Genomic DNA, 56,460 nt, shown 5'->3' with positions numbered 1-56,460 from the left:
CCGCCCGGGTACGCCGGGGTCGTCGGCGGGCTCAAGCAAACCGCCATGAACATCGGGCCGACCTTCGGCATCGCCGTCGCGGCCGGCGCAACCGGCTCGGCTGTTTCAACCATGAGCTCCACTCTGCTGATCCTGGCCGCACTCGCCGCTCTCGGCCTGTGGCCCGCGTCGCGGCTGCCCCGGCGCCCGACCCACCAGGAAGGAAGCGGCACGACCGCCTCACGCCCGACGCAAGCACCAACACCGCAGGCAGCACCCGCTCGACACGCAAACAGTTGAGCAACCGCCGAACACACCCAGGCTGATCCGGTCATGCATCAGACCGATCTTCAGTGTCGGCACATCTACCTGCGCGCTCAAAGCGACAACCGCGGCGCCAGCACGGCGGCCGGTACGACTGCCCGCTCCGGTCGGCGGCGCCGCTGGGGCCGCGCCGTGCCCGGCCGCCGGTCAGGCGGCCGGGTCGCCGAGCAGGGTGAGGACCTCCCCGATGGTGTGCTCGAAGAGGGGCCCGGGGTCGGTGAGGGCGAAGTCGAGGTGCCCGAACACCTCGACCGCGACCGCCCCGTACAGCCGTGCCCAGCAGGCCACGAAGACGTAGATCGCCTCCAGCGGCAGCGGCTCGCCCGCCAGGTGCTCGCGCACCTCCTCCAGCTGCGCCGCCCAGGCCGGATCGAGGTCCGCGGGCACTCGCACGGCGCCGCGGCGCCACAACTCGACCATCAGATCCAGGACGACGCCCCCGAAGCGCCAGCTCGAATCGTGCGCGGTCGCCCCTGGTGCGGTGTCGGCGTCCGCCACCGGTTTGGCGAACAGCAGGGCGAACTCCTGTGGGTGGGCCAGCGCCCACCGGCGCAACTCACGGCACACCTGCCGCAGCCGCTGCCCCGGCTCGCCGACAGGCCGCAGGTCTCGAGCCGCGGCCAGGGATGCGGCGAGCTCCTCGTAGAGGTGCGAGACCAGGGCCTGGACCAGCTCTCGATGACCGGCGTAGTAGCGGTACAGGCCCGGAGCGGTCAGGCCCATTTCCCGGGCGACCGCCCGGACGGTCACCGCCGCCGGGCCCTCCTCGACCAGCAGCCGACGGGCGATGCGCATCGCGTCGGCCAGCGCCTCCTCCCGCACGCGGTGCCGACGCCTGCCCGCAGCGGCTCCCTGGGTGTCCGTCATGGCCGTGGGCCTGCCCTCCACTTGACAAAGTTAACGGGTATCACTTTAGCTTTCCATGAAAGTTTACGATGTTCACTATCGGCTTTGGGGGGCTCATGAAATACGGCATCGTCCTGACCTACACGCTCACGCCGCGCTGGCTGGCACTGCCGCGCCAGGAGCGGAACCGGATGCGCCAGGAGCACATCGAGCCGCTCTTCGCCCGACATGCGGACCGGATCACGGCCCGGTTCTTCGACGCAGAGGCGTTCAGCGGCCGCTTCTCCGACTTCGCCGTGCTGGAAACCGAGGACCTGGGCGCGTACTACTTCCTCATCGAGGCCCTGCGCGACACCCCGCTCATAAGCGACGGCTACCTCGTCCTCGGCGAGATCCTCCTCGGCGTCCGGGACGGCTTCCAGGCGTACGAGCACCTGCTCACCCCCGGGGCTCCCGCGTGAGCGGGCAGGACGTCCGCGCCGGACGGTGGCCGGTGCGTCCGATGCGGACCGCGGCCGCGCTGGCCGGCGGACGTTCCTGGGGCTGACCGCCGTGCAGGAAGGCGGCGCCCAGTGAGCTCCGCCTCGTTCGCCGTGCACGTCGAAGTGCCCGTCACCCAGCGCGACCCTTCCGGCGAAGTGGAATCGCTTCCACGCTCGCGATTCGACAATCTCCAGGACGGCACCGGCGCATCGGCTACGCCGTAGCCGCCACCTACACCGACCTGCCTCTGCCGGTCCTCGTCGACGGCATGTCCGACGTGGAGCGGTGGCACACTCCCACGCCGTCCGACCCGAAGGAGCACGTTGCGTCCAAGAGGACGCCCCCTTAAGATCACCAGCTAAGGGCGGGGTCGTAGCACAGAGGTAGTGCGCGTACACAACATGGACGAGGACGCCGGTTCGAATCCGGCCGCCCCGCCCCCTTTTCAACTCCTAACACGATGCCGCTGCATGGGCCACCCGCAGGTGCGCGTTCCGTACGTCGGCGCGTGCTCACTGCCGCGGAAGCCATGGGCTCGGCGCCAACCGATATACGTACTCCGGTGGTTGCACAACATCACCCGACTACCGCAACGGTCGAGTTCATCCTGCTCAGTCGGCGACGAACGGGGGTGTATCCAACCGGCACCTCAGTGACTTGCAGGTCGGAGAAGAGCAGGGTCAGCCGGTGCGCGTTGGTTTCGATGAGGACGTCGTGGAAGTCGATCCCGAGGGCGGCCGACCAACGACGTGCCGCATCCGACGAGGGAAGCAGCTTTGCGCCGGGGTACATCGGATGCCACTTCACACCCCTGACGAACCCGCCGAGGCCTGCACCGGTCGCGTGGTCGAGGAGGCGGTCATCCAACGAGCTTTCCCACGTCGTGGCCGGTAGTGCCGTCTCGCATTGGGCCTGGACGCAGTACCGGAAGAGATACCGCAGGTAGGACGGCTTGATCCCCGTGCTCGGAGCCGCTGTCATGTAGACGACGACCTCGTAGTCACGCATGTAGTTGGTGTAGCCGTGGTGCACAACGGCGTGATCGAAGATCTCATCGAGCATCTGCTCAAGTACTGCGGCGTCCATGCCGCTGTTCTACCTCAGGCCCCGTGCTCCCCGGAAACCGCTCTGGCCGAGGGCACCGGCCCACTGGGACGAGAGCCGCGCCGTCCGACGCATCGCGTCTGTCGAGTGAATGCGGCATGGCATCCAAGGCCGAGAGCCTCAACTACCTTGGCGAACCGAGGCCGTAGCCCTCCAGGGTCGAGGCGACTTCGTTCGGCTGGGCTAGTGTGTCCGCCGCACATCGGAACGACATGCCTACTGGGGGAAACGTATGTCTGCCGTCGACGGCCCGGCACGGGCGACCGAGAGCGCCGTGGGGCACCGGGTCTCCACTCTGGAGCTCTTCTTCGACCTCGTCTTCGTCTTCACGATCACGCAGTTGACCGTGCTGCTCAGCCACGACCTGTCCTTCGCCCAGGCCGGCCGGGTCCTGCTGATCTTCGCCGTCCTCTTCTGGATGTACGGCGCCTACGCCTACCTCACCAACCAGGTGCCACCCGAGACCAACGCCCGCCGCATACCGCTGATCCTGGGCATGTGCGGCTTCCTCACCTGCGCCCTGGCCATCCCCCGGGTGTTCACCACGGACGGCGTCGCGTTCGGCCTCGGCTACGTCCTGGTCACCGTGGTCCACAGCGCCCTGTACGCCGTCCTGCACGGGCGGCACGTCCTCAGCTTCGCGCTCACCAACGTCCTCGCCGCGCTGTGCGTCACGGCGGCGGGCACCGTGAGCGGCCGGGCCGCCGAAGCGCTCTGGCTGGCCGCGCTGATTCTGCAGGCCATCACTCCCGTCCTCTCCAGCCGCATCACCACCGACGTCGACGGCGACCGCGTCCCGGTGACGGGCCGCGTCGGCGAACTCGACCCGGCGCACTTCGTGGAGCGTCACGGGCTGCTCCTCATCGTCGCGTTCGGCGAGTCCGTGATCGCCATCGGCGTCGGCTCCGGCGATCTCAAGCTGGACTGGGGCCTGTTCGGCGGCGTGGCCCTCGCTCTCGCCCTGACGACCGCGCTGTGGTGGACCTACTTCATCCGCGACGAGGAGGCCGCCGAAGAGGCCCTGCGGGCCGTGTCCGGGCTGGCCAGGTTCCGGGTGACGATGCTGGCGTACTACTACAGCTTCGTACCGATGCTGCTCGGCGTCGCGGTACTCGCGGCCGGGGTGAAGAGGTCCGTCGGGCACCTCCCGGACCACCTGCCGACCGCGCCGGCCCTCGCGTTGGCGGGAGGTGTGGCGCTCTTCCTCGCGGGAAACATCGCCTTCCGCGCGGTGCTGCGCATCGCGCCCCTGCGCTTCCGCACGGCCGGCGCCGCGGCCGTCCTCGCCACGGTCCCGCTCGGAACACATCTCTCTTCCCTGGCCGAGCTGTTCGCCCTGGTGCTCGTACTGATCGCGATGCTGCTTGCCGAAGCACGCTGGGCGCCTTGCGTACACGACGACAGGGCGAGTGCCGCCTGATGGCATAGTGCTCACACCCAGATCTGCCGTAGCACCGACCGCCAGAGCTCAGCGACGATACGAGGCCGTCGCGATCTCGACAAAGGATCGGATCAACGGGTTGGTGTCGCCTTCCTTCCAGACCGCCACCACCCGGCTCGGTGCCATGTCGACCAGCGGCACCACGGCCAGCTCTGCCGGGAAGTCGTACCCGAGCGGAGCCAGGCCGACCGTGCCGTTCCACAGCACGGCCTGCAGGCACTCCTGGACAGCGCGCACCACTGAGCCTTCGCGTGGCCTGCCGCCGTTCCAATACGACTGCCAGAGGGGGTCGGTGTCCTGCGGGAACTGGAACCAGCGGCGGTCGTTCAGCTCGGCCAGCCGCAGGCTGTCGCGGCGGGCCAGTGGATCGTCGGCGCGCAGGACCACACCGACCGGATCGGCACGCAGCACACGTGTCGTCAGGGCGGTCTCGTCGAACGGCGCCCGGGTCAGAGCGACATCGACCAGACCGCCGCGCAGCCCGCACGTGGGGTCGGTCAGGTCGGTGGCGCGGATGCGTATGTCGACGCCCGGGTGAGTGCGGCGGTAGGCGGCGGCCAGCCTGGACACTCCCGGGTCGGTGCTGTCGCCCAGTATGCCGACGGTGAGGGTCGCGACGCCGGCCGCCGCGCTCACGCGTACGCCGACACGGTCGGCGTGGGCCAGCAGGGCCCGCGCCTCGTCGAGCAGCACCGTGCCGACCGGCGTGAGCGTGACGCCGCTCGGCGAGCGGACGAAGAGCAGGGCCCCGACATCGGCCTCCAGCCGCTTGATCGCCCGGCTCAGCGGCGGCTGGCTCATGTGCAGTCGGGCAGCGGCCCGGCCGAAGTGGCATTCCTCGGCGACCGCCACGAAGTAGCGCAAGGTCCGTAGCTCCACGCGGCAACGATACCGATGAGGTATCAGCGCGGCGGAACGGGTTTTGGACGCGGGTACGGCCACGGCGGTGCAATTGTGAGCATGAGCGAAGAAACACCGACCAACGAGCCCCAGACCGTCCCTGCCGTATCCGTGGTGGGTCCCGACGATGGTGAGACGATCGTCCTGGGCACCACGCGCATGCGTGTTCTGGAGGACGGCAGTCACACCGAACACCGCCTGGCGATCGCCGAGTCCGTCCTCGCCCCGCACACCCAAGGACCGCCGCAGCACCGGCACGGCCAACACGACGAGGGTTTCTACATCCTCTCCGGCACCGTGCGGTTCACCGTCGGGGAGGAGGACTACGACGCGGTAGGGGGCACGTTCGTGATGGTTCCGCCCGGCACCCCTCACACCTTCGCCAACCCGACCGACCAACCCGCCGTCATGCTCAGCACGTTCACCCCCGACCTGTACCTGCGGTACTTCCGAGACCTCCACGACGTGCTCGCCGACGGCCGGTCGCTGACACCACAGGCCCATGCCGACGCGATGAGCCGATACGCGACCGAGCCCGCCGCCGACCTCGCCTGAAGCCGACGGAGGCTCGTCGGCACGTTCTCCCCGGTCCGACACGACGCCGGCCCCACGACCCCCGAGGTCCGTACGTGGCTCGGCTCCCGACCGGGACGGTGATGCTCCAGGCTGACGGCGCCGACGCTCCCCACGGCTCCACCAAGACGTACCACGCGTAAGGTGTGGGCGGGCGCGGTGAGATCACAAGGAGTTCGTGTGTCCGTCGTCAGCCTTGAGCACGCCACCGTCCCCGCCGACACGGGGGAGGTGACCCTCCTGATAGCCCGCCGGGTGGAGCCCGGCCACGAGGCCGCCTTCGAGGTGTGGGCGAAGGGGATCCTCGAGACCGCGGCCGCCTTCCCGGGCCACCTCGGCTACGGGCTCTTCCGCTCCTCCGGCGGCGACGCCCCCTGGTTCCTCGTCCACCGCTTCCAGGACACCGAGGCGTGCCGCGCCTGGCAGGAGTCACCGGAGCGGGCCGCCTGGTTCGCCGACTGCGAGGGACACCACCACACCGAGATCGCCCGGCGCGAACTGACCGGCATGGAGACCTGGTTCGCCAAACCGGGCTCGACACGGCCTGCGCCGCCGAGGTGGAAGATGGCGATCAGCGCGACCCTGGCGATCTACCCGATCTCCGTACTCGGCAGCCTCTTCCTCACACCACGTCTGACGCCGCTCCCCCTCCTGCTCGCCAGCGCGATCGTGGCCTGCGTCTTCAACATACTCATGACGTACGTGGCGATGCCCGCCGTGAGCAGACTCCTGCGCGGCTGGCTCACCCCGTAAGCGCCTTTGAGGTCGTCCGGTCCGGCCTGCTGCCGCGCCCCCGTGGTCAGCCGTTGAGGTTCCCCATCAGCTCGGGGGCGTAGCGGTCGCCGGAGACGACGCCGCGCGGGGCGACGGCTTCGATGGCGGCCAGCTCCTCTTCGGTGAGGGTCACGGTGGTGGCGGCGACGTTCTCCTCCAGGTAGCGGCGGCGCTTGGTGCCCGGGATGGCGGCCGCGCCCTGGTGCAGCACCCAGGCGAGAGCCAGCTGGGACGGCGAGACCTGCTTGGCGGTGGCGATGCGGCGGACTTCGTCGACCACGGCGAGGTTGCGGGCGAAGTTCTCGCCCTGGAAGCGCGGGTCGGTTCGGCGGAAGTCGTCGGCGGCGAAGTCGTCCGGGCTGGTGATCGCACCGGACAGGAACCCGCGTCCGAGCGGCGAGTAGGCGACCAGACCGATTTCGAGTTCGTTCAGGGTGGCCGCGACCCCGTCGTCCTCGATGCCGCGCTCGAAGAGCGAGTACTCGGTCTGGACCGCCGTGATCGGGTGGACGGAGTGGGCGCGGCGAATGGTCCGCGGGGCGACCTCGCACAGGCCGATGTGGCGGACCTTGCCGGCGTCCACCAGCTCGCCCATGGCGCCGACGGTCTCCTCGATCGGGACCTGCGGGTCGACCCGGTGCAGGTAGTAGAGGTCGACGTGGTCGGTGCGCAGGTGGCGCAGGGAGCGCTCCAGCGAACGACGGACGTACTCGGGACGCCCGTTGTGGCCCACGAGCGTGCCGTCGTCGGTGAACTCGATCCCGGTCTTGGTGGCGAGGACGGCCTGCTCGCGACGGCCGGCGAGGGCCTTGCCGAGGAGCTGCTCGTTGAGGAACGGGCCGTAGCTCTCGGCGGTGTCCAGCAGGGTCACGCCCAGTTCCAGGGCGCGGTCGATGGTGGCGAGGGACTCGGCCTCGTCGGTGCTGCCGTAGAAGGCGCTCATGCCCATGCAGCCGAGTCCTTCGGCGGAGACGGTCAGGCCCTGGCTGCCGAGGGTGCGGAGTTCCATGGTGATCTTCCTTGCTGTTGCGGTTCGTCCCGCTGGGTGTGGCTGGTTGGCTGTACGTACGGTGTGCGGCGGGGATGCTGTGCGGCTGCCGCAGCCGGCGGGGCGCGGAGCGGTCAGCGCACCCAGGCCCCGGTGAGGGTCTGGACCGCGGAGCCGTCGAGGTCGGCGAGGGTGGTGGCGACGAAGTCGCGGGCCCACTGCGAGGTCTGGATACGGAAGGGCGGGCGGTCGACGGTCAGGGCGTCCACGATCGGGGCGGCCGCCTCGGCCGGGGTCTGGGCGTTGCCGAACGACTGCAGGGTGCGCTTGATGTAGGCCTCCAGCGCCGGGCTGTAGGGCCCCGCGGCGGCGAGCAGCGCCGGGACGTCCAGGCCGAGATTGGCGACGAACTCGCTCGCCACCGCGCCCGGCTCGACCACGCTGACGTCGACGCCGACGGTCGCGGCGACCGGCGCGAGGGACTGCATGAAGCCCTCGACGGCGAACTTGGCCGCGCAGTACGCCTCGTTGAAGGGCTGGCCGACAGCGCCGCCGACGCTGCTGACGGTGATCACCCGGCCCTTCGACGCACGCAGGTGCGGCAGGGCGGCCCGGGTCACCGCCACCACGCCGAAGAAGTTGACCTCCATGGCCGCGCGGACGTCGTCGAGGCTGCTCTGCTCGATGGTGCCGACCTGAGCGGCGCCTGCGTTGTTGACCAGCGCGTCGAGGCGGCCGTGCTCGGCGACGACCTCGTCCAGGCAGGCGGTGACGCCGGCGGCGTCGGTCACGTCCAGGCGCTTGACCTGGATCCGGTCCGCGACACCCGCCTCGTCGGCGGCCTTGAGCAGGGCCTCGGCCTTGCCGGTGTCGCGCATGGTGGCGATGGTCGTCCAGCCCGCCCGGGCGGTGCCGATGGCGGCGGCCAGGCCGATGCCGGAGGACGTACCGGTGATCAGAACCGTCTTCGGGGAGGTCATGAGGGCTTCCTTGCAGGGGGAGGGGAACGGGCCGACACCCGTAACCGGGGAGTTCCCCAGTTATCCGCAACGGTAAACGGGGAGCTCCCCGGTTGTCCAGCTAGACTGGCCCCTGACGAAGAGGAGCAGCCTTGACCACCAAGCCGAGCGTGTTGCGCGCCGATGCCCGCCGCAACCGGGAGCGCATCCTCGAAGCGGCCGTGCGCGCCTTCTCCGAGAAGGGGCCCGACGTGGCGATCGACACGATCGCCAAGGCCGCGGGCGTCGGCTCAGCCACGCTCTACCGCCACTTCCCCACCCGCGAGGCACTGGTCGAGGCGGCCTACCGCAACGAACTGGCCCGGGTCTACGACAGCGCCACGACGCTCCTCGCCGCCCATGCGCCGGACCGGGCGATCCGCCTGTGGATGGACGCCTTCATCGACTACCTGGCCGCCAAGCAGGGCATGGCGGACGCCCTGCGGGCCGCGGTCGCCTCCGGCGCGGACCCCTTCGCCGAAACCCTCGACAAGCTCGGCACCGCACTCACCACCCTGCTGCGCGCGGGCGCCGACGCCGGTCTCCTGCGCCCGGACATCGACCCCTTCGACGTCGGCTTCAGCCTGGCCGGCGTCGCACTGATCACCAGCGCTCCCGACCAGCGCGAGCGGGCCGGCCGCCTCCTCGATCTGCTCCTTGACGGGCTGCGGTACGGGGCGGATGGGCCGCCGGTTAGCTCGTGACCCTGCTCTGGCCGCCTTCACCACCCACACCGGAGGCATCGAGTCCTGCTTTTGGCTGCCGAGGCGGTACGGGGACAGCGGGTGCGGTTCCTGGCCGAGGCGCACCTGCATTCGGCAGGGCGGTTCTGACGACCGTCGTGGTCAACCTGGCCGCTCGTGCGCGGCCGCGGCACGTGAGCGCGCGGGGGATCCCGGGCTGGGGTAGCGGGCACAGCGTGGAAGACGATCCCTCAAGCGCTGCCAGGACACCCGCCTGCTACGTGCCCAGACGCCTTCCCCCGAATCGGGAGTCAGTCCCAGTCAGACGCCGGTTGGTCGACGCGGCCGCCCTTGTGCGGTGCGGCGATGTAGTCCTTGGCGCCGTGGGGCAGTGCGTCCACGCACTCGGACGAGCAGGCACTGACCAGGAGGGGCAACACGTCCGTGGCCACACGGATCGAGATCCATACCTGGTGGAGTCCCCACTGCTCGATCGGCCGGTCGCAGACACTGCAGCTGTGCACAGCGGTGGCTCCCCAGCGCCGGGGATCGAGACGTGCCGGATCGAGTTCGGCGGCGGAGTCCTGGGAGGGCTGGAGCCGCGGAAATGGCGGCCGCAGCTTGTAGTTACCGAACAGCGCGCGGGTGCTGACCGTGCTGCGGATCAGGTTGCGGCAACGGGTGATCTCGAAAGGGAACCAGTGGAGCCGGTAGGAGGTGTAGGGCGTGAACTCCTCCAGACTGGTCATGGCCCCGATCTCGGGCGGGATCCGCACCAGGTTGCTGCCATAGAGCACGAGGTGCCTGACCGCGGTGAGCTTGGAGATGCTCGGCGGCAGGGTGACGACCTGCCGCCGCTCTTCGGCGCTGAGCTCGGTCAGGGGGCGGAACTCCTCGCGGCCATCGGCGGCAGCCTCGTCGACCAGCTCCAGCAGGTGCTGCCAGCCCGGGGCGGAGGTGTCCTGCTGTTCGGTGTGGAACCCGACCCTCGCTCGAGGATGCGGCTCGGACTGGGAGAAGCACGAGCAAAGGTCCCGGTAGGATCCCCGCCCACCTCGGGCCGGGTCTGGTGTGTCGCCCCAGCGGTTCACGTAGAGCGTCGGCTCTCCCTCATCCGTCATGGCGTCACGATACGGAGAATGCCACGAGCTCTCCCAGCGATTAACTGACCCAAATCGACCTCGACACCCTCATCATTCGAGACGACACCACCACCCGCCCCTGTGTATGGCCGACAGCCTCGCCAGCAGCCCAAGGGGCCACTCCTCGCGCGCCTCGCCGTGCTGCTCACGGGGCAGACCACAGCCTGCCCCCTCAACGCCGCCCGCGTCGTCCCCATGTCGGACTCGTACCGCTCGGCCAGTGGCTATCCCTGGTCACCGGGAGGCCGACCTGGGCTGATCACTCAGCTCCGTTGTTCCTGCCACGGCTGTAAGACCGAGGGTGGGATCTCGGTGCAGGTCTCGACAAGGATGGCGCGGGAAGGGCCGGTCCTCCAAAGCGAGTCGGCCGGGCTGACGAAGATCCTTCGCGGTTCTGCCGCGGCCAGGGCGGTGGCGGCGGCTCACGGAAGCGATCCGGCCGCTGACAGCGAGGCAGGAAGATGAGTATCTGCGCTCATGCGAGCCGGCCAGGCTCGGAGCCACGCTGGCCGCATGGTCACCACTTCGACACGCGCTCGCTCCTCCCGGAGCACTCTGGCCGCCACCGCTGCCGTTCTGATCATTGCCGTGCCCGTTGCCACCTGGTGGCTGATCGGGCAGCAGAACGCGAATGGTCTTCCGCCGTCCGATCTGGACTACGCGGTTCGCCCCCTCTCCATCGGGTCGGGCCAGGAAACGGCGTTGGGCGCGGCCGCGCTGCTGCTGACCGCCGTGGCGACGGCGGTCCTGCTGCGCGCCACCCGTCGGCAGCGGTTCGACCCTCGGTGGTGGCAGGCCATCCTGCCGCTGCTCCTTGCCGGACTGCTGCTGGGCGTGGGCTGGCGGATCGTCACAGCCGGGGTGATCGGCGCCAACATCGGCGCCGCCTTCACCGTCTTCTTCGGCGGCCCCGTATTCGCTGCCCTGGTGGTGGGAGCTGTGGTCCGGGGGCTTTTGCTGCACTTCGCCGGGGGCACTGACTGACCCGGCCGACGAGCACACCCAGGCGGTCGTCTCCGTGGGTGCGACCGGCGTCCCCTTCCAGGCCCCGCCCATTCGCCGACCGCACGTCGCGCGGTCTCGGTCACGTACCGCATCTGCGGCAGCGCACCCACCTGACGCCCTCCCCCAGCGCCGCGCCGACATTCGCCGTTCCCCGCGCCCGGCCGAATGCCGGCGAGCCCTCCGCTTGACCTTGACACAGTGACAAGCCCTTCACTGCTCGCCAAGGAGGTGGTCCGATGACGATCACACAGCAGGACACGGATGTAATACGAGCACTCCAGGGGCTGGAGGACGACCGCTCCTCCGTGCGGCTGCGGGCCGCTCTGGCGGTCGGTACGGCGCCCGACCCTCGGTTCGTCGGCAAGCTCCTCGAGCGCTGCGCGGTCGAGCCGGAGTTCTTCGTCCGCGACATGCTGACCTGGGCGCTCACACGGCACCCGGTGTCCCTGACGCTCCCCGAGCTGATCCGTACGGTCGACTGCGAGCAGCCGCAGGCGCGGAGTCAGGCGCTGCACACGCTGTCCAAGATCGGAGACCGGCGGGCGTGGCCGGTGGTCACACGGGAGTTGCTGTGTGACGCCGACGACGAAGTCGCGCGAGCCGCCTGGCGGACCGCAGTCGTCCTCGTGCCGGAGGGCGAGGAGCCCGCGTTGGCCGCGGTGTTGGCGACACAGCTCGGGCGCGGCAACCGGGAGACCCGGCTGAGCCTCAGCCGGGCGCTGGTCGCGCTGGGGGACGCGATCGTACCGGCGCTGCGTGCTGCGACGTCGGCCCCTGACGTACGCGCACACGCGCTCGCCACCCAACGCCTGCTGCACGACCCGGACACCGGGTTCGAGTTCGCGATCGAGGAGGCGAAGCGCGTCGTGGCTCTTGGTGGGGACAGGCAGGAGGGAAGATAAGACGTGTTGATCGGTGAGGTGGCGCGACGTTCCGGGGTCAGTGCCCGCATGCTCAGGCATTATGAATCGCTCGGTCTGGTACAGCCTTCGGGTCGTACGGGCTCCGGCTATCGGGAGTACGCCGCCGAGGACATCCGGCGGATCTTCCAGATCGAGAGCCTGCGGTCGCTGGGGCTGTCGCTGCGCGAGATCGGGCGCGCGCTCGACGACCCCGGCTCCGCTCCGTCGGCACTCGTCGGCGACCTCATCCGACAGACGCACGAACGCATCGCGGCGGAAACCGAGCTGCTCACGCAGTTGCGCCGGATCGAAGCGGCGGAGCCCGGCGACTGGGAGGACGTCCTCCAAGTCGTCGCGCTCCTCCAGGCGCTGGCGTCGAAGAGCGCCGACGCACGCCAGCGCGCGGCCCTGTCCCCGGTCGCCGAGGTGCCGGTGGAGGCCCTGGTCGAGGCGGTGCTGAGCGAGACGGAGCCGAACGTCGCCGGAGCCCTTCGATGGGCACTGGCGCGATCGGGCGACGGCGGCCCGGCCCTGCTGGCGCAAGGCCTCGACTCCCCAGTGGCCGCCGTGCGCGAACGTGCCGTTCGCTCCCTCGCCGAACTGCCCGACGGCGAGGCCACCGAGCACCTGCGAGCCGCCCTCGCGCACCCCGACGCCGTGGTCCGCGGGGTCGCGGCCCTGGCACTCGGCACACGCGGAGTGGCCGAGGGGATCCCCACGCTCATCGACATGATCGAGCAGGGCAGGAACGACACCGACGCCGCCGATGCGCTGAGCGTCCTGGCGAGCGACACCACGACGGCGGATCGGATCGCGACCGCGCTCGTCGACCGCCTCGCCCACGACGCCACCGAGCCGCCCGCACGCGGGCGGCTGACCCAGGCACTGGCGGGCATCCCGGGTGCGACAGCGTCACGTGCCCTCGTGGAGCTGTCGCACGACGAGGAACGCGCCGTCGCGCTGACCGCGACGTACCTTCTTCAGCTGCGCGCGGCAGGGTGAAGGATCCGGCCCCCTCAACGGCCACGGCCGCAGTGCCCAGCCCGCTCGACCCATGGCTTCAACCGTCAGGTTGATGACACCAGTTGGGCCCGGCGCTAGCGTCGGGCGATGCGTACGAAGATCACGACGCTCGGCGGCTCATGGCCACTCCGACGGCGACGGCAGATGTTCGACATCGCGCTCGCCGCCGCCATCGCCGCGAGTGCCTGCGTCACCGGACACGAATACCATCCCGCCGGATGGGCCCCCTTCGACGGCCGCGCCTATCTGCTCAGCTGCCTGGTGGCGCTTCCCCTGGTCTGGCGGCGGGCGGCCCCGATGTCCGCCCTGGCCGCCACGTGCGCGGCGTACTCGCTGTATCTGGCTCTCGGATACCAGCCCACGGTGAACTGGTGGGCGCCGATGATCGCCCTCGTCAGCCTGACGGCGCGACGGTCCCTGCGGATGGCCGCCGTGGGCGCCGTACTCACGTGCGGGGCTGTGCTGCACAGTGGACTGGCGGGTCACCTGTCACTGGTCATGGCCGCAGGCCAGGCCCTGCTCATCTCCCTCGTCGCCGTCTTCCTGGGCCGCACTCAGCGCCTGTTCACCGAACGCAACCATGAACTCAGGCGGCTCACCGAGCAGTTGAAGCGGGAGCAGCAGGAGCGGGCCCGGCGGGCGGTGGTCGACGAGCGTATGCGTATTGCCAGGGAACTGCACGACGTCGTCGCCCACCACATGTCGGTGATCACGGTCCAGGCCGGACTGGCCGGATATGTCTTCTCCTCGGAGCCCGACACCGCCCGCGCCGCGTTGGACAACCTCGCCGGGGCCGGCCGTGAGGCACTGGCGGACCTGCGCCGGCTGCTGTCCGTGCTCCGGGTCGACGTCGACGAGGACGACATCCCCGACCCGGAGGAAACCACGGCGTCCGCGCTCAGCAGGCTCGACGACCTTGCCGCGCGCGTGAGGGCGACCGGTGTCGACGTCGCGATCCGGACCGAGGGGAGAGCCCACCTCCCTGCCTCCAGGACTGGAGATGTGCGCGTTCCGGGTCGTACAGGAGGCACTGACCAACGTCGTCAAACACGCACGCGGAACCCGGGCGGAGGTCACCGTCACGTACCTTCCGGATGCACTCCTCATCACCGTGCGCGACGACGGCGGCACCGCAGATCCCGTCGCATCCCCTCACGGCTCCGGGCAAGGCTTGATCGGCATGCGCGAGAGAGCAAAAGCCTACGGAGGTACGCTGGTTGCCGGTGCGCGACGCGAAGGGGGATTCGAAGTCCGGCTCACCCTGCCGACCGACGACGCGCGACACGTATCGGAAACTGCTTGACCGCGGTGGACATCACGGGGAGCCCGCTGTGACCAGAGTGCTGGTTGTGGATGACCAAGACCTCATTCGGGCAGCACTGGCAGCCATCCTGCGCGCCACCCCCGGATTCACGTCCGTCCTGGAGACCGCGGACGGCGAGACGGCCGTGACCATGGCAGCCGAACACCACCCCGACGTGATCCTGATGGACATCCGTCTGCCGGGCATGAACGGCATCACCACGACCGAGCGCATCCTGGCCCAGCGCACCTCCCCCACACCCAAGATCATCGTCCTGACGACCTTCGACACGGACGAGTACGTGTACGGCGCACTGCGCGCCGGTTCCTGCGGCTTCCTCCTCAAGGACATCCCGCCGGACCGCCTCATCGCCGCGATCTCGGCGATCCGGTCCGGCGACATGCTCTTCGCGCCGTCCGTGACACGCCGACTGATCGAGGCCTACGCACCACGACCGGGCGAGGCCGCCCGCCGACCCGAGAGCCTGCACCAGCTCACCGTGCGCGAGACGGAAGTGCTCCGATTAGTCGGAAAGGGCCTGGCCAATGACGAAATCGCCCATGAGCTGTATGTGAGCGAGTCGACGGTCAAGACCCCTATCCACCGCACCATGCACAAACTCGACCTGCGCAGCCGTGCCCAAGCCGTCGTCACCGCGTACGAGGCCGGTCTCGTGGTGCCGCGCGGCACAAGGTAGACCCCTTCAACAGGGTCCGACCGACGGCGTACGCGCAAGGCGATCCGAAAGGCTGCGGTGTCGATCGAGCAGGTCGAGCGCCTGGCCTCGCACCCCGAAGAATTCCAGGGAGTTCGATGGGGGGCCGTGCCATGATCGCAGGATGGCCTTCTCATCATCAGGACAGGTTGCGACCCCCGTACTGGACATCGCCTACGAGTACGCGGGTGATCCCGCTGCCACCCCGGTGATCCTGCTCCATGGATTCCCCTACGACGTAAGGGCGTTCGACGACGTCGCCACGGGCCTGGCCGGTCAGGGTGCCTACGTGCTCGCACCGTATCTGCGCGGCTTCGGGCCGACCCGGTTCCGGGACGCTACGACGGTCCGCTCCGGACAGCAGGCAGCGCTCGCCCAGGACCTGTTCGACTTCATGGACGCGCTGGACATCGAGAGCGCCGTCCTCGCGGGTTACGACTGGGGCGGCCGGGCCGCGTGCATCGCCGCCGCCCTGCGTCCCGAGCGCGTCCGGGGCCTGGTCACGGTCGACGGCTACAACATCCAGGACCTCGCGCACGCCGGAGAACCCTCCGCCCCGGAATGGGAGCGCACCTACTGGTACCAGTACTACTTCCACTCCGAGCGCGGGCGCCTCGGTCTTGAGCGCAACCGCGACGACCTGTGCGAGCTGCTCTGGCGCACCTGGTCGCCGACCTGGGCCGGTGCGAGCGCGGCCTTCCCCGCCAGCAGCCCGAGCCTGCACAATCCCGACTTCGTCGACGTGGTCATCCACTCCTACCGGCACCGGTTCGGCCTGGCCGAGGGCGACCCCCGCTACCAGGAACTCGAAGACCTCATCGCCGCCCAGCCGCCGATCACCGTCCCCACCGTCGTACTCGAAAGCGGCGACGACGGCGTAGGCGGTCCGAGCGCGGCGGAGGACCGCGACTGCTTCACCGGACCGTACGAACACCGGCTCCTGCCGGGAGTGGGACACAACGTTCCGCAGGAGGCTCCCGGAGCGTTCACCGACGCCGTGGCCAGTCTTCTGACCCGGTAGCCGGGCAGGCCCTCTCCAGGGGTGGCCGAGCAGCCCGAAGACGGCGACATGCCCGCCACCGGGTGCGGCGGCGAAACCTGCCATGCTGGGCGGGTTCGGTTCGATCCTCACACCATGGAGGCATTGATGCGTGCAGGCGTCGTGGTCACCGCGCAACCCGGTGTGGAGGACCTTGCCGTACGGGCCGAGGAGTTGGGCTTGGACAGCTTCTGGGTCAACGACACCCCGATGGTCCACGGCGACCCCTTCGTCGCCTTGAGCCTGTGCGCGAAGGCCACCAGCCGCATCAGGCTCGGCATCGGCGTGACCTCACCGGCGCTGCGCTCGGCTCCGGCCACCGCGAGCGGGCTCGCCAGCCTCAACGCCCTGGCACCGGGCCGGATCATCTGCGGAGTCGGCACCGGAAACACCGCCCGGCGCACCCTGGGCATGCGGCCGACCACGACGGCCAGGCTGGAGAACTTCACCGCCACACTCCAGGACCTGTGCGCCGGACGTGCGACCCAATACCGCGAGGGCAACCGGGTCCGCGACATCCGGTTCCTGCACGCCGGGGCGCAGGTGAACACCGCCGACCCGATCGAGTTCGTCGTGGCCGCGCTGCTCGGGCCGAAGGCCGCCGCCGTCGCCGGGCGCCGTGGCACCGGCCTCATCTCGTTCGGCCTGCTGGACCCCACCGCCTGGCACGCGCTGCACGACACCCGCCGCCACTCCGCCCAGGGCACACCCCGCGACCCCGACTCCCACAGGGACTCCTACCTGGTCACCGCGCTCCACCTGCTCGACGAGGACGAGGACCCCCACGGCGACGCGGCCCGAGACGCGACGGGCCACCTCGTCCTGTCGCTGCTGGCCTTCGCCGCCGACACAGCCGCCGACACACCCTCCCTCGCCGAGCAACTCGGCCCCGAGGAAGGCGCGGCGGTGCGGAAGCTCCTCGACCGGCGCGGCACCACCGCCACCGCCCCGGACCGGCACACCAAGCTCTACCCCAACTACCTCGGACGCATCGCACCGCAGGACCGGGACCTGGTCCTGCCCTCGCTGATGAACACCCTGGCCCTGGTCGGCACCCGCGACGACCTCCTCGCCCGCATCACCACCCTGGAACAGGCCGGCGTCGACGAACTCCTCATCCAGCCGGTGGTCGACCCGCCCACCGAAATGGCCCTGCTCGCGAAACTCCTCACCTGAGCCGACCCGCCTGCCGCATACGCCGGACCGAACCCGCGACGCGACCGCGGCCCGCACATCGCAGGAAGCAGGAGTGCGAGGTGCTCATGAATGCGACACCTGATTCCACGAGACTCCGCGAAAGCCCCTCGCGCCGCTCCCCAATCGGGAAACACGCCTTAGCATGCGCGTCATGCGTGCGTTCTTCACAGTTGATCAGCGGCGGTTGTCGTTTCTGGACTTCGGTGGTCCGGGACTCCCGATCCTGGCATTTCACGGGCATTACAACGAGGCCTCGGTGTTCGCCCCGCTGGCCGAGGCGCTGGCGCCGCAGTGGCGAGTGATTGCTCTGGATCAGCGCGGGCACGGTGAGTCCGACCGTGCCGAGAGCTATCAACGGGCCGATTACGTCGCTGACATCGCCGCCTTCCACCGCCATCTCGGACTCGGCCCGGTGCCGGTTCTCGGCCACTCCATGGGCGGTGTGAACGCCTATCAATACGCCGCCCGGCACGCGGACCAGGTCACCGCTCTGATCGTCGAGGACGTCGGCGCCGTCGTCAACGCCGACTGGTCGTTGACTACGCAGCTGCCCCGCTGGGCACCGTCCCACCAGGCACTGGCATCGGCACTCGGCCCACTGGCGCCCTACCTCGAGTGCTGCTTGCGCCCGTTCGAAGACGGATGGGGATACTCATTCGACATGGATCACACGGTGCGGTCCCACAAAGCCCTCACCGGCGACTATTGGGGCGACTGGGAGAAGGTGACGTGCCCGACCTTGCTGATCCGAGGAACGGACAGCGTTGTACTGACGCAAGAGCACGCCCGGGAAATGATCGCCCGCCGGACCGGGCAGGCTCGGCTGGCCGAACTCCCGGCCGGGCACGTCGTGCATTGCGACGCCCCCGACCAGTTCACCGCTACCGTACGCACCTTCCTGTCCCAACTCCCCACGGCACGTCAGAAACGGACCTCCTCGCAGGCCCGGCCGCGCGAGACATAGCCGCCATTGGTGTGCTCCCAGCCCTCGGCGCAGATCACCGCCCGGTTGGGGAGGTCGCGCCCCACCCGTACGGTGTACTTCTGGTGGTAACCCCAGAACCCCGTGGCGCTGTTCTGGTCGAGGCCGCCACCCCAGATGTGGAAGTGGCCGGTGAAGTCGCCGCCCCAGGTCGTCGACGCGGACACCTGCTCCACGCGCAACCCGCTGCCGTCCACGGCGATGCAGGTCCGGCCGTTGCATCCCGCCGCACCGGCCAACGCCGTCGACGCACCCGCGGCCATCACCGCACCGACACAGGCCGCGCTCACGCCCGCCCGCACCAGCCACCGTACGTTCACACCCACACTGCTGCCCATTACCCCAAGCCCTTCCGAGTCGACCACTACGGCAAGGGGATCTTGGCAGCACGCGTCACCGGGTACGCCGTCTTCAGCAGCCCAGGCCTCCTTTCCCACCCCTATGGGTGAACACCCGGCACAGCCGACCGCGTGGTCTCAGCCGGTGGTCCCCCTCGTTGACATTCCCCTGGCAGCATGCCTAAGTTGCGGCACAGGACTGGATGCACCACAACCGGAGAAGTGATGGTGGCAGCGATGTACGCAGCTGACGGGACGGCCGCATGGCGGCGCCTCGGCCGCGTCCTGCTGTGCACGAACCGCTCCGTCGACCTGCTCCGCGTCAACAGCGCGCTGTGTACGGCCACTTGTCGCACCCTCTGCCAGGACTGACGACCCTCTGCGGGCTTCCGGCTTCCTGAGCCTCATGGCGTTCTGAGCCTCCTGGCGTTCTGACTCTTTTCACGGCCGCCGCCCTCGCGGTGCGGTCCCTCCCTGCCCGGCCCCGTTCACCGTGCCACCGCGCGTCGCGCCTCGTACCGAGCCGTTCCCGCTCGGTTCGATGCCGCCGCTTCCACGGTCCGGGCTGTCCGAATCCGCTGGAGCCCTCGATGAGTGAATCGCCCGGCATCACCGTGTCCTCCGGATCAGCTTCACCCGAGGCCATGCCCCTCCCCGACGCTCCCGCTGCGCCGAAGCCCCCGACGGCGCAGCGGGTGATTCCGCTCCGGCATCCCGGTCGCTGGATCGTCACGGCCGTCGTCCTGGTGCTGGCCGCGCAGGTCCTCCACGGACTGGCGACCAACCCCTTCTACCAGTGGGACCGGTTCGCGTACTGGTTCCTGCGTCCGGCGATCCTCGACGGGCTGCTCATCACCCTGGAAGTCACCGCCTACAGCGCGGTGTTGGGGCTGCTGGGCGGTGTCGTACTGGCTCTGGCCAGGCTCTCCCCCAGCCCGGTGCTGCGCGCGGTCAGCTGGCTCTACACCTGGCTGTTCCGGTCGGTGCCGCTGATCGTGGTCCTGCTGTTCCTGTACAACTTCAGTGCGCTCTACCAGACGTTGAGTGTGGGCGTGCCGTTCGGTCCGGCCTTCTTCACCTTCGACGAGTCCCGCCTGGCCACCGACATGGTCGTCGCGGTCGTCGGACTGAGCCTGAACGAGGCCGCGTACGCCTCCGAGGTGGTACGCGGCGGGCTGCTCTCCGTCGACCAGGGCCAGCACGAGGCGGCCGCCGCGCTGGGGCTGCCCAAGCGGCACCAGTTCGCGAAGATCGTGTTTCCCCAGGCGCTGCGCTCCATCACCCCGAACTACGTCAACCAGCTGATCGGCCTGGTCAAGGCCACGTCGCTGGTCTTCTACGTCTCGTTGCTCGACCTGTTCGGCTCGGTGCAGAGCATGGGCGCGACCTACCCCGGCGACATCGTGCCGCTGCTCCTGGTCGCCACCACCTGGTATCTGATCCTCACCAGCATCGTGTCCGTCGTCCAGTTCTACGTCGAGCGGCACTACTCGCGGGGCGCGCTGCGCACGCTGCCGCCGACCCCGTCGCAGAAGGTGTGGCGGGCTCTGCGCGAGCTGCGCGCCCGCGTCCGCACGGAGACGGCGATGTGAGAGGCGACCCCACCCCACCACGTTGCCCCGCTCCTCCCCGAACCCGCACAAGCAGCCTCCCGTACCGCACCAACCACCGGGCACACACCTCCCGGACAACGGACAAGGACACCCATGCGCACCCTCGCTCTCCGCAGCACACTCCTCCGCGGCGTCGCCGCGTCCGCGGCCGTCGCCTCCCTCGCCGCCGGGCTCTCCGCGTGCGGCGGCGACAGCGACGCCGCCACCAAGCCCGTCAGCGCACCGGCCGGGACGGTCACCGTCGGCGCGCTCTCCAACGGCGCCGCCAAGGAGACCGCACTGAAGGTGTCCGAGGTGAAGTCGATCAGCGCCAAGCTGCCCAAGTCCGTTGCCAAGAACGGCACCTTGGTGATCGGCGTCGGCGCGCTGCCCGCCGGATCCCCGCCGCTGCAGTACGTGGGCCAGGACCAGAAGACCCTCACCGGCGCAGAACCCGACCTCGGCCGGCTGGTCGCCGCGGTCCTCGGACTCAAACCGGAGGTGAAGAACTCGACCTGGGAGAACCTGTTCGTCGGCATCGACAGCGGCAAGGTCGACGTGGCCTTCTCCAACGTCACCGACACCGAGGAGCGCAAGAAGAAGTACGAGTTCGCCTCCTACCGGCAGGACAACCTCGCCTTCGAGGTGCTGAAGAAGAACACCTGGGAGTTCGGCGGCGACTTCGAGAACCTGGCCGGCCGGACCGTCGCGGTGGGTGCCGGAACCAACCAGGAGAAGATCCTGCTGGAGTGGAAGGCGAAACTGGAGCGGGAGGGCAAGAAGCTCACCGTCAAGTACTACCAGGACAACAACGCCACGGCCCTGGCCCTCTCCAGCGGCAAGATCGACGCCTCCTTCGGCCCCAACCCCGGCATCTCGTACCACGTCGGCCAGACCGCGAAGACCCCCAACCCGACGCGTAACGCGGGCAAGTTCTCCGGCGCGGGCGCGACGCTCCAGGGCCTCATCGCGGCCACCGCGAAGAAGGACAGCGGGCTCGCCGGGCCCGTCGCGGAGGCGATCAACTACCTGATCAAGAACGGCCAGTACGCCAAGTGGCTCGCCGCCTGGAACCTTTCCAACGAGGCCGTCACCACCTCCCAGGTCAACCCGCCGGGCCTGCCGCTCGACAACTCCTGACACCCACCCGCTCAGCGGTCTGTGCGGCGGCGCCCTGTCCATGAGGGGTCACCCCACACCGCCGCCCAACCCGACGCGATCCCACGTACCACGTACCGGACAGCAAGGCTCATCAGGAAGGCGTCTCCCCTGTGTCCACATCGCTCTCACCCCTGCACCTCGCCGCCGCCCTCGACGGCGCGGGCTGGCACCCGGCCGCCTGGCGCGAGCCCGTGTCCCGTCCCCGCGAGTTGCCGACCGCCGCCTACTGGGCCGATCTCGTCACCGAAGCCGAGCGCGGTCTGCTCGACTTCGTCACCATCGAGGACGCGCTCGGCCTCCAGTCCTCCCACCTCACCGAACCCGACGAGCGCACCGACCAGGTCCGGGGCCGCCTGGACGCGGTCCTCATCGCCGCTCGGGTCGCCCCGCTGACCCGCCGCATCGGTGTCGTACCGACAGTGGTGGCCACGCACACCGAGCCGTTCCACATCTCCAAGGCGATCGCCACGCTCGACTATGTGAGCACGGGCCGCGCGGGTCTGCGCGTACAGATCGCCCCACGCCCGAACGAGGCCGCGCACTTCGGACGCCGTACCGTCCCGCCACTGCCCGCCGGGGGCTTCAACACACCCGCCGCTCAGCAGGCGCTGCGCGGCCTGTTCGACGAGGCGGGCGACTACGTCGAGGTCGTGCGCAGGCTCTGGGACAGCTGGGAGGACGACGCGGAGATACGCGATGTGGCCACCGGCCGCTTCGTCGACCGCGACAAACTGCACTACATCGACTTCACGGGCGAGCACTTCAGCGTCAAGGGCCCCTCGATCACCCCCCGTCCGCCCCAGGGACAGCCGATCGTCAGCGCCCTGGCCCACGCCACCGTGCCCTACCGGCTGGTGGCGCGGGCCGCCGACATCGGATACGTCACCCCGCACGACCGCGCTCAGGCCCGTGCGATCGTCGAGGAGATCCGTACCGAGCAGACGGCGGTCGGCCGCGCCGAACAGACCCTGCACATATTCGGTGACCTGGTGGTCTTCCTGGACGACGAGCCCGGCGCCGCCCGGGCCCGGCGGGAACGCCTGGACGCCCTCGCCGGCTCTCCGTACACGAGCGACGCCCTGATCTTCACCGGGACTCCGGTCGAACTCGCCGATCTCCTGCAGGAGTGGCAGGAGGCGGGGCTGAGCGGGTTCCGGCTGCGGCCCGCCGTCGTCGGCCACGACCTCCCGGCCATCACCCGCGAGCTGGTGCCCGAACTCCAGCGCCGTGGCGCCTTCAGGGCCGCCTACGAGGCCGACACCCTGCGCGGGCTGCTCGGACTGCCCCGTCCCGCCAACCGCTACGCCGCCCCCACGACCGTCTGAGCCCCAAGGACTTCCACCATGAGCAAGCCGCTCAAGCAGATCCACCTCGCGGCCCACTTCCCCGGTGTCAACAACACCACCGTGTGGAGCGACCCCGAGGCCGGCAGCCACATCGACTTCAGCTCCTTCGCCCACTTCGCGCGTACCGCCGAACGCGGCAAGTTCGACTTCCTGTTCCTCGCCGAGGGACTGCGGCTACGCGAACAGGGCGGCAGGATCTACGACTTGGATGTCGTGGGCCGCCCGGACACCTTCACCGTCCTCACCGCTCTGGCCGCCGTCACCGAGCACCTCGGTCTGACCGGCACCATCAACTCCACCTTCAACGAGCCGTACGAGGTGGCCCGCCAGTTCGCCACCCTCGACCACCTCTCGGGCGGCCGCGCCGCCTGGAACGTGGTCACCTCGTGGGACGCCTTCACCGGTGAGAACTTCCGGCGCGGCGGCTTCCTGCCGCAGCAGGAGCGCTACTCGCGGGCCAAGGAGTTCCTGTCCACCGCCAACGAACTCTTCGACTCGTGGCACGGGGACGAGATCGTCGCGGACCGCGAGAGCGGCACGTTCCTGCGTGACGCGCGGGCCGGAGCCTTCGTGCACCGGGGCCCGCACTTCGACATCCAGGGGCAGTTCAACGTCCCGCGCAGCCCGCAGGGACGCCCGGTGATCTTCCAGGCGGGCGACTCCGACGAGGGACGCGAGTTCGCCGCGTCGAGCGCGGACGCCATCTTCAGCCGGTACGCCGCCCGGGAGCAGGGCCAGGCGTTCTACGCCGACGTCAAGGGGCGGCTGGCCCGCTACGGCCGCGAGCGCGACCAGCTGCTGATCCTGCCCGCCGCGAGCTTCGTCCTCGGCGACACCGACGCCGAGGCGGAGGAACTGGCCCGGGAGGTGCGCCGCCTGCAGGTGAGCGGGGCCACGGCCATCAAGCACCTGGAGTTCGTCTGGAACCGCGACCTCTCCGCGTACGACCCGGACGGCCCGCTCCCCGACATCGACCCCGACCTGGGCGAGCACACCGTCGCCCGCGGCCGGGCCCAGGTGCGGATGTACCGCGATCCGCTGGCCACCGCCCGCGAGTGGCGCGAGCTCGCCGCCGCCAACAAGTGGTCGATCCGCGACCTGGTCATCGAGACCGGCAACCGGCAGAACTTCGTCGGCTCCCCGGCCACCGTCGCGGACACCATCAACGACTTCGTCCAGGCCGACGCCGCCGACGGCTTCATCCTCGTCCCGCACATCACCCCGGGCGGCCTCGACCCGTTCGCCGACCGGGTCGTCCCGCTGCTCCAGGAGCGCGGCGTCTACCGCACGGAGTACACGGGCACGACGCTGCGCGACCACCTCGGCCTGGCCCACCCCGGCGACGGGCGCGAGGGGCGTGCGGGTGCGGCCAGGAGTGCGTAGAGCCTGTCTTCCCGTCTCCGGCGGCAGGCGCTGACGCCACGCGGTCAGCGCCGCCGCCCCGGAGGCGGCCGGAGCGGTTGCTCCGGGTCAGCGAGGGCTGAGGAGGCAGAACTCGTTGCCCTCGGGGTCGGCCAGAACCGTCCAGGAGATGCCGGACTGGTCGATCCCGGGGTCGGTGGCGCCGAGAGCACGCAGCCGGGCTTCCTCCGCTGCCGGGTCGTCACCGCGGTAGGGGCTGACGTCGAGGTGGACGCGGTTCCACACACTCTTCGTGTCAGGGGTCCGCACGAACTCCAGGTAAGGGCCGACGCCATGGGCGGAGCGCATGCTCGCGTGGTCGTCGGCGACCTCGTGCAGCTTCCAGTCCATCGCCTCGCCCCAGAACCGGGCCATCGCCCGGGGGTCGGCGCAGTCGACCACCACCGCGGCGATCGGCCCGGTGTCCCCGTAGACGGGGCGGGGCTCCAGGACACAGAACTCGTTGCCCTCCGGGTCGGCCATGACCGTCCAGGGAACATCGCCCTGACCCACATCGGCGAGCGTCGCACCGAGACCCTTCAGGCGCGCGACCAACTCCGCCTGATGGGCGGGCGAGGTGGTGGCCAGATCCAGGTGCACCCGGTTCTTGACCGTCTTGGGTTCCGGGCGGGCGATGAGGTCGATACAGACGGCCGAGGGGTCGGGGTAGGTGATGCCCACGGGTTCGAGGTTGGTCACGCCAGGGCCCTCGCTGTCGATACCCCAGCCGAGCGCCTCCGCCCAGAACCGCCCGAGCGCGGAGTCGTCGTGGGCCTTCATATTGATCTGCACAAGTCGTGTTGCCATGCCGCAGATCTTAGACACCGGGAGCAGCGGATGGGCCGATGGGCGTCGCTGGCGACCGGCGTCCACGCCGGTGCACATGTTTGCCGAGCAGATGCGCCGTAGACACTTCTTTTCAAGCGTGTTGCGGTCTCCTGTTCCCTCCATGTCGGCGTGTATCGGGGCCTTGTCCTTCCCATGAAGAGGCGGGTGGCAAATCCGGCATGAGCGGCCGAACCCCCTTTTATGCCACGTGACATGTGCGCGACGGACTGAGAGTGTCCCTGCTCATCAAGGCAGTTCCTCCTTGAACGGTTGGGCGGCGATCCCGTCCAACTCCCCATGACCTTCTGGAGAATCCCCATGTCTTCGCTTTCCCCCACTGGTGGCAGGGCTCGTCGTCTCGCCCTCACGTCCGGCGCCGCCGTACTCACCGGCGCCCTGCTCGCCGCCGGTGCCGCCACCGCATCGGCGGGTGCCGCTCCGGAGCGCCACGACGCCACCTCCGTCGCGGCCACCGCCCAGGCGCTCGGCCTCGGTGCCAAGGAGGAGCTGGTCGTCAAGGACGTCATCAAGGACACCGACGGCACGGTCCATACGCGCTACGAGCGCACCTACGCCGGTCTTCCGGTCCTCGGCGGCGACCTCATCGTCCACCGTGCGGCCGACGGCACGGTCAAGGACGTCACCAAGGCCGTCAAGGCCGACATCAAGGTCGCCTCGCTCACGCCGAAGCAGACCCCGACCGCCGCCACCTCCGCCGCGGTCAAGGTCGCCAAGGCCGCGAAGACCACGGGTGCCGCCGCCACCGGCGATGCTCCGCGCAAGGTCATCTGGGCCGCCGACGGCAAGCCCGTCCTCGCCTACGAGACCGTCGTCACCGGCACCCAGCACGACGGTGTCACCCCGAGCAAGCTGCGCGTCATCACCGACGCCAACACGGGCAAGAAGCTGTACGAGATCCAGCTGATCAACGACATAGCCGGCGGCATCACCGCCAAGGGCGGCTCCGGCGCCGCCACGGCGGGCGGCGCCCAGGTCGCCGCGGTCGGCACCGGCGCCAGCCAGTACAGCGGCACCGTCAGTCTGAACACCACCAAGTCGTCGACGGGTTACACCCTCGTCGACAGCGTGCGCGGCGGCTCCAGCACCGTCGACCTCAAGCACAAGACGAGCGGCAAGGGCACCGTCTTCACCGACGCCGACAACAAGTGGGGCACCGGCAGCCCCGCCAACAACCAGACCGCCGCCGTGGACGCCGCCTACGGCGCCGCCCAGACCTGGGACTTCTACAAGAACGTCCTGCACCGCAACGGCATCAAGAACGACGGCCGCGCCCCGGTCTCCCGCGTCCACTACGGCAACGCGTACGTCAACGCCTTCTGGGACGACAGCACCTTCACGATCACCTACGGCGACGGCGACGCCAACAAGAAGCCGCTCACCCAGCTCGACGTCGCCGGGCACGAGTTCAGCCACGGTGTCACCTCCGCCACCGCCGGCCTCGAGTACTCCGGCGAGTCCGGCGGCCTGAACGAGGCCACCTCGGACATCTTCGGCACCGCGGTGGAGTGGAACGCGAACAACGCCCAGGACAAGGGCGACTACCTGCTGGGCGAGAAGATCGACATCTTCGGCAACGGCAAGCCGCTGCGCTACCAGGACAAGCCCAGCAAGGACGGCCGCGGCTCGGCCGACTACTGGAGCGCCAGCGTCGGCGACCTCGACGTGCACTACTCCTCCGGCGTCGCCAACCACTTCTTCTACCTGCTGTCCGAGGGCAGCGGCGCGAAGGACATCAACGGCGTGCACTACGACAGCCCGACCGTGGACGGCTCCACGGTCACCGGCATCGGCCGCGACAAGGCCGTGCAGATCTGGTACAAGGCGCTGACCACGTACTTCACGTCCACCACCGACTACCACGGCGCCCGCCAGGGCACCTTGAAGGCGGCCGCCGACCTCTACGGCGCGAACAGTGCCGAGGCGAAGGCCGTGGACGCCGCCTGGGCCGGGGTGAACGTCAAGGGCTGACCCCTCAACTCGACCGCGCGGCGCCGCACCGGTGTGCAACCGGTGCGGCGCTGCCACGACACCCCCGGGTCAGCGCCGGGTGGTGAGCCCGTATCCGTAGGGGAACAGCGGGTCGTACTGGGCGTCGCCGATGTTGATCGGCTCCTGGGCCTCGCTGCGGGGCCAGGTGACGGGGAGCTTCCCGGTGAAGGCGCGCTTGCCGAACAGGACGTCGGCGACGCCGTCGCCCTCGCTGCCGGGGAGCCAGGACATGACGAAGGCGTCCGCCTTGGGCAGCTGGTCGGTGATGATCTGCGGGCGGCCCGCGACGTCGAGGACCACGCACGTACTGATCGCGGAGCAGACGCGGTCGATGTTCGCCTGGTCCTTGGCGGAGAGGTTCAGGGTGTGGCCGCCGTTGCCGACGTCTCCGACGCCTTCGGCGTAGGGGGTTTCGCCGACGACGACGATGCCGACGTCGTGGCCGGCGGTGGGCGCGGTGGCGTCGGCGCTGTAGGTGACGTCCTTCGCCTCGTGCTGGATGCCCTGCAGGATCGTGGTGCCGGGGAAGGCCTTGTTTCCGGACTGGCCCTGCCAGGTCACGGTCCAGCCGCCGGCCTGGTTACCGAGGTCGTCGGCGTTGACTCCGGCGACGTAGATGCGCTGGGAGGGCTTCAGCGGCAGGGTGTGCCGGTCGTTCTTGAGCAGCACCTGGGATTCGGCGACGGCTCGACGGGCGACGGCGCGGTGGGCGGGCGACCCGACCGTGTCGATGTTGGCCCGGTCGGTGTAGGGGTGCTCGAACAGGCCCAGCTCGAACTTGGCGCGCAGAATGCGCGAGACCGCGTCGTCGATGCGCGCCGTCGGGACGCGTCCGGCCTGGACCTCGGCGGCGAGCGCCTGCTCGAACTGCGGGGCGTTGTACGGCTGCATGAACATGTCCATGCCCGCGTTCACGGACGTGCGGACCTGGGTGGCGAAGTCGCCGGGGAGTTGGCTGATGGCGTCCCAGTCACTGATGAGGAACCCGTCGAAGCCGATCTTCCCCTTCAGCACGTCGGTGAGCAGCTCCTTGCTGGCGCTCATCTTGACCGGTGTGCTGCCGGGCACGTCGGTCCACTGGACGGACGAGTACGACGGCATGACGCTTCCGACGTGGTGGACCTGCACGGCGGTGACGTAAGGCGCGAGGTCGACGGCGCCGAAGCGCTGATGGCTGGTGCGGGTGACGCCCTGATCGAGAGTGTAGGTGTTGGTGGTGGAAGTGCCGTAGGTGGTGTCGCCGTCACCGGCGTAGTGCTTGACCGTGGCCAGTACGCGGTCGGGCCGGGCGAGGTCCTTCGTACGGGTGCCCTGGAAGCCGTCGATCGCGCTTTCCATCCGCTGGACCAGGGCGGGATCCTCGCCGAAGCTCTCGTACGTACGGCCCCACCGGTCGTCGCGGGCCACGCACACGCACGGCGCGAAGACCCACTGCGGCCCGGTGGCCCGGGTCTCGGTCGCCGTGATGTGCTCCTCCTCGGCGACCAGTCGGGGATCGCGCGTGGCGCCCATGCCGATATTGTGGGGGAAGATCGTGGCGCCGAGCAGGTTGCCGTGCCCGTGGACGGAGTCGACCCCGTAGAGCAGCGGGATGTGCAGGCGGGTCGCGAGCGCGCGCGCCTGGTAGCCGTCGACCATGTCCGCCCACGCCGAGGGCGTGTTGGACGCGGGAGTGGATCCGCCGCCGGAAAGCAGCGAGCCCAGGTTGAGGTCGGTGATACGCGTGGGATCGGCGTCGACCGACCCGCGTTCGGCCTGGGTCATCTGGCCGAACTTCTCCGCCGGTGTCATACGCCCGAGCAGATCGGACACGCGCTGCGCCGTGGGCACCTTGGGATTGAGGTAGGGCGGCGTACGGCTGTGCCGGGCTTCGGCCGTGGAGCCGGGCTCGGCCATGGCCGAGGAGACCGGGACCGCCGTGGCGACCAGCGCGGCGGCGGCCAGGAGGATCCCCGCCGTCCGCCGTCCGGTGGTGAGTCGGCGCGGCAGGCCGCCGTGAAAGAGCTGATGTCTCACGTCGATGCTCCTTGGGACATGGCCGCCCCGCTCCGAGCGGCCGGACTGCGGTGCGGGAACCGGGCGGTCGAAGCGCTGGCCGCCTCTGGGTCTGGCAAGGGTGCGGACGGTCGGGAGCGCTCCCCTCAACGGGCAGCGGCTGCGGCGGATCCTTCCGGACATGACGCGGAGTCATTCGGGCCAAGACGGCCTGTGTCGACCGCCTCCGAAGCAGAACCAGTACGTGGTGTGCGTGCCGGGATAGGCGCACTCACACTGCAACACATGAAGCCAGTGGGGCTGATTGGCTGTCAAGCGGTGTGCGTACGTTCAGGTTGTGAAGCCGGGGGGTGCTGTGCATGCCGGGGAGGCAGGGTGCCGGGTGCGGGCGCCCCTACGCTCCGGTGGGCATGAAGGCGACCACGTAGTCCTCGAACCCTTCATGCAGACCCCACTCCTCGCGGTCCATGGCGGCTTCGTACCTGGCTCGGGAGTTTTGTCGGCCCTTGGCGTAGACGTGGACGGTGTAGGTCGAGGCGGGGTCGAGCTGGAGGTCTGGCGCATATCCCTGGCCGCCGGTATGCCAGCCCGCAGCGGGTAGGGCAGGGCCTGTGGTGGGGCCGGACAGACTCATCCGCCCGCCGGAGACCGGCTGGTAGGGCCGCTTGCCGAGTAACTGCCAGTGCTCCGACTGTTGGACAGGCTCGACCTCGGTGAGCATGAGGGTCACCCAGGCGGCATGGGACTGCACGCGGCTGATGATCGTGAGCTGGCCGGGGGTGATGATCACAGGCTCGTCAGTGTGGAAGTCCGGTGTCTGATCGACACCCTCCAATCCGGTCTCGATGTGCTCGGTGATGTAGAAGTGCGAGTACTCGATGCTGACAACGCCGCTGACTATGTCCATCTCTGAACCGTACGCCGTAAGCCGTCATCGAACTGGCGTGAGCTGAGATCGCCCGGAGCAAGCAGCGAGTCCAGCGGATTGAGCGCCGTGGGGCCGAGCCGGGTGGCGCATTTGGAGAAGATTCGCCACCGGCATCAGTGGGGAGAGAGGCTACGCAGCGCGAGTGATGGTCAGAATGGTCCCGGTGTCCCGTGCGACCAGACGCATGGTGAAGCCGCTCTCGGTGAGGGTGTCGGTGGACTCCCGTGGGCCGTCCGGCTTGTCCGCGATGGCCAGTTGCGCGGAGATCCACTCCTTCTGGCGGGTGGTCGCCTTTCCGTTCAGCGCGATGTCCGCGCACTCCGCCAGGGTGGCCGCGACCTTCTGGGACATCGAGTTCAGTGCCATGCACTCGACGCGACGCGCTCGACCGTCGTCATCGCTACTCGTCCGCACCCACAAGGTGAAACCCTCCGGGAGGACCCGCTTCGCCTCCATCGGTCCCTGGCCGTAGCGGCCCGGCCGGTGGACTTCCATTCCCCATCGTGTGGCGATCCTGCCCATGGTCGCCTGCGCGGTGGGACCGGGGAACGCCGGGGAGCTCCATGTCTTGGTCGGCGAGGGTGCGGGCGTGGCAGAGAGTGATGATGACGGGTGCGTGGTCTCCGCGGGCTTGTCTGATTGATTGTCACTGGTCGTACAGCCGCCCAGTAGGAACATCGAACATGCCAGCAGGCCGCCGACCACACGTATGCGGAGGGGGTTACGGACTGATCCTGGCTGGCTGGGGCGCTCACTCATGAGGCGCCACCTTAGCCGCACCGCTTCGGTGAGTGTCACGGCGTCAGGGAGGCGGATCGAGGAGTGAGGTGCCGAGGTCGGTGCGTTGGTAGAGGACCTCGCGTCCGGATCGTCGGGAGGTCACGAGACGGCAGCGGCGGAGCACGGCGAGGTGGTGATTGGCCGTCGGCGGGGTCATTGCCACCAACGTGGCCACACTGGTGGTGGACAGCGGCATGTCCAGATGGGCGAGGATCTTGGCGCGGGTGCGTCCGACGAGTTCTTCCAGGGGTGTGCCATCGGTGTCGGGCGCTGCGGTCCAGACTTCCCCAGTGCCGCGTGCGGGGTAGCCGATGGCGGGTGGGGAGTTCTCGTTGTACAGCACGCTGAGGTGCTGGCCGAACACGGTGGGCACCAGCAGTACGCCCTGGTTCGTGACGGGTCGTTGGTAGCGCAGCGGCTTGCGTACGTGGAGGGAGTCTCCGCGGTATCCGAGGTCCGGGTGGATGTCGTCGAACAGGGCCGTCAGCCCCCCGGTGGTCAGGCAGTGGGCGCGATGGGTGATGTCGGCGTCGAGCAGGGATCGCAGTCGGGGCCACACCGGATGGAGTGCGGCGCGCCAGTAGGCAGCGAGCTGATCGACGAGCCGGGCGAGATGGTGGGTGGCGTCGTCGTAGAGCGGTTGCAGGGTGGGTGACACCGGCGCGGAGCCCCGTAGCTCGTCAATGCCGGCGCGGACTTGCTCGCTCGTGGTGGCCCGTACGGTGTCCAGCTCTTCCTCGAACGTGGGGGCGGCGCGGGTGGGCGGAGGGCACAGGAAGTCGGGCAGTGCATGAGGTGTGCCGGTCAGGGCGAACAGCAAGTCGAGGTCGAGGGGCCGGATGTGCCCGAGCATGGCGTCCAGCCACGGCCGGTGCAGGGCTCGGCGGCGCGGGTTGTGGAGTACGGCCAGGCTGTGCACGGTCTCTTCCAGAGGGGACCGGGCGAACCTGATGAGCGACAGGTCGGTGCCGCTCAGTCGTATCTCGATCACGGCGGAAGATTAGAGCACCGTCTCATCGTGGAGCCAGGGCCCGCAGTCGAGCAGTCTTTCCCCGTCGCCACAGGGCGACACCCACGCCAGGCGGCCGCCGCTACGGCGCGCCTGCGGGTTCGGGAGCCGATGGTTCGGTCTGCCGCGCGCGGCCGAACAGGGGCAGGGAAAGGACGGGTCGAATGTCGAAGAACGTACTGCGTCGCGCCGCTTTGGGTCTGGTGTCCTTGGCGATGGCGTGCACCGCCTCGTTGATCGGGACCGGTACAGCGTCCGCGCAGCACAACTACCCCGGCATGCTCTACCAAGGTGAGAGCCTGGACCGCGGCGAGTACATCGAGACGCGATACGGCAACTGGAACGACCAGCGCATCTACCGTCTGATCATGCAGTGGGACGGCAACCTGGTCCTCTACAAGACGTACCAGGGGAACCAGACGGTCTGCTGGGCCTCCCACACATGGGGCTCCGACGCGGTCCACGCCGTCTACCAGACGGACGGGAACTTCGTGCTCTACACCGCCGGAGGCACCGTGCCGTGGGCCTCCAATACGGTCGGCAAGGGCGGCCAGACCGTGAACATCAACAACTTCGGCGGCCTCTACGTCGGCTACACGCGGATATCCAGCAACTGCGGCTGACCGCCGAGCGCCTGGGGCCCGTACTGACGCGGAGCCCCAGGCGCTCTTCTGGGCAGCGGAATGTCAGCGGTAACTCCTCAGCGTGAGAACGGCTTTGGGGTATCACGCCGTGATGGCGGCCATCAGTTCGTCGCGTCCGCAGGTGCCGGTCTTGCGGAAGACCGCGCCGAGGTGGTCGTTGACCGTGTGCAGGGACAGGCCGAGGAGCCGGGCGATCTGTTTGGGTGCGGAACCGTCCTGCAGGTACGTGATGACCTGCCGTTCCCGGTCAGTGATCTTGTGCCAGTCGCAGAACGTGGGGAGCAGCAGCGTGCCGGTGGCACGCTGGATCGTGATGGCGATGTCGCCGTTGTCGCCTAGCGGTTGGGCTTCGAACGCGGTCCACTGGCCGTGCCCGATCAAGGGCGTGCACACCCTGGGGTAGCGTCGGCGCGGGTTGCGGGCATGTTCGCGCGCCTCGAACGACAGGGCCGCGAAGCAGTACTCGATGAGCCAGTCCGGTGCCGCCTGCTGATGCGCCATCACGGTCTGCCACGTCCGGGCCTGAGGTGTCCTCGCGGCGACTTCTCCCTCGGCACTGACGACGAGCATGCCGGGCGGCAGCTCGTGCCGCCTGCCCGTGGGCGCGACGGGCCCCTGGGTCACGTAGCCGCGCAGCGCGGCGATCAGCGGCGGCCCGACGTCGGTGATGCGATGCGTGTCAGCAGCGCCGAACGGCCGTCCCACGGCCCGCTTCAGGCCGAGCAGTCCCCACACACCGCGGCCGTCCCGCAGGACCAGGCACAGCTCTTCCCCGAACCCGTACCGGGCGAGCAGCCGGTCGTACCAGCCCCCGCGCAGGCCGCGATCCGCCACCACCGGCACGGTCTGCCGTGCCAGGCGGGCCAGTTGGGGGGAGGCCGCGCCCCGGCTGCCGACCCTCATCAGCTCACGGCCGATATCCGGCCCGTACCCGTGCCAGAACCCCAGCGCGCTCGCGCCCACCCCCAGGGACGGGTTCATCACCATCAACCGCAACGCGTCGTGCGCCACCACCGGCGCGATCACCCGGGACAGCTCCGCCCCGGTCTCCTCGACCCCGGCGCCCGGCACCAACACCTCGCGCAGGTCGCGGCACAACCGATCCCCCGCCAGTATCACGCCTCCAGTGTGGGCTTCCACACGCCGGGCCCACCAGCGCATTGCCAGCCGTCTCCTAGGGGGCGGACCGGCGCCCGGTGAGGCAGGTGCCGACGAGAGGCGTGGCGGCCTTCTCCGGCCATCCGGCCACCGAGGCAGCCGGACGTACGCACCGAGGCGTCCGCCCAGCCAGTTCGACGCGGCCGCCAGGGGTCTGCTGCCTCACACGCCGTGGCCTGCCCGTCATGGTCTACCCCGGACAGTTCAGCACCCTCGCCGAAATCGCCGCCGGTCGCCATCCCCAAGCCCCCGACGAACTCCGCGACCTGACCTTCGTCTCCCTCCGCCTCCAAGGCCGGTAGCAGCCCTCCCCCTTGCGGGGCACAACGCCAGACCAAGGCAATGAGAAGGTCAAGCGCTCCCCATCCAGGTCAAGATTCACTCTCGTACGGAATTCATCGGAGTCCACCGGAATAGTCGCCTGGGGAAACGGGTTTGAGGTACACGTACCCGCTGCCGCCGCCGACCACATTCCGCCTCCGGAGGCCCCGTAATGTCCCAGCCGACGACCGACCAGCTGGCCGCCCCACGCGGCATACGCGGTGTCGTCCCCGTACTCGCCTTCGCCGGCATCACTGTCGCGGTGATGCAGACGCTGCTCGTGCCCGTCATCAAGGACCTGCCGGAGCTGCTCAACACCTCCCCCTCCAACGCCACCTGGGTCATGACCTCGACGCTGCTCGCCGGCGCCGTGGCCACCCCGATCATGGGCCGGCTCGGCGATCTGTACGGCAAGCGCCGCATGCTCCTGGCCAGCCTCGCCATCATGGTGGTCGGCTCGCTGATCGCCGGATTCACCAGCGAACTCCTCGTGATGATCGTCGGCCGGGCCCTGCAGGGCTTCGCCATGGGCGCCATCCCTCTCGGCATCGGCCTGATGCGCGACGAGCTGCCCCGCGAGAAGCTCGGCTCGGCGATGGCCCTGATGAGCTCCTCCATAGGCGTCGGCGGCGGACTCGCGCTGCCGCTCGCGGCCCTGGTCGCCCAGCACACGAACTGGCACACCCTGTTCTTCGGCTCCGCGGGCCTCGGCGTGGTCGCCATCCTGCTGACCCTCCTCTTCGTACCCGAGAGCAAGGTCAAGGCGGAGGGCACCTTCGACGTCTTCGGCGCCCTCGGCCTCTCCGCGGGGCTGATCCTGCTGCTCCTCCCGATCACCAAGGGCAGCGACTGGGGCTGGGGATCGACCACCACGCTCGGCCTGCTCGGCTCGGCGGTCGTGGTCCTCGTCCTGTGGGGCGTGATGGAGCTGCGCGTCCAGGCGCCGCTGGTGAACCTGCGCACCACCGCCCGGCGCGAGGTGCTGCTCACCAACCTCGCCTCCATGATGGTCGGCGTCGCCTTCTACGCCATCTCGCTGGTGCTCCCGCAACTGCTCCAGCTGCCCTCGGCCACCGGGTACGGCCTCGGCCAGTCGATGGTCGTGGCCGGTCTGTGCGTGGCACCGCTCGGCCTGACGATGATGCTGACCGCTCCGCTCTACGCCCGCCTCTCGGCCAAGTACGGCCCGAAGACCACCCTCATCCTCGGCATGCTGATCATCGCGGTCGGGTACGGGGCGGGGCTCGGCCTGATGAGCGCGGCCTGGCAGACCATCGTCGTCTCGATCGTCGTCGGCGCGGGCATCGGCCTCGCCTACTCCTCGCTCCCCGCACTCATCGTCGGTGCGGTCGACCCGTCCGAGACGGGCGCGGCCAACGGCCTCAACACCCTGATGCGCTCGATCGGTACGTCGGTGTCAAGCGCCGTCATCGGCATGGTGCTCGCCAACACGTCGAAGGACTTCGGTCCCGTCGCGCTCCCGACCATGCACGGCTTCCGCGTCTCCTTCCTGATCGCGACGGCCGCGGTCGCCGGTGGGCTGGTGTTCGCCGTCTTCCTGCCGAAGGGCCGTCCGACCGCCCAGCCGCAGCTTCGGGCCAGCAGCGAGGAGGACGCGGCGCTCGAACGGGCCACGGAGGCACTGGCGCCTTCTACCGCTGCGCCGTCGGCGCGACCGTAGTCGAACCCGTACGCCGCAGACCCGCCCCGTGGCCCGGCATTCCGGACGGGCCACGGGTCAGAGGGTGAGGAGCCGCACGACCAGGGCGGTCACGGTGCCCCCGGTGAACACCGCCCCCAGCACGGTGAACAGCAGGTCGACAGCTCTCGTGTCCCAGCCCTCGATGGCGAACCGGTCCGGGGCTTGCGGGTCGTATCGGACCATGACGTGCGCCCCCACGCGGAAGCCGCTTCCCACGGTCCCGCGGCCGAATCTGGACGCGTACTCGCAGGCGCGCCCGTCCTGTGCCGTCCAGGCCGCGACCGGGTAGTGGAACCTGGCACCGTCGTCGTTGCGCTCGACGTCATGGCGGACGATCCGCGCCTTGGCATTGACCCCGCCGAGGCGCAGCGCCTTGGCGCGGCGGAGCCCGTACACACCGAAGCAGAGGAAAGCCACGCCGATCGTCAGCGGTATGAGACTGAAAAACCATTCACGTTGCATGTGTTGCCCGACGCCTGGGGTGGGACATTGGTTGCCGACTCTATGACAAGCTCGCGGTCCGCTACGTCGCGGCCCGGTCGGACTCGCTGCGAAGCACGCAGAACTCGTTGCCTTCCGGGTCGGCGAGGACTGCCCAGCCGGAGCCATCGGGATTCCGGTGATCGGTGACGAAGGTGGCACCGAGGCCGAGCAGCCGTTCCACCTCCTGCTCACGCGATGTCTCCGGGCGCAGACACAGATGGATCCGGTTCTTGATCGTCTTGGCCTCGGGCACCTGGTTGAAGTACAGCACTGGGCCCTCCGCCAGCAGCACCTGAGTCTCCCGGTCCCCCGGTCTGGCATCCGGATCGATCGGACGACCCGTCACACCGCTCCAGAACCGAGCCAGCTCATAGGCATCCGCACAGTCGATCGCCACGTTCTGCAATACCGAAACCATGTGCGCGAGCCTTCCTCACTTCCGCTCAAGACGCCACAGAGTTGCGCTCAGCCTGCGCGCACACCACTCAGTCGCGTGGCAGCGCTTTCGCTGGACGGCCTAGCCGAGTCGGCTCAGCACCGCGGCGATGTTGGCCCGGTACGTCCGCAGCGCGCGCAGCGCGGCGGCGTAGCGGTCGCGGTGTTGGGTGATGTCCGCGGCCTGCTTCTGGGCCCGTACCGCGTGCCACACCTCGGTGGTGTGGTGGCGGCGCTTGCAGATGACGTCGGCGGCCGCGGTGGCCCGTTCCTGCCGCGTGCGGAGGGTGTTGCCGTCGCTGCCCCGCTGCCAGGCGTTGTCGGTGTAGGCGGCGAGGGGGTCCGGGTAGCGGGTGAACCCTTGCTCTGCCATACAGCGGGACCACACCTCGAAGGCCGCGCGCAGACGGGGGTCGCCCTTGACCGCCTTGTCGACCTCGACCGCCCGCTGGCCGGCATAGATCCAGTCCTTCTGTACGTCGATGCCGCGCATCAACTGCCCGTCGGCCTCGGCGTTGCATGCGGGATCGTCCGCGTACTCGGCGTTCGTCATCCGGCGGCCCTTGGGCTGGGAGACCCAAGATTTCTTCGGGTCCCAGCCGTAACCCCAGCGGCGGGCGGCGGCCAGGTCGAGGGCGCCGTAGTCGGTGCTGACCGCGGCGGCGACGATCGGGTCAGTGGGGTAGCGGGGGTCGAGCGGGAAGTCCGGGTGGCCGCGCTTCGCCATGCATTGGCGAATCAGGAGCGCCGACGCCCGCTGGGCCCGCTGGTAGTCCTGGGACGTGGAGCTGTAGCGGTCGGCCGGGAGGGGGCCGGGACCCGACGCCGTGCCCGTTGCCTGGGAACGTTCCGGGCCCGAGGCGCAGACTGCCGCCAGCACCGCCATCACTGCGGCACCCGGCCGCCACCACCCCCGTATCGCCATGTGAAGCGATGCTAGCGGGCGGGGTGCGCACGGTCGGACGCACCCTCGCTATTCAGACGGCGGCGGGGCAGGCTACGTCGGTGCTCACCCGCGTGCCGTAACCCCCGTCACCTGGCCTTCTCCAACGAGTAGATGAAGCTCGTCGCCCGGCCCTCCTGCAGTACGAAGGCCTGCTCCTGCTCTTTCGCCCGGCCGCTGATCACATCGCCCAGCAGACGGGCGTGGAAGCGGATGTAGGAGGTTTCGGTGAAGGCGAGGTGACTCCGTACCCGCTTCGACACCTCGTGCAGGTTCCAGGCCGGGATCCCGGGATAGAGGTGGTGCTCGGCGTGGTAGTTGGTGTTCCAGTTGAGGAAGCCGAACCACTTGCTTTCGGTGTAGACCGAATTGGTGTTACGCCAAGGGTTGTCGGTCCGCTCCGCATAGTAGTGCTCGGGCATGATGGAGAAGTTGTTCACGACCCAGGCGATGCAGGTCGGCATGATGTACACGGTGAGCATCACCATGGGCCACAGGATGGTCAGTACGGTGGCACAGGCGATCCACAGAAAGAGGATCCAGGTGTCGCGGCGGATCGCGGAGCGGGCCCGGTCGGTCTTGACGAAGTAGGGGTACCGGTGCGACAGCGAGGCCACCGACATCCGCAGAAAACCGATGAAGTAGTCCACGTTGATCATGGCCACGGCGTACTGCCACAGCGTGGTGATGACGCCGTCGGGTTCCGGGTCCTCAGCGGTATGGGTGTTGCGGTGGTGGTGCATGTGGAACACCCGGTACATGGCGCTGTTGATGAGGAGGAACGTGCCGGCGACCTGTCCGGCGATGCGGTTCCCCCGGTAGGTGTTCATAAAGGTGCCGTGCGAGGCGCAGTGCAGCAGGTTGTGCAGCGAGGCGATCACAAAGGCGCCCAGCACCCAGCTCAGCCCGATGGCCCACCAGGTGTCGATGGCCAGGGCCCCGGTCACGGCGATGCCGTACAGCAGGGCGTGTACCGAGGAGCGGCGCAGGGCCATCCCGCTGGAACGGCGGGTCAGTTCGCGCAGTTCGGCCGAGGAGAAGACGTCGTTGCGATCGAGGTGGGCGTTCTCCTGTGGGAGTGTCATTCCTGAACCTCCAAGAGGGTCGAAACAGCGCATGGATAAGTCGGGGGCGGACCGCACCCCACCGAGGAGGCCCCGGGCGCGGTGGCCTGATGCGTCGCCGGATCGGCGGAGAAGAGCTGTTTGATGTGTGCTCTGCCGTTACGGCCTGCGAACGCCCTCTCCGAGCTCGGCCTCACTCGCAAGCTACAGATTTCGATGCCGAAACAACACCCCCTCCCTGTCGATACGTTGACCAGGAGCGCCCGGCGGGCATGGCCAAATGGCCATGCCCGTAGTTCCCGTGGAATACCGGCCCCTCACTCCATAGACTCGATTCACGACCCCGACGGAAATACTGACTCCTGGGCAGGTGAACCTTGCTGGTGCGCGCGGTTGAAGATGTCGTGGGAAGCGAATGCGACGTGGACTGGGGTAACGGAAGGAGCCGACGAATACTCGTCCAGGCCGACAAATTGGGTTTCGGTCTGACCGAGACCTATGTACAGCCCGGCAGCGAGTCGTACCTGCGGTACGACAACCACCAAGAGGTCTGCTATTGCGTGTCCGGCTCCGGTTCCGTGGAGTCGGAGGACGGCGTCTTCGAACTCAGGCCGGGGATGCTGTACGCCCCGGGCATGGGCGAACCGCACGTGCTGCGCTCGCAGCACGGCATGACGCTGATGTGTGTCTTCTCGCCGGCCCTGCACGGTTCGGAAACACACCTGCTCACCCCTGGTGTGCATTCGAGTTACTAGGGGCGGGCCATGGCTGAACCGATCCGGCGGACACACCGGGTCGGTCTGCCTCACGTCAGCACGTTGTACGCGCACCCGCACGCGCACACCAAGACCCTGAGGCAGGAGAGCATGCCCGAGACCATTGACCTGGTGATCCCCAACGTCGTCGAGTTCAACCAGAAACGCCAACTGCTGGAGTTCGACCCCGGTGTGGAACGCGACCTCGTCGAACACGGTACGGGGCTCACCGACCAGTGTGTCTTCTGGAGCACCGGGAACCGCGTGCTCGTGCTCCCCGCCGGCTACTCCACGGAGTGGCTCGCCGACGTCCACACCGGCCTGGGCAGCACCGTCGCTCCGGTCGTGTCGCCGACGCCGCGCACCGGCCGCCTGGTCCACGACCTGCTCAACGACGACCGCGCGCTGGCCGCGCTGCACACCGCGACCAGCGGATCGCGCGTGGTGCGGTTCCTGTCCTTCGGGGCGTCGCCCGAGCTGTACGCGTTGGCGGCTCTCCTGCGCAGTCAGGGGCGGGACGTGCGGTTGGACGTCGCCGAGCCGCAGCACTACTGGTCGTGCGAGTACCTCGAATCGAAGCTGAGCTGTGTCGACCTCGCCTCGCACATCCCGGGGTTCCGCGTGCCACGGGGTATCTCGGTCGCCAGCTGGGAGCAGCTCGAAGGAGCGGTCACGGCCGTCGTGGGCCGCGGTGGCCGGGCGGTGGTCAAGAGCATGTACGGCGTCGGCGGTTACGGCTCCGCCGTCGCACGGCCCGACGCCGACGGAACCCTGCGACGGTTCTGGCAGTCGCTGCGGCGCGACCCCTTCTTCGGCACCTTCCCGCTCACCGTGCAGGACTACATCGAGCATGCGGCCGACTGCCCGGCCGTGGATGTCCTCGTCGGTGGCGGCGAGCAACCGCGGATGGAATACAGCATGCTCGGCGTCGACGGACTGCGGTACCGCAGCCTGGCCCTCGGCCCCGGAGTCGTCGATCCCGACGTGGAGGAACGGCTCTCCGCCCTGGGGAGAGCCGTCCATATTTTCGCCGAATCCCTGGGGTACCGGGGCTGGTTGACGATCGACTGCCTGCTCGGCGTCGACGGGGAGCTCTACGTCACCGAGATCAACGCCCGGCGCTCCGGTGCCATGCACGCGGTCGCCCTCGCGGAGCGGTGGGCCGACCACACCCCGGTCGCCTACACCCATGACGCGATGCCGCTGCGGCTCACCGGGACCGCGTCGTACACGGCCCACGTCCGCCCCGTATTCGAGGAACTGTGGGCACGGGGCATCCGGGCCTACCCGTCGACCGTCAGGGCACTTGCCGGGCACCGGCCTTCACTGGGCATCGTCGTGTGCGCCACGAACGCGGCCGAGGGCGAGCGCATCGCCGAGGAGGCACACCGCGCCGTCAACGCCGCCGTGGCCGGAGACGATGCGGCCTCGGCCAAGCCGACCGTCGGCAGCCGCGCGTAAGCGAACTCGAACGCGAAGGGCACCTGGCCGGGGCAGATGCCCCCCAGGCGCCCTTCTCGGCGCAGCAGCTTCGAGCTCAGTCCTACCGTGAGGTCTCCGCCGGGCGGTTGCCCGCGCTCGGAGTGCCGCAGCCCATCTCCGCCAGGAACTCGGCCTGAACCATGGGCGTGGCATTGTCGAAGAGGCGGTTGAGGAGTTCTCCCTCCCATTCCACCGCCTCGACCTCATCGATCCCGTACTCCGTCAGGATCCTTCCTATGGCCTGGAGGGCGAGCAGCGAGTATCCCCCCATCTCGAAGAAGTCGCTGTGGTGGACGTCGATGGACCCGGCCTCCACTTCCAGCACCTGTGCCCAGATCCTGCGCACCACTTCCGCCGCCGCCTGTGCGTCGCCGCCCGGCTTGTGCGGTCCGTCCGCCGAAGTGGCGGAGACGTCGGGCTTGGTGGGGCTGGTCAGGTTGTCCGTCACGGTTCCTCCAGGGGTCGCGATGTACGGCTGAACGCCGGGGGCGGGAAGGGACGTCGTTGGTGCATTCGGCCTCGGGGCTTCGCCGGAGCCGACGTGCTCACGGGATCAGCACCACCTTGCTGGCCTCGCCGGAGTCGAACAGCCGGAACCCCTCCGCGGCCTCGGCCAGGGGCATCCGGTGCGAGATCAGGAAGGTGGGGTCGACGCGGCCGGCCCGCACCAGATTCATCAGCGGCTCGAAGTCGCTGATGGGGTCGCCGACGGCGAAGCGCAGCGTGATCTCCTTGGCGAAGGCGAGCCGGGTCGGCAGGGGCATGGCCTCGGAGGCATGGGCGCCCACGGCGCACACCGTTCCGCGTGGCCGTACGACGTCCAGCGCGGTCAGCAGTGCGGCGTCGGTGCCCACGGCTTCCAGGACGGCGTCCGTGCCGCGCCCGTCGGTCAGGTCGGCGACCTGTTGGTCGACGTCGGGCGTGGCGGGCACGGGGCAGGCGCCGCGTTCGGCGGCCAGTTTCCGTCGGCTCTCCAGCGGGTCGATGGCGAGCACGCGAGCGGCGCCCAGCACCCAGGCGGCCTCCAGGGCCAGCAGGCCCACGGGGCCGCAGCCGACCACCGCCACCGTGGCCCCGGGGCGCACCTCGGCACCGACCGCGCACGCGTAGCCCGTGGCGAGTACGTCGCCGATGAACAGCGCCCGCTCGTCGCCGACGTCGTCGGGGATCGGGAACAGCACGGTGTCGGCGAAGGGAACCCGTACGTACTCGGAGTGTCCCCCGTCGTAGGCCCGTGTGCCCACCACGGTCGAGTAGCCGAACAGGCCCACCCGGTCGCACTGGTAGTGCCAGCCCCGGCGGCAGGAGCGGCAGTGCCCGCACGCGATGATGTCCGAGGCGACGACCCGGTCCCCGGGCCGGAGACCGCGCGCTTCGGGCCCGGCCTCCTCGACCACGCCGGTGAACTCGTGGCCGGTCACGGTACCCGGCGTGAAGGCGTCGATCTCGCCGCGGAACGGGTGGAGGTCGGTGCCGCAGATCGCGCTGCGCACGACGCGGACGACGGCGTCGCGCGGTTCCTCGATACGGGGCATGGCGATGTCGTCCGCGACCGCCGCCGTGCGTGTGCCGTGCCATCGCAGGGCTCTCACGCCTCCTCCTGGGATCCCTTGATGCCCCAGGCGAAGAGCCAGCGCCGGGGCACCTCGGTCAGCTCAAGCCGCTCGAAGGTGGCCCGCAGGCCCTGAGTCAGCGCCTCGGAGCCGAGGGCCAGGTCGCTGATCCCGGTGGCCCCCTCCACGAACACCGAGTACGTGCACAGGGCCTCCCAGTCCTGGAGGGTCCACGGGTACACGGCCTCCTCGGACTTGGTCTGGGAGAACCCCGCCTCGGCGAACAGCTCCTCGTGGCGGTGTGGAGTGAGGGTCTGAAGGGCCACCGGCTTGCTGCGGGCCAGGACGAGGTCCTCGCCCCTTTCCCGCAGGGCGTCGCGGGTGGCGCGCAGCCAGTGTGCGTAGAAGGGCCGGGTCTCGGGGAGCACGGCTCCCTCGTAGAAGAGGGTGTTGAGGACGCAGCGCCCGCCCAGTGCGAGCAGCCGGTGGCAGCCGGCGATCACGGGGCCGCGCTCGGCTGCCGGTATCTGGTGCATCACGTTGCTCAGGACGGCGACGTCCACCGGTCCGGTCAGGGATTCGACGTCCTGCGCGCGCCCTTGCACGAAGCGCACTTTGGGGTCGCGCAACCGTTGGCGCGCGATGGCCAGTTCGTGCTCCGAGGGGTCGATGCCGATGATGGCGCTGACCTGCGCGGAGCGTTCCAGGAGCAGTTGGGTGGCAAGGCCCGAGCCGCAGCCGACGTCGGCGACGACACCGCCGTCCGGGGCCTCGCAGATGGCGACCAGACGCTGGGTCACGTCGCCGTACAGGGGGCGGCGCGACATGGCGTCGAACTCGTAGCCGCGGGAAAAGGTCATGGCACCTCAAGTCATCGGTTCGAAGGGGGAGTCGGTGTGGCTCGGGGTGCGGCGCGGGCGAGCAGCCGCGCCGCCGTACCGCCCATGAGGGCCGCGTACTCGCGCGGCGAGAGCGGGTCGCTGCCGTGCGGCCACAGGCCGGGGTCCCGGGCCAGCTCGGCCATGCGGGTCACGGACCCGGTCATGGAGGCGAAGGGGAAGTCGGTGCCCCACAGGAGCCGGTCGAGGACACCGCTGTCGCGGGCGTGGGCCAGTGCCCGGGCCACGGTGGCGGGCGGCTGGTAGGAGCCGAAGATGGACAGGTCCGCGTGGAGGTTGGCGTGCCGGGCGAGCAGGTCGACGCACGGCCGGGTCCAGGGGGTGCCGAGGTGGGCGAGGATCACCGTGAGGTCGGGGAAGTCCCGGGCCACCTGCTCCACGAGCAGCGGGGAGAAGAACCGGGCGTCCGCGTTGCGCGACGGTGTGTATCCGGTGTGGATCAGGACCGGGAGGCCCAGGTCCATGGCCGTCTCGTACACGTCGTACCACCGCCGGTCGGCGGGTGACATGCGCAGGTAGCAGGGGGCGGTCTTCAGCCCGCGCAGGCCGAGGCCGGTCACGGCCTCGCGCAGGCGCCCGGCCGCGCCCGGGACGCCCGCGTCCACGGAGGCGAAGCCGGTCAGCCGGTCGGGGTGGCGGGCGCACAGCTCGGCGACGAACTCGTTCGGCACCGAGAACCCCTCGACGCGTTGTACGTCGAAGGCGAGCAGGAAGACACGGTCGACGCCCGCGGCGTCCATCTCGGCGAGCAGTTTCGCCTCCGGCGCGGACAGGTCCTCGGGTGCCAGGTCGGTGGTGGCGGTCATCTGCTCGGCGAAGCGGGCCGAGTAGTGGCGGTAGTACTCCCCCGCGTGCACATGCGCGTCGACGATCACGTCTGTCGCTCCTCGGGCCGCTCCCGCCCACCGGGGTGCCGCGCCGTGGCGTCGCCGGGCCAGAACAGCAGACGCACCCCCTTGGGCTCCAGGCGCAGGGGCTCCGTGGTCTCCGGGGTGCCTTCCACCGGTCGGCGCCGCAGCGTCGTGTCCACCGCTTCGGGAGCGTGGTTGATGACCACGGCGCAGCGCTCGTCGCCGCGTCCGAGCACGGTGACCTCCACCGACGGGTCGTCCGCGGTCAGCGGCACACGTACACCCGCCGCCTCGGCGACCGCCTCGTACAGCCGGTGCCAGGCGACCTCCTGGAGGCGGTAGGGGGCGTTGAGCTGTGCCTCCAGCGGGGCGTTGAGGTAGTAGGCGCTCCCCTCGCCCAGGCGGTGGCGGGTCAGGGCGGGCGAGCCGTCGGGGAACGCGGCCAGGGTCTCGGCACCCGCCGCATCGATCACCGGGATCGGGCCGGGGTCCCAGCGCAGCGGGAAGCGTACGCCCGTCCAGGTGAACTCGGCGTGGGTGTCGTCGGCCCGGGTGAAGTCCCGCACGCGAATGCCGAACAACTCCTCGTCGCCCGCGGCGTCCAGCAGGCTGCCGGTGGAGTACAGCAGAACGCCGCCGGAGGTGACGTACCGCGCCAGGCGGCGGCGGTCGGGCAGCGACAGCTGCCGCGCCGAGGGGCAGATCAGCAGCGCGTGACGCTCCAGATCCGCGTCGCGGCCGGTGAACTCGTATGGTAGGTGGGCCTGTTGGAGGAGCAGGTGGGCGTAGAAGGCGGCGGGCGCGTCGCTGCCCGAAGGCGTCAGGTAACCGGCCTCGTCCTGCGGCTCCGGCTCGGGAATGAAGACACCCACCGGGGCGGGCAGCGGCCTGAACCCGGCCAGCTCGCCGGTCACGCGCCGGGCGAACGTCCGGTACTCGGCCAGGGCGGGTTTCTCGCGGCCGTCCGCGTCCAGCAGGCCGACGCGCCGCTCGTTGGGCCGCAGCGCGTAGGGCTTGCGGTCGGTGGTGAAGTCCTGCCAACACCAGACGGCGGTGCCGACCGCGCCGGCCGCGAAGGCGGAGTGGGACGCGGCCCGCAGATACCGCGCGGCCGTACTCTCGTCGCAGCCGTAGCTGCCCATCTCGTCGACGTACACGGGCCGATGGGCGCGCCCGCGCCGCACGAGGTAGGGCAGGAAGGCGGTGGCCTTGCGGGCCGCGACGGACTCGATGTGGAACGGTGTCCACACCGGGAACCCGTGCAGTCCCACCAGGTCAAGGGGCTCGGCGTGCTCCGGGCGGAAGGCATGGCCGCCGAGCACCGCCGAGGCCTCGTTGGCCTGGAGGACCAGCGCGTTCGGGTCGGCGGCGCGGATGGCTCCCGCGAGCATCCCCCACCACGCCCGGACCTCGTCGGCGCCGAGGGCGGCGGACGACGCGGAGTCGACGTGGATCACCTCGTCCCCGAGGTCGTAGGCGAGGATGTTCGGCGCGTCCCGCAGCTCGGTGGCGATGTGGTGGACGAAGGCCCGCTGCCGCTCGCGCAGGTCCGCGTCCCGCCACAGGTCCCGGCCCTCGCGCCACGGCGGGTCGAACCACTGGCCGTTCATCCAGATCGTCAGCAGCGAGGGCAGACACGTCAGACCGTGCCGATGGGCGCTCCGGGCCAGCTCCCGCAGCCGGTTGGTCATCTCGGGGTCGTAGACGCCTTCCTTGGGTTCGAGGTCGGCCCAGAAGACGAAGAACCGTACGGTGTTCAGTCCGGCGGCGGCCATCCGGCGGAAGTCGTCGTCGATACGGGCGCCGTCCCACTCCCGCCAGTAGTCGCAGCCGGTGGGCGAGGGGTGGTAGTTGACCCCGACGCTGACGAAGGGGCGCCCGTCGCGGTACAGGGCGCCGTCGGAGAGCGTGACGCGGCCACCCTTCACGGTGTCTCCTGCCATGCGGCGCTCACCGCTTCGACGACCTGGCGGACCTCGGCCGCGCCGATGCCCGGGTGCAGCGGCAGCGAGAGCTGACGTGCCATCACGTCCTCGGTGACCGGCAGACGGCACGGCTCGTCCTCCTGGCGCTCCCGGTAGGGGGTGAACAGGTGGGTGGGCGGGTAGTGCACGCCGGTCTGGATCCGCGCCGCGCGCAGCCGGCCCTGAAGCGCCTCGCGGTCGGTGCCCTCGGGTAGCACCACGGCGAACAGGTGGTGGGCGCTGTCCTCCACGGGCCGGTCGGCGAACGGCACGGTGAGCCCGGGCAGTGAGGCCAGTCGCTCGCGGTACATCCGCACCGCGTCCCGTCGGCGGGCCTGTGCGGCGGGCAGGGCCTCCAGCTGGACGCACCCGATGGCACAGCCGATCTCCGTGGGTCGGTAGTTGAGGCCCAGGGCGTCGACGTCGTACAGCGAGGATCCGCCTCGGTCGCGCTGCTGGGCGCTGACGGTCAGGGCGTGCGAGCGCAGCCGCCGGATGCGCTCACTCACGACGGGGTCGCGGGCGACCACCATGCCGCCCTCGCCCATGGCCAGGTTCTTGGTGGCGAAGAAGCTGTAGCAACCGATGTCGCCGACCGTGCCGAGCACGCCGTGGACCGAGTCGGTGACGGGGGCGTGGGCGCAGTCCTCGATCAGGGCGAGGCCGTGCGCACGGGCCAGCCGGGAAAGGGCCGTCAGATCGGCGGCGTAACCGCCGTAGTGCATGGCGACGATCGCCCGGGTGCGCGAGGTGATGCGGCGGGCGGCGTCCTCGGGGTCGATGCACAGGTCGTGCGGGCCCTTCACGTCGGCGAACACCGGGGTGGCGCCGCACAGCGCGACAGTCGCGGCGGCCGAGACGAAGTTCAGCGACGGCAGCACGACCTCGTCGCCCGGGCCCAGGCCCAGAGCCAGGACGGCCAGGTGCAGGGCGGCCGTGCCGCTGCTGACGGCGACCGCGGACCCGACACCCAGCGCGGCCGCGTACTTGCCCTCGAACTCCTCGGTGACGGGCCCGGCCGACAGCCACCCGGACCGCAGGACGCCGCTGACCGCCTCGATCGCGGCCGGCCCGATCTGCGGACGGTACAGCGCGATGTCGAAGGCCGTCATCCACCCACCACCTCCTGCGAGGCGCCGCTCCCCGCACACAGCGCGGCCGCGGCGCGACGGCCCAGGTAGCGGGCCCGGTCGGCGCGGAACGCGGCGGCGGCCAGGTCCAGTTGCTCGGGCGTGCCGATGTCGTGCCAGTCCCCCTCGATGACATGGCCCTCGATGCGCTCGCCCTCGGCCCGGGCCCGGTCGAGCAGGGCGGGCATGTCGTGCCGGCCGCGCGGCGGCAGCAACCGCAGCAACGACGGCTCCAGCACATAGATGCCCCCGCTGACCAGGTAACTCAACCGGGGCTTCTCGCGGAAGTCGGTCACGCGCCCCTCCTCGTCGAGTTCCACCACGCCGTGCGCGATGTCGATGTCCTGGCGGCTGAGCGCGACCGTGGCGGCGGCCTGGGACTTCTTGTGGCGCCTGACCAGGTCGGCGAAGTCGATGTCGGTGAGCAGGTCCGCGTTCATCACCAGGGTGGAGTCCTCGAAAGGCGGCAGCAGCGCGAGCGGGCCCGCGGTGCCCAGCGGCTCCTCCTCCTGGAAGAAGTCCAGCTCCACATCCGGCGAACAACTACCGCCGAAGCTCGCCTTGATCATGTGGGCCCGGTAGCCGAGGGAGAGCGACACATGGGTGAAGCCCGCGCGCTCCAACTGCGTCAGGATGATGTGCAGGATCGGTATGCCGTCGATGGGGATGAGGGGTTTGGGGGTGGCCAGGGTGGCGGGCCGCAACCGACGACCCTCACCTCCGGCCAGGACCACTGCTTTCATCGGACGTTCTCCGTTTGCTTCCGGGCGGCGATCAGCGTGCGGTAGACGGTGTGGACCCGGTCGGCGACCGCGTCCCAGCCGAGTTCACGGCGCACCTTGTCGTAGCCGTGCTCTCCCATGGCGCGGCGTTCGGACGGGTTGCCGAGGAGCCGGTTGACCGCCTCGGCGACGGTCCGGGCGGTGGGGCGGACGAGCAGGCCGTCCCGTCCGTGGGCGACGACCTCCGTACTGCCGAGGAAGGTGGACGCGACGACGGGTTTGCGACAGGCCCACGCCTCCACGTAGACGAGCGGGAACAGGTCGACGGTGGAGGGCACGCACAGCAGCTCGCAGGCGGCGAGGGCGCTGTGCTTGGCGTCCTCGTCGGCCATGCCGAGCTCGATGACGCGGGGGTCGGCGTGCTCGGCGAACCGCTGCGCGCAGTCCTCGTCCCAGCGGGGTCCCATGAACACGAAGGTGGTGTCGGGGTGTTGCTGCCAGACGTGCTCGGTGGCCTCCAGGAGCGTGACGTAGCCCTTGGAGCGCGTCTTGCGCCCCAGGAAGAGCACCACGGGTCCTTCGATGCCGTGCTCGCGGCGGAACCGGGCGGGGTCGGGGGTGCCGGGCAGGTGTGGTCCCTGGCCGATGATGTGCAGTCTGGAGGCGTTGACGCCGGCGTCGCGGAGCATGCCGCGTTCCGCCACGGACAGGGCGAAGACGGCGTCCGCGCTGCGGCAGCCGTCGAGTACGGTCTCGCGGTCCGGCCAGACGTCGGGGGCGGAGGCGGGGGTGACCGCGAACGGCACGTCCCAGGCCCGGGCGAGGTCCAGGCCGGCCGCGATGTCCTGCGGGTGGAAGGCGTCGATGGCGTGGACCACGTCCGCCCGGTCGGTCTCGTCGGGCGTGGCCGGAAGCGGCTGGATACTCACGCCCGCGCCCCGCATGAAGGTCGCGGTGTCCTCGTCGACCTGGTGGGTGTACACGCCGGCGTCCCAGCCGAGCCGGCTCATCGACGCGGCGAGGTACTGCGTCATCAGTTCGGCTCCGGCACGCGCCGGGAAGTAGCCGCGGTGGACGTACCGTACGCGCACGCCGCTCACGCTCCGCTTCCGCGTGCCGCGATGTCCCGGCTGTACCACTCGCAGGTGCGGCGCAACCCCTCGCTCAGTGAAACCGCCGGGCGGTACCCGGTCAGTTCGCGCAGCCGGGAGATGTCGGGCAGGCGCCGGGCGGGCGACAGCGGGGGCGCGGGGTGGACGTCGACGGCCGGGTGGCGGCCCAGGGCGTCGAAGACGCTCCGGGCCAGGTCCCTGATGAGGATCTCCTCCTGGTCGTTGCCGACGTTGACCAGCAGTGGCTCCTTGGTGGGCAGGGCGGTCAGCGCGGTGATGGCGTCGACGGCGTCGTCGACGTAGCAGAACGCGCGCGTCTGGTCGGCGCCGTGGATCTCGAAGGGGTCCGCGCCGCCGAGCAGCCGCTCGATGAACTGCGGGATGACGTGGTCGTATCCCATTCGGGGTCCGTAGACGTTGTGGAAGCGGACCATGCGCAGGGCGAAGCCGTGGGTGCGCGCGTAGGTGCGGCACAGCTGCTCTCCGGCGATCTTGCTGAAGCCGTACGAGGAACGGGGCACGGTGGGATCGGGGAGCATCAGCGGTACGTCTTCGGTGGTGGGGACGGACGCGATGCCGGCCTCGACGCTGCCCGCGTAGGCCTCGCTGGAGGAGGCGAAGCAGAGGGTGGCTCCGGTCAGGCCGGAGAACCAGTCGAGGAGGTGGACGGTGGTGAGGAGGTTGGTGCGCAGCACCCGCCGGGGGTTGTCGTTGGAGTGGGCGACGCCGACGACGGCGGCCAGGTGGTAGACCTCGGCGAAGTCGTCCGGGAGCAGTCCGTCGGGCACGGGCGTGGTGAGGTCGTGCCCGACGACGTGGACCGGGCCGAGCAGCGCGGACAGCTCCGCGTCGGACCGGCCCCTGCTGAAGTCGTCGAGCAGGGTGACCTCGCAGGTGGCGGCCAGACGGCGGGCCAGGTGCAGGCCGATGAAGCCCGCTCCTCCGGTGATCAGGATCTTCTTACGCACGGCCGAGCCTCATCGCCTTCGTCGAGGGCGGGAGGACCCGCCAGGTGTCGTAGACCAGTGCCGGGTCCGCCATGCTCGCCACCAGGTCGGCGGCGTCGACCTCGCCGTAGCGCCGGTGGTCGTTGAGGAGGATGGCCGCGTGCGCGCCGGTGAAGCCCTCGGTCAGGCCGACCGCCCGGACACCCAGCGCCTCGATCCGGGCCGGCGGCACCACGAAGTCGTGCCCGACGATCTCCTTGACCCGGCCCCTGAGGAACGGCAGCAGCCGCTCGTAGGGGGCTCCGCGCAGATCGTCGGTCTCGGGACGGCCCTTGTACGCGAAGCCCGAGATCAGGATCCTGGCGCCGGCCGGGTCCCTGCCCTGCTCCCACAGCGCGGCCAGGACGCGTTCGCCGACCCTGCGCGGCATGGACTCGTTGAGCGTGCGCGCCGCGGTGATCATCTGGGGTGTGTGGTCGTACGCGGCGACCGAGTACGCGAGCAGATAGGGGTCCTTGGTCAGGCAGCTGCCGCCGACGAAGCCCGGCTTGTGCAGGGTGGGCCGGGGATAGCCGAGGTTGGCGGAGTCGATGACCTCGCGTGCGTCCAGGCCGAGGGTCTCGGTGATGAGTGCGATCTCGTTGCCGAAGCCGTAGATCAGGTCGGTGTGGCAGTTGCACACCAGCTTGACCAGTTCGGCGCTCTCCAGCGAGGACACCGGCACCACCTGGTCGGAGAGGGTGCCGAAGAACTCCGCGGCCCGCTTGGCCGCCTCGTCGCTGAGACCGCCGACGATCTGCGGCAGGGACAGCAGTTCCGCCAGCGCCTGGCCCTGGATGGTGCGCTCCGGGCAGTAGGCGAGCAGCGGTTCGGGGATCCTGCCGCGCAGGAGGGGCAGCACCAGGCTCCGCGAGGTACCCACCGGTACCGTGCTGCGCACGATGACCACGGTGGTCTCGTCGATGCCGGCCGCGATCGCCTCGGTGGCGGCCCGCAGATGGCTCAGATCGGGTGTGGTCCCGCCGGTCTCGATCGGTGTGCCGACGCAGATGATGACGACGGGCGGCAGCTTTTGCTCGCCGAGGTCGGTGGTGACGGCGAAGGCACCGCTCGCGGCCCCGCCCTCGATCTCCTCCTCGACGCCCGGTTCGGCCAACTCCAGGACGCCCCGGGCGAGTTCGTCGGCCGCCTTGGGGTTGGTCTCGTAGCCGAGCACGCTTCTGCCCGTGGTGAGCAGCGCGGCGGTGAGTGTGACGCCGACGTAGCCCAGCCCGACGACACACACGTCGTAGTCCTCGTACGGCCTGGTCGATGGCATTGCATAGCCCCCTGGGAGTGGCTGGAGTGGTGGAGTCACCGGTACGTATCGCGGGCGGCCCGTCCTCGGCTGCTGGAGCTCGTCGTGTTCACGGGACCCGGGACGGCTTGCCGAGGAGTTCGACGGCGCCGTCGACCAGGTGCCAGAACAGGCGCTCCCCCAGTTCGGCGGAGGCGCCGACGGCGGAGGACAGCACACCCTGGTTCGAGATCTCGTCCACGTCGACGGGGTGCCGGTACACCCCCGCTGGCGGTGGTGAGGAATGGCTGGGGCGCTCCGCGCGGACGACGTCGGGGCGCAGATACATCATCAGGCTGGTCTCGGTCAGGCCCGCGTGCTCGGCGTGCCATCCGGGGAAGTGCGGGATGTGCTCGCCGAGCCAGGCGTCGGTGACCAGACTCCACCAGCTGAACGCGACCACCTCGGTGTCCGCGAACAGGGTGTCCGGGGCGCAGCCGTCGATCGCCTCGAAGAGCAGGCCCTCGTTCTCGTAGTGCCCGTTGATCACGACGAGCCGGCCGAGGCCGAGGCGGGAGAGGGACTTCAGACAGTCCGTCAGGTAGTCGATGAAGGTGGTGCCGCAGATGTGGACGGTGCCCGGGAAGCGCAGTCCGCCCCCGCTCTGCGGCAGCGACCTGGCCGAGAGCGGCTGGCCGGGCAGCAGCAGACCGTCGAGCTCCGCGACCACCTGCCGGGCCAGGGCTTCCGGGATGTCCAGGTCGACCGAGAGCGGGAGGTGGGGGCCGTGCTGCTCCAGTCCTCCCACCGGCCACACCAGGGTGGCGCCGGCCGCGGTCTGCGGCACCTGCGGACTGGTCAGGTCCTGGTAGCGGGGTACGTTCGTGGTGCGTTGCCGCATCGCCTTCACCTCATGCCCTCTTCACGCTCTGACCCACCAGGTCCGCCACCGTGCCGCCGCGCGAGGCCAGCCAGTCGTCGAAGCCCTGGCGGATGGTGCGGAGCGTGACGTGCATGTTCCGGTGCAGCGCCGTGTAGACCTGGACGGCCTCGGCGCCCACGCTCAGATACTCCGCCACGTCCACGGCGTCCTTGACTCCGCCGCTCGCCATGACCGGCACGGTCAGCCCGTCGCGGCGCAGCCCGAAGATCTCGGCGAGCACGAGCGGTTTGATGCCGGGCCCCGAGTAGCCGAACGCTCCTCCCAGGCGCACCTCACCGGTGTCGGCGTCGACGGCCAGACCCGCGATGGTGTCGCTCAGGGTGATCGCGTCCGCGCCCGAGGCCGTGGCGGCGTCGATGCGCTCGCGCACCCGCTCCCCGATCGCCAGCTTGACGCTGAACGCCACCGGGGTGCGGCGCCGCACCGCCTCGGTGTACGCGGCGACCCGCTCGGGAGTGTCCTCCAGACCGCCGCCCTCCTCGTTGAGGCACGAGATGCCGAGCTCCAGGGCTGCGCTGCCCGCATCGGTCACACGCTCCGCCAGATCGGCGAGTTGGTCCGGCGAGTCCGCGTGCACGGAGGTGATCACCGGCAGGCCGTCGTCGGCGAACCGGCGCAGCATCGCGCACCAGTCGTCCACGGAGCGACGGGAGTACGTGGTGTTGTTGAGCATGCCCGTGGGCAGACGGAGCAGGCGTTCGTTGCCCGAGGGGCCGGGGTCGGGGTGGATGGTCTTGGTGACCACGGCGCCCGCCCCGCCCTCGAGCAGCCGACGGATGTTGCGCTCCTGGTCGGTGAGGAGACCAGAGCCCACGACGACGGGTGACCGCAGGCGCAGCCCGAGGACCTCCACCGGCGCGGACCCGGCGTCGGGCACCGCGTCGACACCCTCGGGGGCGCTTCCCGCGTCCTTGATGGCCGTCACTTCGACATCACGGCCTCCCGGCCCAACTTCTCCAGCAGCCGCAGCAGTTCGACGGGGTTGGCGTGCGCCTCGGCCAGGTCGAAGACCGTGACGTCGGCGACGGTGGGCAGCCCGCGCAGCAGGTGGCTGGCGTTGGCCGCCATCGGCACCGGGGTGACGATGACGATGGGCCTGCCCAGCGCGGAGGCCCAGCCGAGCTCGACATGGGTGCCGTCGGTCCGCATCAGCTCACCGGCCGCGTCCACGGGAAGCACCGGGACGAACACGTCGCAGCGCCGCATCCAGCCGAAGTCCCGCACACTGACCTGATCGGGCGAGAACAACGGCGTGTCCTCACCGAACTTCTCGGCGACATGCGCGGAGAACACCGTGCCGTTGACGACCGAGACGGCCTCGATGATGTCACCGATCGTGTTGCGCAGCGGCTGGTGGAAGCCGTCGTCCCGGATCGCGTGCTGGATGGGGCCGCCGACGAAGACGCTGACTCCCGTCAGGTCGATTCCCTCCGTCCCGTCGACGCGTAACGGCCTGCTCTCACTCATGACATCTCCCGATCTGCTTGGCGAAGCGCGATGTGATGCACCTTGAGCTGCGTGTACTCGTTCAGACCCCATGGGCCGTACTCGACGCCGATCCCCGAGTGCCGGTGACCGCCGAACGGCACGTCGTGCCGCACGTCGCCGTGGGTGTTGATCCACACGGTCCCGCACTCCGGCCGCCCGGCCAGGGCCCGCGCCCGGTCCTCGTCGCCCCACAGGGAGCAGCCCAGCCCGTAGGGCGAGGCGTTGGCCCGGGCGATCACCTGCTCCGGGTCGTCGTAGGGGATGACGGGGACCACCGGGCCGAACTGCTCCTCCTCTTCGAGGCGGCTGCCGGGCGGAAGGTCGGTGACGACGGTGGGGCGATAGAAGTGGCCGGCCCTGTCCAGGACATGGCCGCCGGCCAGGACGAGGGCGCCGCGGCCCACGGCCTCGTCCACCATGTCCGCGACCCGGTCCAGCTGGGCGCGGCTGACGAGCGGTCCGTACTCGGTGGCCGGGTCGAGCCCGTCACCCACGACGGCCGAGTCCGCCACGGCCGCCATGGCCTCGGCGAGTTGGCGGTACCGGTCCCGGGGCGCGTAGACGCGCTTGACCGCGGCGCAGAACTGCCCGCTGTTCGTCATGGCCCTGGTGAACAGGTCCCGGGCGAGGGGCAGGACGTCCGTGCCGGGCAGGACGACGGCCGGGTCGTTGCCGCCGAGCTCCAGCACGACCCGTTTGAGGTCGGCGGCGGCCTGCCGGGCGATAGCTCGCCCGGCGCCGACCGAGCCGGTGAACGAGACCAGCCGGACCACGGGGTGGGCGGTCAGCCGGGCACCCAGCTCGGCACCGCCGTCCACGACCGCGAACGTACCAGCGGGCAGCACCTCACTCAGGATCCGGCCCATCATCAGGCTCGACATCGGCGTGTCCGGCGAAGGCTTGAGGACCACGGTGTTACCGGCCAGCAGCGCGGGGGCAATCTTGCAGACGGCCAGCAGGATCGGGTAGTTGGAGGGCGCGATCGCGGCGACCACTCCGTGGGGCACGCGCTCCAGGCCGACGCGGGCGCCGGGCTCGTCGACCAGCCGCTGCGGCGCGAACTCCAACCGAGCGGTGTGGCCGAACCACTCGGCCGCGAGGCGGACTTCGGCCCGGGCGTGCTTGAGGGGCTTGCCCTGCTCCCTGGTGAGCAGTTCGGCCATCGGATCCACCACGCCCAGCAGGGCACGCTCACACGAGAGAAGCCGCTCGCGACGGACGTCCAAGGGTGTCGCCGCCCAGCCGGGGAAGGCACGGGCCGCGTCCTCCAGCACCCTGTCGAGCTGTTCGGGCGTGCACCCCGGGGTCCGGTCGAAGACCTCACCGAGCGCGGGGTTCTCGACCGGCATCGGTCCGTACGGGGAGACCCCAGGGCCTCCCTGGACAGCGACCGCCGGTCCGACGGCACGGACGTTCACCGGCCGCACTCCATCGACGGCAGCACACGTTCAGAAATGAACTCGGCGTTTCCATAAGGGAGTTGATCAACAAATGCGGACATGTGTTCCCGTCACGAGGTGGTCGCGTAAGGGCGGTTGCCGACTGTTGAGAGGGGCGGGCAGGTGGAGGGCACCGGGAGCGCTCTCTGGTCCTGGTGTCCGAAGACAACGCGGGCCGGGAGCGGTGCCACGGACCTAGGGCACTGGGATGACCGGCGAGCGCCGATGGATGGCCGTGATCGGACGGCCCGGAAACAGTCTCACCGGGACCCCGGTGATCGAACACCCCCACTTTGGGCTAGGGTCATTCGGCTACGCCGATCGCCCGGTCGAATGCGCATGGCGGGCGCGGGGGCTCCCGGGGAGCATCGAGCGTACGGACTCGCTCTCCGGCCTGATGCCGGGGTTCCCTCAAACTGGCACGCCGCATGTACGGGCGTGCGCGAGCGCCTGAGTCCCAAGGCCGGGCATGCCTCAGCGCCGACCCTCAAGTGGAGCCGGACAGCACCTGCCGCGAGCCGTCACACCACAGCGCGAGAGCGGTCCGGAACGGCCCATCGGTCCGCCGGACGCACGCTCCCGCGCCAGGGTGGCACCTCTGTGGCAGCCGAGAGTCCCCTAGGACAGGGACCGGCCGAGCCCGCCTGCGGCCGCCGCGCCGCGTTCTTCCATGGCCTGCTGCCCCGTACCCTCGGCGTACTCGACGAGCGAGCGCTCGACGTCGTACAGGAATCCGTGCACCTCGGACGGGGTGAGCGCCCGGTGGTCGGCGTTGAGCACCAGCCGGATCCGGCCCGGAATCTCGTCGTCGATCACGAGGAAGAAGGTCTCCCCCTCCTCGAACTCATCCGGTGCGACGACGGTGTCGGCCATCGCGGCCCGCAGGGCCGCGCCGGACACCGCGGCACGGTCCTCGGCCTCGGGCGGCAGGGTGTGCTCCAACCGGACGTCGTTGAAGCAGTACGAGAGGTCGATGGGCACACCGGGCCCGTGGGCGGAGGCGATCAGCTCCGCCACCTCGTCGGGGTCGTAGAGACCGTTCGCGTACGCGGCGGTGCACTCGGCGAAGGCCCGGCGTGCGACTTCCTCGATGCGCTCGCCCTCAAGGCCGATCGTCACGGCCACCTCCGAGTGCAGATTGCCGATGGTGGCGTGCAGTTCCGGGTCCGACCGGTTGGCGGCGAGCAGGCGCAGGGCGCACGTCGGCGTCCCCGCGCGGCGGCCAAGGAGCTGTGCGACGACGGTCAGCAGCACCACGGAGGTGCTCACCCGCCAGCGCCGGGCCAGGAGCGGCACCGCGAGCGCCACCGCCCGGGACTCCATGCCGGCGCTGTAGCGGACCGCCGCCGCCAGGCCGCCC

Annotated in this window: 55 protein-coding genes, 1 tRNA gene and 1 pseudogene (2 of these 57 only partly in view); 25 read left to right on the top strand and 32 right to left on the bottom strand. The window is 70.0% G+C overall.

All coding sequences use genetic code 11. The features are described from left to right. Window positions 1-279, top strand: the 3' end of a protein-coding gene (locus IE252_RS17665) for an MFS transporter (protein ID WP_190090386.1). 1,149 nt of this gene lie to the left of the window's left edge; the window shows 279 of its 1,428 coding nt (coding positions 1,150-1,428); its start codon lies beyond the left edge, outside the window; its stop codon occupies window positions 277-279. A 171-nt stretch (window positions 280-450) separates the two neighbouring features. Here IE252_RS17665 and IE252_RS17660 read toward each other — a convergent pair whose 3' ends face one another. Then, complete coding sequence (locus tag IE252_RS17660) at window positions 451-1,170, bottom strand: TetR/AcrR family transcriptional regulator (protein ID WP_190090385.1); 720 nt, start codon at window positions 1,168-1,170, stop codon at window positions 451-453. 95 nt (window positions 1,171-1,265) lie between these two features. Between IE252_RS17660 and IE252_RS17655 the strand changes: the two genes are divergently transcribed. Both IE252_RS17655 and IE252_RS17650 read left to right on the top strand, forming a co-directional pair. Further along, window positions 1,266-1,610 (top strand): darcynin family protein, encoded by a 345-nt coding sequence (locus IE252_RS17655; protein ID WP_190090384.1) that lies wholly within the window; start codon window positions 1,266-1,268, stop codon window positions 1,608-1,610. Window positions 1,611-1,996: 386 nt separating this feature from the next. Then, window positions 1,997-2,071 (top strand) — tRNA-OTHER (locus tag IE252_RS17650). A gap of 137 nt (window positions 2,072-2,208) precedes the next feature. On the opposite strand, the gene IE252_RS17645 is transcribed toward IE252_RS17650, so the two are convergent. Beyond that, entirely contained in the window at window positions 2,209-2,718 is a 510-nt protein-coding gene (locus IE252_RS17645; protein WP_190090383.1) for a YxiG-like protein, read from the bottom strand. 250 nt (window positions 2,719-2,968) lie between these two features. Between IE252_RS17645 and IE252_RS17640 the strand changes: the two genes are divergently transcribed. Further along, complete coding sequence (locus IE252_RS17640; RefSeq protein ID WP_190090382.1) at window positions 2,969-4,156, top strand: low temperature requirement protein A; 1,188 nt, start codon at window positions 2,969-2,971, stop codon at window positions 4,154-4,156. Between the two features lie 48 nt (window positions 4,157-4,204). Here IE252_RS17640 and IE252_RS17635 read toward each other — a convergent pair whose 3' ends face one another. After that, the gene (locus IE252_RS17635) at window positions 4,205-5,056 is read right to left on the bottom strand and encodes a LysR family transcriptional regulator (RefSeq protein WP_229848484.1); all 852 of its coding nucleotides are present in this window, start codon (window positions 5,054-5,056) and stop codon (window positions 4,205-4,207) included. Between the two features lie 81 nt (window positions 5,057-5,137). On the opposite strand from IE252_RS17635, the gene IE252_RS17630 reads away from it, so the two are divergent. Then, entirely contained in the window at window positions 5,138-5,632 is a 495-nt protein-coding gene (locus tag IE252_RS17630; RefSeq protein WP_190090381.1) for a cupin domain-containing protein, read from the top strand. A 198-nt stretch (window positions 5,633-5,830) separates the two neighbouring features. Further along, window positions 5,831-6,403 carry an antibiotic biosynthesis monooxygenase gene (locus IE252_RS17625; RefSeq protein ID WP_190090380.1) on the top strand — a complete coding sequence of 191 codons (573 nt, stop codon included), beginning with the start codon at window positions 5,831-5,833 and terminating at the stop codon, window positions 6,401-6,403. A gap of 46 nt (window positions 6,404-6,449) precedes the next feature. Here IE252_RS17625 and IE252_RS17620 read toward each other — a convergent pair whose 3' ends face one another. Further along, complete coding sequence (locus IE252_RS17620; protein WP_190090379.1) at window positions 6,450-7,433, bottom strand: aldo/keto reductase; 984 nt, start codon at window positions 7,431-7,433, stop codon at window positions 6,450-6,452. Window positions 7,434-7,546: 113 nt separating this feature from the next. Next, complete coding sequence (locus IE252_RS17615; RefSeq protein WP_190090378.1) at window positions 7,547-8,392, bottom strand: SDR family oxidoreductase; 846 nt, start codon at window positions 8,390-8,392, stop codon at window positions 7,547-7,549. 131 nt (window positions 8,393-8,523) lie between these two features. Here IE252_RS17615 and IE252_RS17610 point away from each other — a divergent pair, with 131 nt between their 5' ends. Beyond that, window positions 8,524-9,114: a TetR/AcrR family transcriptional regulator gene (locus tag IE252_RS17610; protein ID WP_190090377.1), complete on the top strand. Its 591-nt coding sequence runs from the start codon at window positions 8,524-8,526 to the stop codon at window positions 9,112-9,114. Between the two features lie 290 nt (window positions 9,115-9,404). On the opposite strand, the gene IE252_RS17605 is transcribed toward IE252_RS17610, so the two are convergent. After that, window positions 9,405-10,214: a leucine-rich repeat domain-containing protein gene (locus IE252_RS17605; RefSeq protein WP_190090376.1), complete on the bottom strand. Its 810-nt coding sequence runs from the start codon at window positions 10,212-10,214 to the stop codon at window positions 9,405-9,407. Between the two features lie 609 nt (window positions 10,215-10,823). Between IE252_RS17605 and IE252_RS17600 the strand changes: the two genes are divergently transcribed. The 8 genes from IE252_RS17600 to IE252_RS17565 all read left to right on the top strand — a co-directional run bounded on the left by IE252_RS17600 (window position 10,824) and on the right by IE252_RS17565 (window position 18,383). Further along, on the top strand, window positions 10,824-11,219 hold the full coding sequence (locus tag IE252_RS17600) for a hypothetical protein (RefSeq protein ID WP_229848482.1): 396 nt from the start codon (window positions 10,824-10,826) through the stop codon (window positions 11,217-11,219). Window positions 11,220-11,476: 257 nt separating this feature from the next. After that, complete coding sequence (locus IE252_RS17595) at window positions 11,477-12,142, top strand: HEAT repeat domain-containing protein (RefSeq protein ID WP_190090374.1); 666 nt, start codon at window positions 11,477-11,479, stop codon at window positions 12,140-12,142. 3 nt (window positions 12,143-12,145) lie between these two features. After that, the gene (locus IE252_RS43980) at window positions 12,146-13,144 is read left to right on the top strand and encodes a MerR family transcriptional regulator (RefSeq protein ID WP_190090373.1); all 999 of its coding nucleotides are present in this window, start codon (window positions 12,146-12,148) and stop codon (window positions 13,142-13,144) included. Window positions 13,145-13,252: 108 nt separating this feature from the next. Then, window positions 13,253-14,500 carry a sensor histidine kinase gene (locus IE252_RS44515; protein WP_444545952.1) on the top strand — a complete coding sequence of 416 codons (1,248 nt, stop codon included), beginning with the start codon at window positions 13,253-13,255 and terminating at the stop codon, window positions 14,498-14,500. Further along, the gene (locus IE252_RS17580) at window positions 14,497-15,165 is read left to right on the top strand and encodes a response regulator (RefSeq protein WP_190090372.1); all 669 of its coding nucleotides are present in this window, start codon (window positions 14,497-14,499) and stop codon (window positions 15,163-15,165) included. The genes IE252_RS44515 and IE252_RS17580 overlap by 4 nt, the downstream gene beginning before the upstream one ends. A gap of 142 nt (window positions 15,166-15,307) precedes the next feature. Next, a complete protein-coding gene (locus tag IE252_RS17575) occupies window positions 15,308-16,204 on the top strand; it encodes an alpha/beta fold hydrolase (protein ID WP_190090371.1) in 897 nt (298 codons plus the stop codon). Window positions 16,205-16,330: 126 nt separating this feature from the next. Further along, entirely contained in the window at window positions 16,331-17,398 is a 1,068-nt protein-coding gene (locus IE252_RS17570; RefSeq protein ID WP_190090370.1) for an LLM class flavin-dependent oxidoreductase, read from the top strand. 172 nt (window positions 17,399-17,570) lie between these two features. Beyond that, entirely contained in the window at window positions 17,571-18,383 is an 813-nt protein-coding gene (locus tag IE252_RS17565; protein ID WP_308434542.1) for an alpha/beta fold hydrolase, read from the top strand. Here IE252_RS17565 and IE252_RS17560 read toward each other — a convergent pair. Then, window positions 18,341-18,739 carry a hypothetical protein gene (locus tag IE252_RS17560; protein ID WP_190090368.1) on the bottom strand — a complete coding sequence of 133 codons (399 nt, stop codon included), beginning with the start codon at window positions 18,737-18,739 and terminating at the stop codon, window positions 18,341-18,343. The genes IE252_RS17565 and IE252_RS17560 overlap by 43 nt on opposite strands. A 237-nt stretch (window positions 18,740-18,976) precedes the next feature. Here IE252_RS17560 and IE252_RS43975 point away from each other — a divergent pair, with 237 nt between their 5' ends. The 5 genes from IE252_RS43975 to IE252_RS17540 all read left to right on the top strand — a co-directional run bounded on the left by IE252_RS43975 (window position 18,977) and on the right by IE252_RS17540 (window position 24,221). Next, window positions 18,977-19,111, top strand: coding sequence for a hypothetical protein (locus IE252_RS43975; RefSeq protein ID WP_268248411.1), 135 nt, complete (start codon window positions 18,977-18,979; stop codon window positions 19,109-19,111). Between the two features lie 218 nt (window positions 19,112-19,329). Further along, entirely contained in the window at window positions 19,330-20,331 is a 1,002-nt protein-coding gene (locus IE252_RS17555) for an amino acid ABC transporter permease (protein ID WP_190090367.1), read from the top strand. 114 nt (window positions 20,332-20,445) lie between these two features. Next, window positions 20,446-21,471, top strand: a complete 1,026-nt coding sequence (locus IE252_RS17550) for an ABC transporter substrate-binding protein (RefSeq protein WP_190090366.1) — start codon at window positions 20,446-20,448, stop codon at window positions 21,469-21,471. A 131-nt stretch (window positions 21,472-21,602) separates the two neighbouring features. Beyond that, a complete protein-coding gene (locus IE252_RS17545) occupies window positions 21,603-22,817 on the top strand; it encodes an LLM class flavin-dependent oxidoreductase (RefSeq protein WP_190090365.1) in 1,215 nt (404 codons plus the stop codon). 18 nt (window positions 22,818-22,835) lie between these two features. Further along, a complete protein-coding gene (locus IE252_RS17540) occupies window positions 22,836-24,221 on the top strand; it encodes an NtaA/DmoA family FMN-dependent monooxygenase (RefSeq protein WP_190090364.1) in 1,386 nt (461 codons plus the stop codon). 87 nt (window positions 24,222-24,308) lie between these two features. Here the strand turns inward: IE252_RS17540 and IE252_RS17535 are convergent, their stop codons facing one another. Further along, window positions 24,309-25,046, bottom strand: coding sequence for a VOC family protein (locus IE252_RS17535; RefSeq protein ID WP_190090363.1), 738 nt, complete (start codon window positions 25,044-25,046; stop codon window positions 24,309-24,311). A gap of 339 nt (window positions 25,047-25,385) precedes the next feature. Here IE252_RS17535 and IE252_RS17530 point away from each other — a divergent pair, with 339 nt between their 5' ends. Beyond that, a complete protein-coding gene (locus IE252_RS17530) occupies window positions 25,386-27,056 on the top strand; it encodes a M4 family metallopeptidase (protein WP_190090362.1) in 1,671 nt (556 codons plus the stop codon). Window positions 27,057-27,134: 78 nt separating this feature from the next. Here the strand turns inward: IE252_RS17530 and IE252_RS17525 are convergent. The 4 genes and pseudogenes from IE252_RS17525 to IE252_RS17510 all read right to left on the bottom strand — a co-directional run. Continuing rightward, window positions 27,135-29,018, bottom strand: a pseudogene (locus tag IE252_RS17525) (glycoside hydrolase family 3 protein); the annotation flags it as partial. 448 nt (window positions 29,019-29,466) lie between these two features. Beyond that, window positions 29,467-29,979, bottom strand: coding sequence for a hypothetical protein (locus tag IE252_RS17520; RefSeq protein WP_190090360.1), 513 nt, complete (start codon window positions 29,977-29,979; stop codon window positions 29,467-29,469). A gap of 150 nt (window positions 29,980-30,129) precedes the next feature. Continuing rightward, on the bottom strand, window positions 30,130-30,366 hold the full coding sequence (locus IE252_RS17515) for a hypothetical protein (protein WP_190090359.1): 237 nt from the start codon (window positions 30,364-30,366) through the stop codon (window positions 30,130-30,132). A gap of 436 nt (window positions 30,367-30,802) precedes the next feature. After that, window positions 30,803-31,771: an ArsR/SmtB family transcription factor gene (locus IE252_RS17510; protein WP_190090358.1), complete on the bottom strand. Its 969-nt coding sequence runs from the start codon at window positions 31,769-31,771 to the stop codon at window positions 30,803-30,805. A gap of 182 nt (window positions 31,772-31,953) precedes the next feature. Here IE252_RS17510 and IE252_RS17505 point away from each other — a divergent pair, with 182 nt between their 5' ends. Continuing rightward, window positions 31,954-32,412 carry a hypothetical protein gene (locus IE252_RS17505; RefSeq protein ID WP_190090357.1) on the top strand — a complete coding sequence of 153 codons (459 nt, stop codon included), beginning with the start codon at window positions 31,954-31,956 and terminating at the stop codon, window positions 32,410-32,412. Between the two features lie 102 nt (window positions 32,413-32,514). Here the strand turns inward: IE252_RS17505 and IE252_RS17500 are convergent, their stop codons facing one another. Then, on the bottom strand, window positions 32,515-33,552 hold the full coding sequence (locus tag IE252_RS17500) for a helix-turn-helix transcriptional regulator (RefSeq protein WP_229848478.1): 1,038 nt from the start codon (window positions 33,550-33,552) through the stop codon (window positions 32,515-32,517). 532 nt (window positions 33,553-34,084) lie between these two features. Between IE252_RS17500 and IE252_RS17495 the strand changes: the two genes are divergently transcribed. Further along, the gene (locus IE252_RS17495) at window positions 34,085-35,593 is read left to right on the top strand and encodes an MFS transporter (RefSeq protein ID WP_190090355.1); all 1,509 of its coding nucleotides are present in this window, start codon (window positions 34,085-34,087) and stop codon (window positions 35,591-35,593) included. Window positions 35,594-35,650: 57 nt separating this feature from the next. Here the strand turns inward: IE252_RS17495 and IE252_RS17490 are convergent, their stop codons facing one another. The 4 genes from IE252_RS17490 to IE252_RS17475 all read right to left on the bottom strand — a co-directional run bounded on the left by IE252_RS17490 (window position 35,651) and on the right by IE252_RS17475 (window position 38,560). Next, a complete protein-coding gene (locus IE252_RS17490; RefSeq protein WP_190090354.1) occupies window positions 35,651-36,031 on the bottom strand; it encodes a DUF3592 domain-containing protein in 381 nt (126 codons plus the stop codon). Between the two features lie 106 nt (window positions 36,032-36,137). Then, window positions 36,138-36,515 carry a VOC family protein gene (locus IE252_RS17485; protein WP_190090353.1) on the bottom strand — a complete coding sequence of 126 codons (378 nt, stop codon included), beginning with the start codon at window positions 36,513-36,515 and terminating at the stop codon, window positions 36,138-36,140. A gap of 99 nt (window positions 36,516-36,614) precedes the next feature. Continuing rightward, a complete protein-coding gene (locus IE252_RS17480; protein ID WP_229848477.1) occupies window positions 36,615-37,457 on the bottom strand; it encodes a hypothetical protein in 843 nt (280 codons plus the stop codon). 107 nt (window positions 37,458-37,564) lie between these two features. Beyond that, window positions 37,565-38,560: a fatty acid desaturase family protein gene (locus tag IE252_RS17475; protein ID WP_190090352.1), complete on the bottom strand. Its 996-nt coding sequence runs from the start codon at window positions 38,558-38,560 to the stop codon at window positions 37,565-37,567. Window positions 38,561-38,922: 362 nt separating this feature from the next. Here IE252_RS17475 and IE252_RS17470 point away from each other — a divergent pair, with 362 nt between their 5' ends. Further along, window positions 38,923-39,294 carry an ectoine synthase gene (locus IE252_RS17470; RefSeq protein WP_229848535.1) on the top strand — a complete coding sequence of 124 codons (372 nt, stop codon included), beginning with the start codon at window positions 38,923-38,925 and terminating at the stop codon, window positions 39,292-39,294. Window positions 39,295-39,405: 111 nt separating this feature from the next. Then, window positions 39,406-40,755 carry a hypothetical protein gene (locus tag IE252_RS17465; RefSeq protein ID WP_190090350.1) on the top strand — a complete coding sequence of 450 codons (1,350 nt, stop codon included), beginning with the start codon at window positions 39,406-39,408 and terminating at the stop codon, window positions 40,753-40,755. 82 nt (window positions 40,756-40,837) lie between these two features. On the opposite strand, the gene IE252_RS17460 is transcribed toward IE252_RS17465, so the two are convergent. From IE252_RS17460 to IE252_RS17390, 15 genes are all read right to left on the bottom strand, one after another. Continuing rightward, window positions 40,838-41,224: an acyl carrier protein gene (locus IE252_RS17460; RefSeq protein WP_190090349.1), complete on the bottom strand. Its 387-nt coding sequence runs from the start codon at window positions 41,222-41,224 to the stop codon at window positions 40,838-40,840. A gap of 97 nt (window positions 41,225-41,321) precedes the next feature. After that, entirely contained in the window at window positions 41,322-42,368 is a 1,047-nt protein-coding gene (locus IE252_RS17455) for an alcohol dehydrogenase family protein (RefSeq protein ID WP_190090348.1), read from the bottom strand. Then, window positions 42,365-43,189 carry a class I SAM-dependent methyltransferase gene (locus tag IE252_RS17450; RefSeq protein WP_190090347.1) on the bottom strand — a complete coding sequence of 275 codons (825 nt, stop codon included), beginning with the start codon at window positions 43,187-43,189 and terminating at the stop codon, window positions 42,365-42,367. Before IE252_RS17450 ends, IE252_RS17455 begins: the two co-directional genes overlap by 4 nt. An 11-nt stretch (window positions 43,190-43,200) precedes the next feature. After that, a complete protein-coding gene (locus IE252_RS17445) occupies window positions 43,201-44,103 on the bottom strand; it encodes an amidohydrolase family protein (RefSeq protein ID WP_190090346.1) in 903 nt (300 codons plus the stop codon). Next, window positions 44,100-46,022 (bottom strand): beta-galactosidase trimerization domain-containing protein, encoded by a 1,923-nt coding sequence (locus IE252_RS17440; protein ID WP_190090345.1) that lies wholly within the window; start codon window positions 46,020-46,022, stop codon window positions 44,100-44,102. Before IE252_RS17440 ends, IE252_RS17445 begins: the two co-directional genes overlap by 4 nt. Beyond that, window positions 46,004-47,155 carry a DegT/DnrJ/EryC1/StrS family aminotransferase gene (locus IE252_RS17435; protein WP_190090344.1) on the bottom strand — a complete coding sequence of 384 codons (1,152 nt, stop codon included), beginning with the start codon at window positions 47,153-47,155 and terminating at the stop codon, window positions 46,004-46,006. The genes IE252_RS17440 and IE252_RS17435 overlap by 19 nt, the downstream gene beginning before the upstream one ends. Beyond that, the gene (locus IE252_RS17430) at window positions 47,152-47,916 is read right to left on the bottom strand and encodes a sugar phosphate nucleotidyltransferase (RefSeq protein ID WP_190090343.1); all 765 of its coding nucleotides are present in this window, start codon (window positions 47,914-47,916) and stop codon (window positions 47,152-47,154) included. Before IE252_RS17430 ends, IE252_RS17435 begins: the two co-directional genes overlap by 4 nt. Beyond that, window positions 47,913-48,986: a glycosyltransferase family 4 protein gene (locus IE252_RS17425; protein WP_190090342.1), complete on the bottom strand. Its 1,074-nt coding sequence runs from the start codon at window positions 48,984-48,986 to the stop codon at window positions 47,913-47,915. The genes IE252_RS17430 and IE252_RS17425 overlap by 4 nt, the downstream gene beginning before the upstream one ends. Before the next feature lie 5 nt (window positions 48,987-48,991). Beyond that, complete coding sequence (locus IE252_RS17420; RefSeq protein WP_190090341.1) at window positions 48,992-49,975, bottom strand: NAD-dependent epimerase/dehydratase family protein; 984 nt, start codon at window positions 49,973-49,975, stop codon at window positions 48,992-48,994. Then, window positions 49,968-51,272, bottom strand: a complete 1,305-nt coding sequence (locus IE252_RS17415; RefSeq protein WP_190090340.1) for a nucleotide sugar dehydrogenase — start codon at window positions 51,270-51,272, stop codon at window positions 49,968-49,970. The genes IE252_RS17420 and IE252_RS17415 overlap by 8 nt, the downstream gene beginning before the upstream one ends. An 88-nt stretch (window positions 51,273-51,360) precedes the next feature. Beyond that, entirely contained in the window at window positions 51,361-52,131 is a 771-nt protein-coding gene (locus IE252_RS17410) for a creatininase family protein (RefSeq protein WP_190090339.1), read from the bottom strand. A 10-nt stretch (window positions 52,132-52,141) separates the two neighbouring features. Further along, complete coding sequence (locus tag IE252_RS17405) at window positions 52,142-53,098, bottom strand: beta/alpha barrel domain-containing protein (protein WP_229848475.1); 957 nt, start codon at window positions 53,096-53,098, stop codon at window positions 52,142-52,144. Further along, window positions 53,095-53,640: a TIR domain-containing protein gene (locus IE252_RS17400; protein ID WP_190090338.1), complete on the bottom strand. Its 546-nt coding sequence runs from the start codon at window positions 53,638-53,640 to the stop codon at window positions 53,095-53,097. Before IE252_RS17400 ends, IE252_RS17405 begins: the two co-directional genes overlap by 4 nt. Beyond that, a complete protein-coding gene (locus tag IE252_RS17395) occupies window positions 53,637-55,010 on the bottom strand; it encodes an aldehyde dehydrogenase family protein (RefSeq protein WP_190090337.1) in 1,374 nt (457 codons plus the stop codon). Before IE252_RS17395 ends, IE252_RS17400 begins: the two co-directional genes overlap by 4 nt. A gap of 708 nt (window positions 55,011-55,718) precedes the next feature. Further along, window positions 55,719-56,460 carry the 3' portion of a condensation domain-containing protein gene (locus tag IE252_RS17390; protein ID WP_190090336.1) on the bottom strand. Its footprint extends 692 nt past the window's final position, so 742 of the gene's 1,434 nt are visible here — the last part of the coding sequence; its start codon lies beyond the right edge, outside the window; its stop codon occupies window positions 55,719-55,721.

It is taken from the genome of Streptomyces melanogenes (genome assembly GCF_014649795.1).
In the GTDB taxonomy this organism is placed as follows: Bacteria; Actinomycetota; Actinomycetes; order Streptomycetales; family Streptomycetaceae; genus Streptomyces; species Streptomyces noboritoensis.
The sequence above is the reverse complement of the archived record's forward strand: the minus strand, read 5'-3'. Positions and strand labels throughout refer to the sequence as shown.

Bases quoted from the DNA above. Each gene is read 5' to 3' on its own strand.
- IE252_RS17430 (WP_190090343.1), bottom strand. From the start codon at position 47,916: ATGAAAGCAGTGGTCCTGGCCGGAGGTGAGGGTCGTCGGTTGCGGCCC.
- IE252_RS17395 (WP_190090337.1), bottom strand. From the start codon at position 55,010: ATGCCGGTCGAGAACCCCGCGCTCGGTGAGGTCTTCGACCGGACCCCG.
- IE252_RS17540 (WP_190090364.1), top strand. From the start codon at position 22,836: ATGAGCAAGCCGCTCAAGCAGATCCACCTCGCGGCCCACTTCCCCGGT.
- IE252_RS17480 (WP_229848477.1), bottom strand. From the start codon at position 37,457: ATGGCGATACGGGGGTGGTGGCGGCCGGGTGCCGCAGTGATGGCGGTG.
- IE252_RS17660 (WP_190090385.1), bottom strand. From the start codon at position 1,170: ATGACGGACACCCAGGGAGCCGCTGCGGGCAGGCGTCGGCACCGCGTG.
- IE252_RS17465 (WP_190090350.1), top strand. From the start codon at position 39,406: ATGCCCGAGACCATTGACCTGGTGATCCCCAACGTCGTCGAGTTCAAC.
- IE252_RS17575 (WP_190090371.1), top strand. From the start codon at position 15,308: ATGGCCTTCTCATCATCAGGACAGGTTGCGACCCCCGTACTGGACATC.
- IE252_RS17415 (WP_190090340.1), bottom strand. From the start codon at position 51,272: ATGCCATCGACCAGGCCGTACGAGGACTACGACGTGTGTGTCGTCGGG.
- IE252_RS43975 (WP_268248411.1), top strand. From the start codon at position 18,977: ATGTACGCAGCTGACGGGACGGCCGCATGGCGGCGCCTCGGCCGCGTC.
- IE252_RS17440 (WP_190090345.1), bottom strand. From the start codon at position 46,022: ATGGCAGGAGACACCGTGAAGGGTGGCCGCGTCACGCTCTCCGACGGC.
- IE252_RS17555 (WP_190090367.1), top strand. From the start codon at position 19,330: ATGAGTGAATCGCCCGGCATCACCGTGTCCTCCGGATCAGCTTCACCC.
- IE252_RS17450 (WP_190090347.1), bottom strand. From the start codon at position 43,189: ATGACCTTTTCCCGCGGCTACGAGTTCGACGCCATGTCGCGCCGCCCC.
- IE252_RS17630 (WP_190090381.1), top strand. From the start codon at position 5,138: ATGAGCGAAGAAACACCGACCAACGAGCCCCAGACCGTCCCTGCCGTA.
- IE252_RS17400 (WP_190090338.1), bottom strand. From the start codon at position 53,640: ATGAGTGAGAGCAGGCCGTTACGCGTCGACGGGACGGAGGGAATCGAC.
- IE252_RS17535 (WP_190090363.1), bottom strand. From the start codon at position 25,046: ATGGCAACACGACTTGTGCAGATCAATATGAAGGCCCACGACGACTCC.
- IE252_RS17640 (WP_190090382.1), top strand. From the start codon at position 2,969: ATGTCTGCCGTCGACGGCCCGGCACGGGCGACCGAGAGCGCCGTGGGG.
- IE252_RS17560 (WP_190090368.1), bottom strand. From the start codon at position 18,739: ATGGGCAGCAGTGTGGGTGTGAACGTACGGTGGCTGGTGCGGGCGGGC.
- IE252_RS17550 (WP_190090366.1), top strand. From the start codon at position 20,446: ATGCGCACCCTCGCTCTCCGCAGCACACTCCTCCGCGGCGTCGCCGCG.
- IE252_RS17605 (WP_190090376.1), bottom strand. From the start codon at position 10,214: ATGACGGATGAGGGAGAGCCGACGCTCTACGTGAACCGCTGGGGCGAC.
- IE252_RS17645 (WP_190090383.1), bottom strand. From the start codon at position 2,718: ATGGACGCCGCAGTACTTGAGCAGATGCTCGATGAGATCTTCGATCAC.
- IE252_RS17505 (WP_190090357.1), top strand. From the start codon at position 31,954: ATGTCGAAGAACGTACTGCGTCGCGCCGCTTTGGGTCTGGTGTCCTTG.
- IE252_RS17620 (WP_190090379.1), bottom strand. From the start codon at position 7,433: ATGGAACTCCGCACCCTCGGCAGCCAGGGCCTGACCGTCTCCGCCGAA.
- IE252_RS17410 (WP_190090339.1), bottom strand. From the start codon at position 52,131: ATGCGGCAACGCACCACGAACGTACCCCGCTACCAGGACCTGACCAGT.
- IE252_RS17565 (WP_308434542.1), top strand. From the start codon at position 17,571: ATGCGTGCGTTCTTCACAGTTGATCAGCGGCGGTTGTCGTTTCTGGAC.
- IE252_RS17615 (WP_190090378.1), bottom strand. From the start codon at position 8,392: ATGACCTCCCCGAAGACGGTTCTGATCACCGGTACGTCCTCCGGCATC.
- IE252_RS44515 (WP_444545952.1), top strand. From the start codon at position 13,253: ATGCGTACGAAGATCACGACGCTCGGCGGCTCATGGCCACTCCGACGG.
- IE252_RS17595 (WP_190090374.1), top strand. From the start codon at position 11,477: ATGACGATCACACAGCAGGACACGGATGTAATACGAGCACTCCAGGGG.
- IE252_RS17570 (WP_190090370.1), top strand. From the start codon at position 16,331: ATGCGTGCAGGCGTCGTGGTCACCGCGCAACCCGGTGTGGAGGACCTT.
- IE252_RS17515 (WP_190090359.1), bottom strand. From the start codon at position 30,366: ATGGCACTGAACTCGATGTCCCAGAAGGTCGCGGCCACCCTGGCGGAG.
- IE252_RS17495 (WP_190090355.1), top strand. From the start codon at position 34,085: ATGTCCCAGCCGACGACCGACCAGCTGGCCGCCCCACGCGGCATACGC.
- IE252_RS17655 (WP_190090384.1), top strand. From the start codon at position 1,266: ATGAAATACGGCATCGTCCTGACCTACACGCTCACGCCGCGCTGGCTG.
- IE252_RS17435 (WP_190090344.1), bottom strand. From the start codon at position 47,155: ATGACGGCCTTCGACATCGCGCTGTACCGTCCGCAGATCGGGCCGGCC.
- IE252_RS17475 (WP_190090352.1), bottom strand. From the start codon at position 38,560: ATGACACTCCCACAGGAGAACGCCCACCTCGATCGCAACGACGTCTTC.
- IE252_RS17485 (WP_190090353.1), bottom strand. From the start codon at position 36,515: ATGGTTTCGGTATTGCAGAACGTGGCGATCGACTGTGCGGATGCCTAT.
- IE252_RS17530 (WP_190090362.1), top strand. From the start codon at position 25,386: ATGTCTTCGCTTTCCCCCACTGGTGGCAGGGCTCGTCGTCTCGCCCTC.
- IE252_RS17520 (WP_190090360.1), bottom strand. From the start codon at position 29,979: ATGGACATAGTCAGCGGCGTTGTCAGCATCGAGTACTCGCACTTCTAC.